Source organism: Belliella marina (assembly GCF_042682445.1).
Taxonomy (GTDB): Bacteria; Bacteroidota; Bacteroidia; order Cytophagales; family Cyclobacteriaceae; genus Belliella; species Belliella marina.
In genome coordinates, this window is sequence record NZ_JBHUHR010000031.1 from 199,602 (window position 1) to 257,272 (window position 57,671).

The window sequence follows — 57,671 nt, forward strand, 5'->3', positions numbered from 1 at the left end:
ACGCAAAGGCTTGTTTAGGGAAGATCTGTATTATAGATTGAATGTTTTTCCAATCTATAATATCCCTTTGAGAGAAAGAAAAGATGATATACCCTTATTGGCCCAATATTTCTTGGAAAAGTATTCTGCCAAAGCCGGGAAAGCTTTCAGGCGTATTTCAACAAAAACAATTGAATGTTTGATGAATTACAACTTTCCGGGTAATATCAGAGAGCTGGAAAATTTGATAGAACGCGCCGTAATAGTAGAGAATGGGACAACACTGGGGCCTGGAAGTTGGATACCTGAGAAGGATAACTTAGACCTCAACGATGAGTTTCAGTCCTTTGAAGACAAACAAAAAGAATACATCATAAAGGTACTCGAACATACAAATTGGAGAATCAGCGGCCCCAATGGAGCTGCGGCAATTTTAAAGATGAAGGACAAAACCCTTTTTGCAAAAATGAAAAGGTTGGGTATTGAAAAGTCGGTTAGCTTGAAATCTATTGCAAATGATAGAAGTAATTAGGGATTCTATTTTTTAATTTCATGCTTTAGATTTTCAATGAAACCTGTTTTTCGATTCCAAGACGTTTCATTTTGGCAAATAAGGTTTTACCCTTTAAGTTTAATATTGTCGCAGCTCCTTTATCTCCTGTAACCCTCCAATCAGTATGATTGAGAACATCAATAATATGATCACGTTGCAAGTCTTCAAAAGTCTTGAATTTTTCGCTGAAGGCTTTAATATCCGATTTGGGCATCCAAATGCCAGGATCCAAAATAGATCCGCTTTCAATAATCACAGCCCGCTCGATTAAGTTCTCAAGCTCTCTGATGTTGCCTGGAAAATTATAATCCATTAACAAGTCCAAGGTCTTTTTTGATAAACGCTTAAAAGCTTTACCTGCTTTTGTTCCATATTTTTCCAAAAAAAATTGCGCTAGTAATGGAATGTCTTCTTTTCTTTCACGCAGGGGTATGTTATAGATTGGAAAAACATTCAAACGGTAATAAAGATCTTCCCTAAAACTTCCTTCCTTTATCATATCTTCCAGACGCCTGTTGGTGGCAGCTATGATGCGTACATCTACTTTTATGGTTTTTGTACCGCCTAGTGTATCAAATTCACCTTCCTGTATTACACGAAGTAATTTAGATTGCAATTCGATTGGCAACTCGCCTATTTCATCAAGAAAAATAGTGCCTCCATCGGCAAGCGTGAATTTCCCGGCCTTATCGGAAATTGCACCGGTAAAAGCTCCTTTTTTGTGTCCGAACAATTCACTTTCAATAAGTTCTTTGGGTAAAGTAGCGCAATTTACCTTGATTAGAGGTCTATCTTTTCTTTGGCTGTTTGAGTGAATTGCATTTGCCAATAGTTCTTTACCTGTACCAGATTCTCCTGTAATGAGCACCGTGGCCATAGTTGGAGCTACTTGCACTACTTGCTTTAAAACCTTTCCATATGATTTGCTTTTACAGATGATTTTGTCAAAATTGATGTTGCTTTTTATTTCTTCTTGTAAGTATTCGTTTTCATTTTCAAGACGATTCTTTAAAGTTTTTATTTCTTCTAATGCCTGATACAATTCCAAATCGCGTGCTTTCTTTTCGGAAACATCTCTTACTATAGCGCAGTTATAATCTTCGTTGTTATAGCATATATGATAGGATATTAACTCAACCGGAAATTTGGTGAGGTCTTTACGGGTAATCAACCTATCTAGAATCATAGATCCTTTTTGCTTGACTTCTGCAAATTGGGTATGCCAAAGTTCATGGCTCACAGAGGGATCCAATCTGTAAATATTGGTGTTGTTTATTTCTTCATCTGTATATCCCAACTGTTTTTTTACGGATTCACTATAATGCAACAAATCCCCGTTACTATTAAAAACATAAATCAAATCAGTTGATTTATCAATAATCTCCTTGAATAGACGGAGTGATTTTTCTCTTGATTTTTGCTCTGAAATATCCTGAAAAACTAGGGTGATCTTATACAACTTCGCTTCCTTTAATACCGGTTTACAAACGACCCTAATATATCGTTTCTTCACTTCATTTGTTTCCAGAATTTCATCAAAAGGGATTGCATCTTCTATGGCACTTTTCATAAGGGATTCGACAGAATTCGTTTCTGCGAAGTAATTGACGAGGCTTTTTGGTTGTAAATCGTCTTTTTCTGTGGTATTGAATAATTTAAGTGTTTGGTTTGTGACCACCAAAGTTCCATTGTGGACATTTAATTCCCAGCCACCTACATTTGCCGCAAACTCCGTACTTTCCATTAGATTCTTGCGGAAAGTAAATTCAGTAGTGTCACTTATAATCCCCCAGGTATATTTTTTGCCATTTTCTTCAAAATATGTTGAAAAAACTTCTACATCAAAGAATTTACCCTTCTTATCCATATGTACCGTTTGAAAAACAGCCGACCCTTTATTCTCTATAATCTGCCAATGATTTTTCCAAACATTGTCGTTTAGTGTCGGGTTAATATCAAGGATGGAAAGCCTTGATATTTCACTGGGAAGATACCCTAGCTTTTTGCATAATTTATTGTTTGCGTAGACAACTTTTCCTGCCTTGTCCAGCCATATAACTTCATACGGGAGGTCTTCAAATAACAACTCTTTGGTAACTGGATCTTTACTTTTCATATAAGGCTATTTTGAAGATTGAAAATACATAAAAAAATTCTAAAATATTAGAAAAGTATAATAATTAAGAAAAATATGATCTGTTAAAATGTTTGTAAACAACTGATATATAGATGTTTGTAACTTTGGCACATAATTAGTTTTAAAAGTACCAAATCGAACTACACAAGGTGAAGAATTTTACAAAAAATCAAGATTGCAAGTTTCTTTTTGTTTGACGATTAAGTTTAGAATCTTCTAATGGTTATCCTGAATACGAGATAAGACTTTGAATGCCAAAATAAAAAAAAAATAATCACTCAGACGAATTCTGGAAAAGAACTGCTGTTGATGGAAGTCCCCATGAATTGCCAAAAAAAATATCAAACAATTATTTATAACAGTCTGAAAAGTCATAAACCAATTTTAATGAAAAAAGCAGTTTTATTTATTTCTCTGGGATTATTGAGCGTGTCAGTGTTCGCTCAGAAACCGAGCCCGGAATTGTTGAGTCCCACTAACCATGCTTTGGTTATGATAGACCATGAAGGCCAAATGGCATTTGCAACAAACAGTATCTCAATGGAAGAATTGAGAAATAATGTAGCACTGGTAGTAGGTGCTTCCAACATATTCAACATACCAACTGTAATCACCACCGTGGCGGAAGGATCATTTAGTGGACCGGTGTTTCCGGAGATCTTGGAAGCCTATCCGGATAAGTCGACCTATATAGACCGCACCACAATGAATACATGGGAAGATATCAACGCCCATAAGGCCATCACAGGTAAAGGCAAAAAGAAATTGGTTATGGGTGGGCTCTGGACCAGTGTATGTATCGTAGGTCCGGTATTGTCTGCAATCGATGAAGGATATGAAGTCTATGTAATTACCGATGCATCAGGCGATATTTCAAAGGAAGCACATGACCAGTCGGTTACCCGCATGGTTCAGGCAGGAGCGAAACCAATTACATCTTTGCAATATCTTCTCGAATTACAAAGAGATTGGGCAAGACAAGAAACTTATAAGGCTGTAAATGATTTGGTTGTAAAAAATGGCGGTGCATATGGCTTAGGTGTTCAATATGCAAGGGAAATGTTGAAGCACTAATGCCAACTACAACCTCAATCGAAGTCCAAGGTAGTGTTGAAGATATTTCTAAACAGATCGTATCGAAATAAAACCTCGGCCCCAATTAACACACCAAAATGATCTCTGGATAGTTTTTGGATAGCATCAAATTAAACAAACAAATAATAATTTAAACAATTAAATAATGAGCATTCAAGCAAAAACAAAGTGGAAAATTGACTTAGCCCATTCAGAAATCGGCTTCAAGGTAAAACACATGATGATTTCTACAGTAACAGGTCATTTTGAAGATTTCAATGCAACTGCTGAAACCGATAATGATGGTTTTGTAAATGCAGAATTTGCCTTCGTCGCCAAAACAAATTCTATCAATACAAAAAATAAGGATAGGGACGGGCATTTAAAGTCAGATGATTTTTTCAATGCTGAGAAATATCCTGAGTTATCTTTTAAATCTAAATCCTTCGATGGGGAAACATTAGTGGGGGATTTGACTATTAGAGATATTACAAAAGAGGTTAAATTGGATGTTGATTTTAATGGTATAGCAGTAGATCCCTACGGGCAAACCAAGGCTGGCTTTGAAGCTACAGGAACTATTAACAGAAAGCATTTTAACCTTACCTGGAGTGCAGTCACAGAGACAGGTAGTATTGTGGTAAGTGATACTGTAAAACTGTTTGTAAATATTCAATTTATCAAATCGGCATAAGATCTCAATGCCAGTAAAATTTAGAAACCACTCTGGTCAGTTCGAATCGTTTGGACAGTCTAAACTTCTAGAAGTTTATCCTAATCTTTATACTGATTTGAAGATGAACTATTGGTGTTAGGTTTTGCTGGTTTTTGATATTATACATTACAGTATGGTGAATAAGTTTATTTTATGGATTTTGGATTTCTGTTGAAAATGGAGAATTAAAATAGCCGATGGGTTTGGCTTCCTTATAAATTTATATAGGGATGGGATTTTTTCCAGGAACACATACAAGTGAGTTCTCTGTTTTTTTTTTATTTTATTTATAAGAGCTTTATTATCAGATATTTGAATTGTTGTTTCAACTGGCTAAATTGAATAAGAAAATATACTAAAACTTACATTAAAGTAATTATGGAAATTGAAATTAAGGAAATAGACGCCAAAGGGTATTCAATGGCTAAGGATGGCGGAAAGCAGATCGGTATGATGACTTATTCCATTGCCGGAGAATCATTGCTAATTATAGACCATACAGAAGTTGATCCGGCATATTCGGGCAAAGGTGTTGGCAATCAAATGCTAGATAAGATTGTGGAAATGGCAAGGGTGAAAAATGTTAAAATTATCCCCTTATGCCCGTTTGCTGCATCTGTATTCAAAAAAACGGATAATTATAAAGACGTATTGAAGTAAAAAAAAGGAGTTATGGAAATAATTAAAGAATATCAAAAAGATGATTTAACCATAGTATGGCAGCCAAAGAAATGCATACATGCAGGTGTTTGCGTAAAAACTTTGCCAGCGGTATATAACCCAAAAGCAAAGCGTTGGATTTCTGCAGAAAACGCGTCAAAAGAAGAGTTGAAGAATCAAATAAGTACATGCCCATCAGGTGCACTTAGTTATCGGGAACTCTAAAATAAATCTTATGCAACACCATATACTAATTAACATATGTGCCATTTTTGGCATAGCCACAGCCGTTGTCATTATTTGTAGATTCTTAAAGATTCGGTACATCATCGGATATCTAATTACAGGTGTCCTGCTCAGTCCTAATACTTCAAGATTATTTGCAAATATGGAAGAGGTTGAGGTCTATGCGGAAATTGGAATTATACTTCTTTTATTTACTATTGGACTTGAATTTTCATTTACCAACCTGAAAAAAATCCAAAAATATGTTTTAGGGGGTGGGACAGCACAAGTTTTATTTACCATTATCATTACCTCGGGACTTATTTGGCTTGTAATGCGCCCTAGCTGGGAAGAAAGTGTGTTTTGGGGTTTTTTATACGCACTGAGTAGTACTGCCATTGTGATAAAAACTTTGCAAGATTCCAATAAAATAGCAACACCTCATGGTAAGTTTATTCTTGCCGTTTTGCTGTTTCAGGATATTATAATTGTCCCTCTGATGTTGTTTACACCTATTATCGCCGGAGTGGGTGGAGATTCTACTTTAGCATTTGTTTGGCTATTGGCCAAACTGGTTTTGATGGGTGGAATTGCCTATATACTGACCCGTTTTGTAATTCCTTATTTCTTAAAGACTGTCATGAAAGTACAAAGTCAAGAAGTGTTTTTGATTGCTACAGTATTTATAGTAACAGGGATTGCCTTAATAACAGAGCAGCTTGGTCTTTCACTTGCCTTGGGAGCTTTTATCGCAGGTTTGATCATAGCTGAAACAGATTACAGCCATATGGCGATTTCTTGCTTTTTGCCATTTCGCTATGTGTTTATGAGCTTCTTTTTTATCTCTATGGGTATGCTTCTCAATTATGAGATATTTTTGACTGATTTCGGTTGGATCCTGTTTTGGATAGTTTTTGCATTTTTCGTAAAAGCAATAGCTGGGATACTGGCAGTAAAAGTGATGGGACTGGACTGGAAAGTAGCTTTGGCTGTTGGATTTTCAATTGCCCAAATTGGAGAATTTTCCTTTGTGCTTGCGCAAAGCGGATTGAAATATGAATTGATCAGTGCCAATAACTATCAAATATTTTTGGCAGTATCAATTATCCTAATGTCCCTTACACCATTCATCGTTGCAAACGCAGAAAAAATACACCCTTTGATCTTAAAATATACAACAAAAAATGGATAAGCATAAATTACAGCTATACGGAACTGATTGGTGTCCAAAGTCATCTGCACTGCGAAACTATTTGCAAAGTAAATGGATTGAGTTCGATGATTTTAACGTAGAGACAGACCCTGAAGCAGATGCTAGAGTTCGGGGTCTTTATGAAGGGAATTTGAAATTCCCTACAATAATGGCAGGTGATGACTTTATCAAAAATCCTACAATAGTACAACTGAATGAGTTTTTGGAAAAGCACAACATTGACTATTGAAGATATGGATTTTGATAGATAATGATTTATATTCTAATAAAAACCACATCTGGCAATCATTTCTCAATATTGATGACTCAATTGAAGCGAAGGAACTACCGGTAAGCTTTAGTCTTAATTTTCAGGATTTGTCAGAACTAAAAAGGGACAGTTAGATCAGAAAGAATTAAGTGATCAATTTCATTTTGCAAGTTTGTACCGAAACAAAACTCGCCATCCATTTGAAACATTTTTTTTTCAACGATTATATGAAGCATTTAACTTAAAAAAAATATTATCATGAAAGCAGCAGTATTAAATGAATTCGGGTCTTTTGACAGTTTTAAAATTACAGAAATACCTACTCCTACACCAAAATTTAAAGAAGTATTGGTAAAGGTTCTTGCCTCTTCTGTCAATCCTTTGGATTTTCAAGTTCGTCGAGGAGATTACAAAAATGAGTTAGTCTTACCTGTTATTACGGGTCACGATATCTCAGGTGTAATTGTGGAAATTGGCCCTGGAGTCGAAAATTTCCAAGTGGGTGATGAAGTCTATTATTCTCCTGAAATTTTTAAGGGACAAGGAAGCTATGCGCAATATCACTGTGCCCATGAATCTATAATTGGCTTAAAGCCTAAAAACATAAGCCATTTAGAAGCTGCAACACTTCCATTGGCTGCCGGTACTGCCTGGGAAATGCTTGTGACAAGAGCACAACTTAAAATTAATCAGACTATTTTGATTCACGGAGGTGCAGGTGGGGTAGGAATACCGACTATTCAAATAGCCAAAGCAATGGGAGCAACTGTATTTACAACCGCAAGAAAAGTCCATCATGAGTTTCTTCTTGGCTTGGGGGCAGACTATGTCATTGACTACAAAAATGAAGGTTACATTCAGAAAATCAATCAATTGACAAACAATGAGGGAGTAAATGTGGTCATTGATACAATCGGCAATAATACCCTTTCTGAAAGCGGAAAAATCCTGAGTCAGTTAGGACAAGTGGTTTCTATAGTAGATATTGAAAAACCTCAAAATTTAATTGAAGCTTGGGGGAAAAATGCGACGTATCACTTTGTTTTTACTAGACAAAGTAGAAATAAACTTGATGAACTGACAAAGCTCGTGGAGAATGGAAAGCTAAAACCTGTTTTAACAAAAACTTTCTCTTTATCAGATATAGGTAAGGCCCATGGTCTTTTGGAAACAAAAGCTGGCGATGCTGATTTCTACGGTAAAATTGCAATAGAGATTGAACATTGAATCCTTGATTCCCTAGAATAGGAGCCTTGATCCACATGAAAACTGAATGCTAAAATCTTTTGTTTTCTTGTGTGTCAGAATCAAGATTGTCAAAAAAAAAAAATAATTAAAAAATGCAAGATAATTATATAATTCCAGCTTCGACAAGAGTAGGCCATGTACATCTTAAAGTTACGGACCTGAAACGCTCCTTGGAATTTTATTGCGGTCTATTGGGTTTCGAAATCACTTTATTGTATGGTGATGAAGCTGCATTTATATCGGCAGGAGGATACCATCATCATATTGGCCTAAATACATGGTTCAACAAGGGAGGCTCCAAAGCGGAAAAAAACACAGTGGGTTTATTCCATACCGCATTAGTCTATCCTTCTAAAAGGGATTTGGCTGTAATTTACAATAGACTTAAAGATTCGAAATACCCATTAACGGGGGCTTCAGACCATGGGGTTTCTCTTGCAATCTACCTTGATGATCCAGATGGAAATGGTGTTGAGCTTTATTGGGACAGACCAAAGGAGGAATGGCCGAAGAATGTGGATGGCTCCCTGATGATGTATTCCAAGCGGCTATATATAGATGATTTGTTGGGAGATTTGTGATATCATGAAATGCAGTGAATTGTAACTGCCCTAAAAATCAGATGACACTATAAAATTTATATAAGATTAAAAAAATGAAACTAAAGAATAGCTTTAAATTTCTAATTGTTGCTGTAGTTGCCAGTTCGGGATTTGTACTAAGTTTAATGTTTTTTTCATCCTATTCGCAAGCCCAACATGTTGGGATTTCTGAAGATAGGGCAACTGTCCTAAGGGATAATTATTCAGGGCTACACCACCTAATTCACACTTCCGATGGAGAGACTTTGTTTTTGCGTCGCTGGAATCCTGATTTAGTAAACTCAGAAAGAAAGGAAGTAGCAATATTGATTCTTCATGGTTTTACGGCCCATAGCGGAGCCTATGATATGGTTGGAATACCATTTTCTGAAAGTGGTTACACTACTTTTGGATTAGACTATAGGGGCCATGGCTTGTCGGGTGGAAACAGAGGTGATACACCGGGAAAGAAAAGATGGATATCCGATTTGGCTGAGGCGGTGGTATTTATAAAAGAACTAGGGTATTCTGAGGTGGTTGTATTGGGACATAGCTTAGGTGTCGCGGCTTCATTTACTGTTGCAAATGCAGTTCCCTACGAGATAGCAGGTTTGGTTTTGCTGTCTGGCGCATACGAAGGAAGAGATGGATTATCAAAACCACCTTCATTTCTAGATAAAGTGAGATTTGTTGCAAGTGCCATATTCCGTCCATCTCATCAATCAGTTGATTATTACAGAGAAGGAATGACAGTACTTCAAGACAGTCTATTTACTATGAAATATACTCCGAGATTCCTGATGATGCTTGATGTTAGAACACTCAGGTTGCCAGATGACATGAATATTCCCGTATTGGTAGGCATAGGTGATAATGACGAATTATTCACTGTGGAAAAAGTTAAAGAACTGTATGATTTGATCCCTGGAAATAAAAAGGAGTTTTTGGTAATGGAAAATACAACACACTCAATAATCCCTCGGGAAAGCTGGATGCAGGTAGTCGATTGGCTTGATCGTTCCTTTGTCATTTCTGAAGTGAATTGAAAAAATAACTAATGAACTGGATATAAATGACTTAAAACGTTTAAACAGTTTAAAACATAAATATAAAAGTCATGACTAAAAATATTGAGAATCTTCTGAAACTTGAGGAATTGGGACAGTTTTTACTCTCAATAATCTTGTTTAATCAATTAGACTATTCATGGTGGGTTTATCCTGCCTTACTTCTGTTGCCCGACCTATCGATGGTTGGCTATTTGGTCAATACTAGAAAAGGAGCTATGCTCTACAATTTGTTTCACCATAAATTATTTGCAGTTATCATCTTGGCTTTGGGATATTGGTGTAATGTTTCGGAGTTAACACTTGCTGGTATAATTCTATTTGGTCATTCGGCAATGGATAGGATTTTTGGATATGGACTAAAATACCCTGACAATTTCAAAAATACCCATTTGGGATGGATCGGGGAAAAAGATGATTTTATCAAAAGAAAACATCAGGCAATTAAGCACCAATGAAATCGCTTACGGACTTGGTTTTGAGCATTCGCAGTCCTTCAATAAATTATTCAAACAAAAAAACAAATCAGACGCCTGTTACGTTTCGAGTGGCTTTTAATTAAATATGGCTGGCAAATTATCTCCGAGCTTAAATTTAATGGTATGAAAAGTTTTTGTTATTTCTGAATTGGTAAAGAAACTGGGATCTGATTGGGGATTTACTGTTTTTATTAAGCTGATAATGTTATTTTAAAAATTATTTTACTTAGTTTACATTCATTAATGAAAGGCTTTGGCATTTTGAATATTAACAAAAACTCTATGGATTATTCTTTGCTACGAGATGAAGAGTTAGTTGATCATTTAGTAAAGGGAGAAGATGAAAAAGCCTTTCGGGAAATATACAACCGGTATTGGAAACCAATATTTTTGCAGGCATATAGAAAGACGGGCGATAGGGAAACTGCAGAGGGACTGACTCAAGATCTATTCATGAGCTTATGGGATAGAAGGAATATGGTAGGCATTCAGCATCTTTCGGGCTGGCTGAATCAATCCATCCGCTATGCCATCATTAATTTTTACAAATCTCAGTTGGTAAAGGAAAAGTACCAGCATTTTGCCAAAAACCATTTTAATTCTTCTGAGAGCAGTACCGATCATTTGGCTAGACTGAATGAACTATCGGAAAGTATCAGCCAAGCTTTGAATTCCCTACCTGAAAAAACAAGAACTATCTTTAAAATGAGTCGGGAGGAAAACAAGCCAGTAAAGGAAATTGCAAGCCTATTGGATCTTTCCGAAAAAGCGGTAGAATACCATATCAGCCAAAGCCTCAAAAAGATGCGGATTTATCTAAAAGATTACTTGGTAGGGCTTCTTTTTTTGATTGTAAAGACTTGGTAGTCTTATTAAGGGGATCTAATGCATTCAAATTCCTGTATTATCCCAAAAGGAATAAATTAAAAAAAAATCACAAAAATATCATCTAGTATTTAGGGATTGAATCGGTCTGATTGACTATACACTTGAATAGAGCAAATTATGAGCAAAGATTACCTTCACAATTTACTGGAACGCTACCAATCGGGACAATGCTCCGATGAAGAACGGGAAATCGTGGAAGCATGGTACGATTCTTTAGGGAAAAAGAACAGTTTATCCGAGATAAGTGAACAGGAGTTAGAATCGGTAAAGGAAAGAGTGTGGACTCATGTCAACATACAGCATTCGGAGTCAATAAAAATAGAGAGAAAGGCAATTCCTCACAAAGGTGCTGTTCAGCTGCGGCCGAGGTTATTGGTTGCTGCGGCAGTTATAGGAATTGTAATTTGCGCCACATTATTTTTCAATATTTACAACAGGCCATCCGGATTTTTGCAACAAAAGCGTATAGCGGCAATTGAAAGCCCTATTACGATAGAAAACCATACGGATTCACTCATGAGGTTAAAGTTGGCAGATGGAAGCATGGTTACCCTTGATGTTGGAGCCAAGATAATCTTTCCTGAGGATTTTGAGCAGGATAGAAGAGAGGTATTCTTGTGGGGAGAGGCATTTTTTGAAGTGAGCAAAAATGCCGAAAGTCCTTTTTATGTATATGCTTCCAATTTAATTACCAAAGTGGTTGGAACAAGTTTTTTTGTACGGTCAGGTGATTTCCAGGAGAGTGAAGTGGAAGTGGTTACAGGAAAAGTCGTGGTAACTGCGAATGACCAAAGAATATTTGCAGGTAAAAAAGAGGTATACATCACACCTAATCAAAAGGTGGTCTTTGATTCTGATTCCAAAAAATTAGTACCGACAATTGTGGAAAACCCTAATCCACTCAAGAGTGCACAAGCGATCGTTGAGTTTGGGTTTATATATAAAAATGTGCAGCTGCTTCAGGTTTTGAAAGATATTGAACTAACCTATGGCATCAATATCATCCCAGAAGATACGAGAATTTACAATTGCACATTTACCGGTGATTTAAATGATGAAAACATGTTTTCTAAACTTGAATTGATATGTCAATCTACAGGAATGACCTATGAAGTCCATCACACCAATATCATAATCAAAGGAAAAGCATGTAACCCTTAGCAATATCAAAACAATTATTCCACCAAATAGCAGACTATGTAGCATAATTACTATAACCTAAAACTTAGCGGAAATACCTGATCCAATCCCCAAAATTAGATCAGCTGAGCGTAGAAAAAAAACTGGCAATGCCCCAACATTGCCAGTCAAACGACTACCTGATGGTAGGATTTTGCCCCAAGTTAATTTTAGAACAATAACATTACAAATATATGAAAAAAAAGCAGTTCTTTGCTTTGACTGGTATCTTTACTAAGGTATCCATTCCCATGGCATTTATAATGACCATTGCCTTTTCAATTGGAGTTGCCAATGGACAGTTATTAGATAAAAGAGTCTCCATTTCATTGGAGAAAGTAGGAATAGAAGATTTTTTGGCGAATCTCCAGGATGTGGCAGATGTTAAGTTTGTCTATAGTCCATCGGTTATTCCCGTTAATGAAAAGGTTTCACCCAAATTCAAACAGCAAAGACTTAGTGAAGTGCTTAGTGCTACACTATCTGACTTTGGTGTGGATTACAAAGAAATGAGTGGTCAGCTTGTTCTTTTTAAACATGAACCTGTGAAAGAAAGTGCTGGAAAAGAGCGCTTAAACACCCCCGTCAATTCATCTCAAGCGACAATTCTTTTGGGTAAAATCACAAATGAAAAGGGGTTGAGTATTCCTGGCGCCACCATTATCCTAAAAGGGACCAGCATTGGGGTTACTTCCGACAATGACGGCAATTTCAGGTTCCCTATTCCGGATGATCATGAAGGGGGGATTCTGGTAATTTCCTTTATAGGCTTCAAAACCCAGGAAGTGAAAATCGGGAATCAAAGTAACTTTGAAATAATCCTCCAGGATGATATCAGCAATTTGAGTGAGGTGGTTGTAAATGGTTACTCTGAGATCAGGAAGGATTCATATACAGGAACCACGGTTACTATTTCTGGGGAGGATTTAAAGAGGACCAATCCTACCAATATTTTGGCAGCCATTCAATTGTTCGATCCTTCGTTTAGAGTGTCGGAAAATAATACTTTGGGATCCAATCCAAATGCCCTACCTGAAATAACTGTTCGGGGGTCCACTGGCTTGCCAAGTAGCACCTCAGAATCCAGCGATGGTTTCAATGTGAGCAAAGCTTCAATGCTCAACAACCCGAATCTTCCAACCTTCATTTTGGATGGTTTTCAAGTAAGCATCCAAACCGTATTTGATTTAAATTATAATAGGATTGCTTCTATCACTTTGCTGAAAGATGCAGCTGCTGCAGCTGTGTATGGGTCACGCGCTGCCAATGGCGTAGTGGTCATCACCACTAATCCTCCAGAAGAAGGCAAAATCCATGTGACGTATACTAGTGACCTTACCATTAGCGGACCGGACCTTACGGTTTATAACCTGCTAAACGCTGAAGAAAAGCTGGAATATGAGAGATTGGCAGGGCTATATAACACAAGCACAAATAGCAATGGGAATAGCCAGAATGAATTGGATTTGCTCTACTATCAAAAAAAGAAGAATGTGGTAAGTGGCGTGGACTCATACTGGTTGTCTGAACCTGTTGAGACCTCTATAGGGAATTCACAATCCATATATATTGAGGGTGGTTCCAATACGCTGCTTTATGGAGTGACAGGAAGATACCAGAAAATGAAAGGTGTCATGAAAGGTTCTGAGCGTAACAGGTATGGAGGGGATTTGACACTTAGCTATAACCTGAAAGATAAAATCACTTTTTATAATCAACTATCGATCACGGCAACAAATAGTCAGGAGTCTCCATATGGAAGTTTTTCTAACTATGCCAGAATGAATCCTTATTATCCTAAAACGGACGATAATGGCAATATTCTACAGGCAGTGGACAGCTGGCAACGTCGCGAAACCTCTGGAACCCGAGTGCAGGATGTAGTGCTCAACCCTGCATACAATGCTACCCTGAGCAATTCAGATATTGAAAATTACACCCAGATCATCAATTCGTTTTCCACTATTTATCGAATTACCCCGAATTTGCGCATGCAGGCACAAATCAGTTTAAATCGAATGCTTATGGCTAGGGATAGATACCAATCACCATTTAGCAATGAATTCTACAACTATATAGGGGATGACCTGAAAAGGAGAGGTCGTTATGACTATGCAGGATCGAATGAGACTTCTATTGATGGGAATTTTGTGGTTTCATACACTAAAGTTATAAATAAGACCCACTTTTTGAATGCATCCCTGGGAGGGAATTTAAGAGATTATAGTTCTGAATTCAAGAGTTTTGCGGCTACCGGATTCATTAGTGATAGATTTACAAATATTTCTTTTGCTAATCGATATGAAGAAAACGCTTCTCCCAATGGGGATAAGTCAATAGAAAGATTGATAGGGGTATTTGCCAATATCAACTACTCTATTGAAGATAAATATCTCTTTGATCTGGCCACGCGTATTGATGGATCTTCAAAATTCGGGACAGAGAACAAATATGCACCTTTCTGGGCAGCTGGTATTGGTTGGAACATGCATAACGAGGGCTTTTTGTCTAAATCTTCCTATATCAATAGACTAACAATCAGAGCCACTACTGGGGTTACAGGGGAGGTTTCTTTCCCATCTTACATGTCCAAAACAACTTATGAGTATAGAAATGAGTGGTATTCCACGGGTGTAGGTGCGGTGAGCCTTGGTTATGGAAATGAATCATTGAAATGGCAAAAGACACATAATTATGATTTGGGCGTAGAAGTATCACTATTAAAAAATCGAATTTACTTCTTGCCGAGGTACTATTACAGACAGACAGAGGATGTATTGGCAGATATCATTGTTCCTACATCTGTCGGATTTGGATCTTATAAAGCCAATCTTGGTGTGATGGAAAACAAGGGCTTTGAGATGATGTTGAGAACAAACGTGATCCATGGAGCGGGGGGCTGGTATGTAGGGCTTTTTGCCAACATTGCCCAAAATAAAAATACCATAAAGAAAATCTCAGAATCGCTGAAGAAATATAACGATGAGGTTGACAATGACCAGAGAGGGGCACCATTGTTAAGATTTCGGGAAGGAGAGTCCTTGAATACCATATATGCCGTTCCTTCATTGGGTATCGACCCCGAAAACGGGAGAGAACTTTATGTCAAAAAAGATGGGACAATTACCTACATATACGATGCAAAAGACAATGTGCCGGTGGGTGATAGGTCTCCCAAAATAGATGGGACTTTTGGTACAAATATTTCCTATAAGAATTTTTATCTATCTGTTAATTTTTACACAAAATTAGGAGGGGATCTTTATAACCAGACCATGGTGGACCGAGTGGAAAATGCAGATCCAAGATACAATGCGGATAGGCGGGTCTTGTCTGAAAGATGGCAGAAGCCTGGAGATGTGACATTCTTCAAGGATGTAGCGATCAGAGAAAACACCCTTGCATCATCCCGGTTTTTGCAGTCAGACAATGCAGTAGAACTGCGTTCAGCGAACCTTAGCTACGAAAGTTTTGGCAAGCTGGCAAAGGATCTGAAAATGGAGAGCCTGAGATTCTCAGTGACGATGAATGATATCTGGAGATGGGCACCTGTGAAGTTGGAACGTGGTATTGAATATCCATTTGCCAGAGTGGTTACATTCTCTGTTCAGGCCAGGTTCTGATCAGCACTAAAATCAATCAAAATTGACTTAAGAAATTTACAGTATTAAATGTATCAAAATGAAAAAGTACCTGAAATTATTTCCGTTCATATTCATTTTTTACTCATGTGGAGATTATCTGGATGTGAGACCGGAATCCCAAATTGAGAAAGAGGTATTGTTCAGCACTGAATATGGTTTCTTTGAAGCACTTAACGGTGTTTATGTGAGGTGTACTGAAGGTGATATATATGGCAATGAACTTACTTTTGGTTCTCTAGATGTTATGGCACAGAATTATTCCTTCACCAATGGCACCAATACATTGGCGGAATCTTATGCTGAGACGGCTGAATTTAAATATGAAAACAATTCTTTTGTAGACAGAAAAAATCGCATCTGGAATGGGTTATACAATGCCATTGGCAATTGTAACCTTATTCTTCAAAATGTAGATGAAAAAGAAGGTGTGTTTACGAATGGGCTTTATGCTCCGATGATTAAAGGTGAAGCTAAGGCCCTGAGAGCTTACATTCATTTTGATCTACTCCGATTGTTTGCACCATCTTTTGTCACCGGGCCTGCTGCTTCAGCCATTCCATATGTTACCAAGTATTCTACAGAAGTAACACCTCAATCCACCGTTTCAGAAGTTTTGGATTTGATAATAGCTGATCTATTGGAGGCAAGATCCCTATTGGAATCTGATCCCATTCTAGCAGAGAACTATGTAGTGGGATATACCTACAATGGTGATTTTGATGGTTTGCCGGATGATGGATCCAATGAAGAACAGGGCAACAATTTGTTTTTGCAAAACAGAAGGCACCGAATGAATTATTATGCAGTCTGTGCCGAGTTGGCAAGGGTATATCTGTATAAAAACGATAAGATCAATGCGCTCAAATATGCCTTGGAGGTAATTGATTCCGGTAAGTTTCCGTGGACAGATAAGAATGATTTTACAGCTGATGATGATAAACTTAAAGACCGTATCCTATACAAAGAATTGATTTTTGGATGGTATATACCTGCGATGGAGGTAAATCTGAGAAACAGATTTGAAAATATAGCTACCAGTACGGCAATCGTAACAGCAGAAGGTAATATCCTCTATGAAACAGGTGGTGTAGGTGCGGATGATTTTAGGTACAAAGAATGGATGAAGCAAGAAAGTGACGGCATTACTAGAAAATTACTTTTCATCAAATATAAACGTGATGCAAATGCAAACCTGCATAATTTGATGGCTCCAGCATTGCGGTTGAGTGAGATGTATTATATAGCTGCGGAATGTAGCTTTGATACTGACCCGGAAATGGCCTGGGAGTACTTCAATACAGTAAGGTTTCACCGGGGTATAGGTACAGAGATACGCAATTCAAATGATTATGAGTTGTTTATATCTGAATTGATTAAAGAGGCACGTAAAGAGTTTTACGGAGAAGGACAGATTTTCTATATGTACAAGAGGTTGAACCGGGATATTTTAGCTCAGTCTGGAGGTTCTATAGCTGCAAGAAATCAAGTCTTTGTATGGCCTATGCCAGATGATGAGATTGTTTTTGGAGACAGAAATTAATATATAAACTAGCCTAACATGAAAAGATATTTAATCATAATTATTGTAGCATCAATATGCTTGTTTTCTTGCCATGATGAAGATCAGCTTTTGTATCAATCGTCGGATAATGTTTTCTTTAATTTTGATGACGAAAACACAAACAATAGAGATAGTATTTTTTACACATTTGCCTATGATCCGAGTTTGGGATCTGATACGGTATTCCTACCGGTAACGATCTCAGGCCGAAGAGTCCCCTATGATAGGGAGTTTTATGTGTCAGTTCTTGATTCAGGGACTAGCGCTGTTGTAGGTGTCCATTATGAACCATTGAAATCCGCCTACATCATGCCAGCGGATTCGGGGAAAATGTCCATCCCCTTCATAATGTATAGCGCAGACCCTATCCTTGCGGATACTTCAGTGGCAGTCAGAATGATACTTAAAAGCAGTAAGGATTTTGGGGTTGGTTTTCCTGATTTGATTTCTGCCAAAGTATTGTTTTCCAATAGACTGGAAAAACCGGAATGGTGGGATCTCTGGGTCGGTCAGTTGGGAAATTATTCCCGTACTAAACATCAGCTTTATTTGATCTCAGTTGGAAACCAGGATTTGATTTCTTCCTATGCAGACTATCTATTCATTCCAAGAAGTCTCTTTTTGATCGATCAGTTAAGACAGTTTATCAATGACCCCTTCAGTTGGGTAGAGGCTCATTCGGATGAATACACCCTAGAAAAAGTGGATGATAAGCTTTATTATTTCTATAATATATCAAATCCGAATACGAAGTACGAACTGGCCTATTATCAGGATGATGGAAAGTTCTATTTCTACAATGAAAACAACCAACGAATAACTGTAAATTAAATACTTTCAAATGAGATGGGTTTTTCCGTCCACGATTTGACTATCCCTGTATTGAAACTATGGTCTTCAATAAAAAGAAAGCCTTTATAGTGGATGGCTTTATTGCCCTTAATCAAGTCTTAATGTATCGAAATGAAAAATATATATACCTATGAAACCATATTTTATTATAACAATATTGTGCTTTCTGATTTTGGCAACCTCATGTTATGAGGATTTAGGAAAATACGATTATGAACTCCCAGAGGAACCCATAGTATTTGGTGTTGCTGATTCTGTGTTTAGGGTGTCGGTAGGTGACAGTCTGAAAATACGTCCATTATTGAACCATAGCAAGGCAGAAAAAGACAATTTCACATATGAATGGCAAATTCAGATAGCCGAAGAACTAAGGCATGTTACTTACACAGGACAAAATCTGGAGATTCAGTTTGGATTTAAAGCCGGTAGTTATCCTGGGATTTTCAGTGTATTTGACAAGTCCAATGGAATGAAATATTTTTATCCATTCACTATAGAATCCCAAACACAATTTTCTAGGGGTATCTTGGCTCTTTGTAATGATAATGGGCAGGGCAGGCTCTCTTTTGTTAGACCTGATTCCACCGTCATCAACAACTTGTACCAAAGCCTGAATGGGGGAACTCTTCCCAACAATCCGATTCAATTGGTCCCGATTATCAATCAGGCAAATTCTAATACAGGTCATACTAGGTATTGGATTTTGGGTAATGATGAAATCAATCCAGGAGTGAGTATCAATGCGGGTACGTTGTTTTTCGAAGCAACGCTTAGGGATAATTTTTTTGCTCCTTCGTCTTCCATAGAACCAAACTACGTCTATCCAACATTTCTTGGTGCTTCTACAGGCGTATTCAATAATAAACTATATCTGGGCACTACCAGTACTCAGGATATCAGTCCGGATTATGGCAGATATGGCAACGCTATCGCAGGAGACTACAGACTTGCTCCAAGTTTCATCTACGTTGATTTTCAGTATTATCTAGGCTTTGATATTAAGCATTATCAATTTGTGCGTTTTGCCAGCAGTGGTGCATATTATGGAGTAGATTATAAAGTGAGCACAGTAGGGACAGGATTTGACCCTAAAAAGCCCGGTCTGACCTCCTTTTCCCATATGCTTTATCTGAATGGGTCAACTTCTTATGCCTATGGCACTGATTCTACAAATAATTTTGTGGAATTTAAATTCATGTTGGCCGGAGATAATTTTGTGACCGATTATGTTCGGGACTTTGCCCGTCAGGATTTGATCAATGGGTCGAATTTATGGATTGGCAATCAATTGGGAATCATCTATTTCACCTCAAATGATAAAATATATCGATACAACCCCATCAACGAAGAGATCATAGCACTCTCGGCTGATTTTGGTGCTAAAAAGGTAACCATGATTGAGTTTGTCCCAAATAGCGATTACATCATTGCCGGTACGGAAGGAAGTTTATATTATTTAGATATAGGAACTGGCAAAACGGGAAATATAGTGCATCAAATAAATGGTTTCGTTGGTGCACCTGTTGATGTTTATATCAAGAATTAATCTTTTATAAATAATATCCAATCCACTCTAATCATAAAATTCTGCAAGAAAAGAACCTCAATGTTTATTTGTATCATCTAGATCTCATCACTGGGTTTCAGGTTATATGGTAAATTAAAATTCCCTTTCTGTGGTACCTCCAAAAAGCCCTTTTCAAATTTTAGAGTTATTGGGCTTGTCATTTACTTAAGGATAGGTGGGTTTCTGTCCTCAGTATACTATTTCTATCAGTTGCATTTATTATTTTCATTAATTAGGTAAAACATGAAATTCAGGTTTTCAAAATTCAAAACTATATTGTCGGCTATACTTTTATTTCTTGGACTCGCAGGATATTCCCAGCAGCCAAAGAAGGTATATGAATCCGAAACAGGTGTCACAATAGATGATGCCGTTTTTCAACATATTGATCAGGAGGCGTATAAGCTTATGGAGCAGCGGCATCCTGAAAGGTTTGCTACTCTGGCAACTCAACTGGTCAATGATCATGTTGATCTTAAACTATTGGGTTCCCTTAGAAAAAAGCTCAAACCATCTGATATATATCAGAAAAATATATCCGGAGTACTCGTAGTAGCCACTATTTACAAATGCGATGATTGTCCTAATAACCATATCCGTGCTTCTTCCGGTTTTGTAATTGCTGAAAATGGAATTGCTGTAACAAACTACCATATTTTCAAAGGAGATGCCACAAATGAAAACTCTGATTTGGCAGTGGTCGTGATGGATTATGATGGGAATGTTTATGCTGTAAAAGAAGTTCTTGCGGCAAGCTTCAATGATGATCTGGCTATTTTTAGATTTGATCCAATGGGTGAAAAAACGAAAATCTTGCCTTTGGGTCAGGATATTGTTCCCGGTCAGGATGTAAGTATTATATCGCACCCACATTCCATGTTTTACTCCCTTACTTCTGGAGTCGCTACCAGAAGTTACCTTCGAAATGAAACTAAAAAAACCAGTATTACCGCTGAATTTTCGCAAGGCTCAAGTGGGGCGCCTGTTTTTGATGACAAAGGCAATGTAATAGGCATTGTATCTGCCACACAATCACTATATAATACCGATAAAAATATTCAGATGGTTTCAAGAGAAATAGTCCCAGTCAGTCGCTTAAAAGCTTTGATTAACTGAATTTTTTAGAACAACTTCAAAACGCAACACTATAATAAAATTTAATAAATTAAATAAAATTAATCATGAGAAATCTTTTAGCTATTATAATTTTGGCCTTGGGAGTTAATGCCTGCCAGCCGTCGAGCGAAAAATCTGTGGAAGAAGCCGGTTTCTATACCATCGAAGGTGAGATCAAAGGTCTAAATGTTGCCGAAATCTATTTTATGCACAAAGATTCCACAGGTGAGCATAAAGATACCTTAATCGTAAATAATGGGAAATTCAGTGTTAAAGGGATAACCGATGAACCTCAGTTTGTGATGATTTATTCTGATAAAGTCAGGTTTCAGAAGGTGTTTTATGTAGAAAATAAAGCAATGAACATCAAAGGCACTTTTGATTCATTGCTCCATGTTGATGTGAGTGGGTCACCTGTACAGGATGATTTTGAAGTTTTGGAAGAAAGAATTCAGACCCATAGGGATTCGGTAATGGTATATTGGAATCTGGCTCAGGAGGCTAGCAATAAAGGAGATACAATAATAGCCAATGGTTATCAGGTCATAGCCGATTCCATGTACAGATCCGAGTCCTTGATCAGGAAACAATTTATATTGGAATTCCCTCATAGCTTTGCGAGTCTGAACGAGCTTTTGAATTACAGTAATGAGGACAACCTGAACGAATCTCTTATACTTTACGCTGGATTGTCGGATGAGGTAACGAATACCAAAAAAGGGAAGGAAGTCGCCACTCACTTGGAAAACCTGGATAAGGTTAAACAAGGCAATATTGCTTTGCCATTTTCCCAGAAGGATGTTGATGGCGAGGTGGTCAGTTTGAATGATTATGATGGGAAATATGTATTGCTGGAGTTTTGGGCAAGCTGGTGTGGACCTTGCCGTGCAGAGAATCCTAACCTCAGGGCGGAATATTTGAAATATCATGATAAGGGATTTAATATTCTAGGTATTTCGCTTGATGATTCTAGGGAAAAATGGATGAAAGCATTGGTGAAAGATGACTTGCCATGGACGCAGGTGTCAGACTTAAAAGGTTGGCAAAATGAAGTGGCGATGCTTTATGGGGTCAGGGGTATTCCTGCCAACTTCCTCATTAGTCCAGATGGAATAATTATAGATAAAGGGTTGAGAGGAGAGTCGTTGAATGCCAAGCTTAGAGAGATTTTTGATTAAAGGTTTTTCTTGGAAAATCTTCCTATGAGCATTTTTTGGTAAGGCCTTGCTGAAAAACCAAAACATTTTAGAATCAAAAAACCAGTCCAGAATTTAATCTGGACTGGTTTTTTTGATATGCCTTGCATGGTAGCCACCACCTCCCCCCGCAGAACAATATATGCAGGGAAAAATCCAAAAAGTTGGAATCCAAAATGTTTTTCTAAAATAACAGAAAAATATTAATATATAGAATTTTTTAAATTTTAGAAACACTATCAAGTATCTGAAAATAAGGTCTTTATAAACATGGCATGTCTTTAGTATATGGAATGATCACAAGCCCATAAATTTGGCTGAATCTTTAGAGATAATTACTTCTGCCATTTTTTTATCGGAATAGGTGAACAGAAAAGAGTTTGTAAGATTGAAGGGTTTACAATCCTGAAAGTGAAGACTCTAATCTACAAAGTTTGGGTCATGAAAATATCAAAAGATGTTTTGGATGTATTCTCCTTATTTGAAATCAGTTTAGCATAAAGTCCTAATTAGTATGATGATTCTATGATTAGCACTAGTCTTATTTTCTTTCAATTCAGAGAATAAAAAAAAAGCTAAGATGATTAATGAAAGAAAAATAATCAGTAAAAACGAAGCTAAAATGCAAAAGAAAATTTTAATAGTAGGGGCAAGCGGACGTGTAGGTAAACTATTAACCCAAAATCTTTTGAGTAAAGGCCATAAGGTAATCGGTACTTCAAGAGCAAAGGATGAATTGTTTGAACATACAAATTATACTCAAATTCAACTCGATCTTGCTCAAGAGTTGGATGCTATTTCCCAAGATTTTCTGGAAGCAATAGACACTGTTTACTTTGTGTCTGGTTCAAGAGGAAAAAATTTGCTTCAAATAGATTTGCATGGTGCGGTAAAAACCATGCAGGTTGCCGAAAGTAAAGGGATTGTACGGTACATTATGCTAAGTGCTGTTTTTTCCTTGTCGCCTCACAAATGGAAATCAGAGGGACTTGAAAGTCTGACCGACTATTATTTGGCTAAACATTATGCAGATTTGTTCTTAATCAACCAGACGAAGTTGAACTATACAATTTTACAGCCAGGAGCATTAACTGAATCAAAAGGTTCTGGAACGATTGAATTGAATGTAGAACATCACGGTGAAAATTCAATAGAAAATGTTGCAGAAACACTTTCAGAAATACTAGAAAGTGCGTCAACCTTCAAAAAGGTTATAAGTATGCAGGATGGTCATATGGCCATAGTCAAAGCAATAGATAATTTATAATACGGATATACGGAACTTTGCCACTAACTAAAAAAAAAGCCTGATTTAGCTTAGATCCGATATTAATTGATATTAGATACTCATAGATATTCAACATAAGCAAGCAATCAACCTTGGAATTAAAGCTACTGGCAAAGAAGCATATAATCATAATTTATAATTAACCGTATTCAGCTATCAAATAAATAAATGGTTAGTTGAACTCAAAATTTTGGACATTATACAAAGAATGATGGTAATCACCCTAAGTCATTTAGCGACTAAGTTTGCCCATATCAGAAATACAATGATCTACCCTTTAAAAATTTATGGCAATATGAAATCAAGCATGACGAAGAACGTCACACACTGGGATGATTATCAACCATGCGAGATTCCATAGCCTGTCCCGACCAATCGGGATGACCTCTGAAAAACAAAATATAAACACATGAAAAGAATCAAATATTTATTGATAAGTGTATTTATGGTTATGGGCTCAATAGTTCAAGCTCAAGATGCAGATATAATTATCAAAAATGGCAAGATTTCCACTTTGGACAGTAATGATACGGATGTGCAAGCAGTAGCCATTTCTGGAAATAAAATTTTGGCAACAGGTACAGATTTAGAAATTTTAAAACTAAAAGGGCGTAAGACAAAGGTTATAGATGCCAATGGCAACCGGGTGATACCGGGGCTGTTAGACAGTCATATGCATGTGATTAGAGGAGGTCGTTTTTATAATACCGAATTGCGTTGGGATGGCGTGACATCCCTAAAAAGAGCCTTAGAAATGCTCAAGGAACAAGCAGAACGTACCCCGGAAGGGCAATGGGTACGTGTAGTAGGTGGATGGAATGAATATCAGTTTGAAGAGAAGAGACTACCTACCTTGGAGGAAATCAATGCCGCTACAGGTGATGTACCTACATTCATTCTATATCTGTATGGAAAAGCTTGGTTGAATGAAGCAGGACTAAAAAAATTGAATATCACAGGAGATACACCAAATCCACAGGAAGGCTTAATCCAAAAAGACAATTATGGCAACCCAACAGGTTTATTGGTCGCTGAACCTAATGCATTTATCCTTTACTCTACATTGGCAAAATTGCCAAATCTGACTAGAGAAGAAGAAATAAACTCCACAATCCATTTTATGAGTGAATTGAATCGGCTAGGAGTAACCGGAGTAATGGATGCAGGGGGTGGTTTTCAAAATTTCCCAGACGATTATAGCATTACTGATGAACTGAACGATCAGGGAAAGATTACCGTACGCCTTCCCTACTTTTTGTTTGCTCAGAAAAAAGGAACTGAACATGAAGATTATGAAAGATGGATTGGTATGGTTGAGCTACATGCAGAAAGGCCTGCCATTAAAGTTGACTATCGAGTAGAAGGAGGAGGGGAAAATCTTGTCGGAGATGCTGCTGATTTTGAGAATTTTCTATTTCCAAGACCGGAACTTCCCACAGCTATGCAATTTCAGTTAAAAAGAGTTATTCAATTGTTGGTACAGAACCGTTGGCCTTTTCGCTTGCATGCCACTTACGACGAGAGTATTAGTCGATTTCTCAGCGTTATTGAAAAGGTAAACGAAGAAATACCGCTTAATGGCTTGGTTTGGTTTTTTGATCATGCAGAAACTGTGAGTGAGGAAAATATGCAAAGGATAAAGGCTCTAGGTGGAGGCATTTCTGTCCAGCATAGGATGGCATATCAAGGAGAAAGTTTTATACAGCGGTATGGTAAAACAGCGGCGCTAGCTTCTCCACCTGTAAAAAGGATGTTGGAGTTGGGGATACCTGTTGGATTGGGTACTGATGGGACACGAGTTGCTTCTTACAATCCATGGGTAGCACTGTATTGGATAACCACGGGTAAAACCATTGGATCAATTCAGGTAATGTCGCAAGATAATGTATTGGATAGGACAACTGCACTGCGGTTGGCTACTCACAAAGGATATGAGTTGATCAGGGAAGAAAATAAAGGTAAGATTGAGCAGGGGTATTATGCGGATTTGGTGATTTTGGATAGAGATTATTTTATCGTTCCAGATGAAGAAATCAAGCATATTGAAAGCAAACTTACAATTGTTGATGGCAAAATTGTATATGGTGATGAAGATTACAGTAAGGTAGCTCCAGTCTTGACTGAAATAATTCCTTCTTGGAGTCCTGGAAATTACTTTGGTGGATATCAAAAAAAATAAATGCTAGAGGGATTATGAAGAACTATGATAAAAAATAGGATTAACGACTCCTTTTCCAAATGAAACTTAAAATTATCTTATTATGGGGAACGGTACTCGTGGTACAGTTCTCCTATCCCCAAAACTTTAAGCTGATGCGTTACGATGAGGATTATTCAGCGCTGAAAGACAGCACAAGAAGTTTTTATAATAAGATAAAGTATATCAGGCTTTCACAAAATGGTAACACATATCTTTCAATGGGTGGTGAAATCCGGGGGGAGTTGGATTATGTGCAAAATGAAGATTGGGGAGAAAAGAATTTGGGTCGAGATATTTTTTCCCTTCAACGTTATCATCTACATGCCGATTTTCATTTAGGAAATAGGTTCCGTGTTTTTGGACAACTTCGCAGCGGACTTGAAAATGGACGAAAAAATGGTCCCCGCCCGATTGATGAAGACAAACTAAATGTACAAAACCTTTTTCTGGATATAATGCTATATAAAAATGTGTACCGGAATCTTACTATACGGATGGGGAGGCAGGAAATCCATTATGGAAGCGGACGTTTGATTGATGTACGAGAAGGTCCGAATCTTCGTTTGTATTTTGATGGGTTGAAGCTTGCTTATTCAACACATAAACTAAGCTTAGATGCATTTGTCATGTCAACGGCCATTGTAAATACTGGAGTTTTTGACAATAAATCAACACGAAAACCTAACCTGTGGGGAGGGTATGGTACTTTTTTTATTCTAAAGGGTAGCAATTTGGATTTTTATTACCTTGGAATCAACCGACCAAATTCCAGGTTCAATGAAGGAGTGTCCAATGAACACAGACATACTTTTGGTTCTCGTTTTTGGAGAATTGGTAAGGGGTTTGTTTACAATTTTGAAACAGGTTATCAATTGGGGTCATTTGGTTTAGACAATATAAGCGCTTATGCAATTTCTTCAGAAGTCGGATATATGTTTGAGTTCATCAAAGGATCACCAACTTTGAGATTGAGAAGTGACTATATCTCAGGGGATAAAGCAATAGGTGACGGAAAACTTGGAACCTTTAATGCGATGTATCCAAATGGTGGGTATTTTGGAATTAATCCTCAAATAGGGCCAGCAAATTTAATATCTGCACATCCTAACTTAATTTTGCATCCAGGTAAGCAAGTAAATCTCACAATGGATGTGGTGCTTCACTGGCGTCAATCCATAGGGGATGGGATTTATGGTCCCAATGGTTTTCTTAGAATGCCTTCATCAAATTCAAGTGAAAAATACATAGGAACAGCCTATATGACGACCTTTTCGTGGAATGTCAATAATTTTTTAAGCTATAATCTAGGAGTCCAATACTTTAAAACAGGTAGCTTTATCAACGATGTGATTCCAGATCATAAAGATGGCTTTTTTGTGGGATCAGTAATACGGTGTAAATTTTAAATGAAAAAAAATAATTTCAATTTGGATTAGACATTCATTTAATTGTCAATTACAAAGGAAGTTTCAAATACTTTGGGAGAAGTGGATTAGAGCGAACAATAAATGGTCAGACCAATTCTGCATCCCTAAAAACAGGGATTGACTTGGATGTTTTTTCAACAATTGGTTGTTGTTTCTAAAATTTTGGACATCATCATTTCCTGTTCTAAAAAGCATCTTTTCAGACTTTTGGGATTTAAGAAAGTTTCATACTATGTTCCATTTATGTGTTGTCGTAATCACATAGGAAATCCCCCGCGTTTTGTATTTATTTATAGGATTTAGAGAATTATCAACGAGGTGTTATCAGATGTTTTTCTCCCAACTCATCCAATAATGCACCTGTTAATGCTTGTGTTGGATATTTCAATGCCAAAGGAACAAGAGAAGTCTTCCCTTCCTGATTTAAATTTTTGAATAAATTATAGAACCTTATACACGCCTATTTCAAGGACGTGTCGGGGATTGTTTTTACGAGCCTAATGGAATTTAAAATTTGGAGAAGGGGGATGTTTTCTTTGGCAATGTTGTTTTTTTGTTTGATTGTAGAAATCTATGAAATAGGTACAAATAAGAGGGGAATTGATTTTTTGGATTTTGGAAGAGAACAGATATTGATTCAAAAAACTCTATTCAATGTTTTCTTGGAGAGGGATATTCAATGTTTAAATGTAAACATAATCTTCTTATTTGCATCCTCCAATGAATACTTGCCATCCTCCATGAGACTGAGTTTTCCATAATGATGATGTTATCATGGGAATGCATCATCTTATCTTTACTTACTTTGTAGTTATTGTCAAACCTTAATAACAATAAAGGATTGTGAATTGCATTTTCTTCTTTGTCTAAATCAAAGATACTTCTATCTTTTTCTCCATTAAACCTAGTATACTTTTCTAAAAGTGTTTGATACAATTCAATTATTGGGATTTGTTCTGTGATGTAGTACAAATCATAAATGTCTTTTTTGGCAGGTCGACTTGAAGCACTGAGCAATTTAAACAAACCAATATCCCTTAATGAAAATAATCGGATACCTTCGATTTCCTCAATAGGATCCATTGTCTTCATATTTTGTATCAAGTCTACTTTGATTACCACTGAGTTGCACTTGATGAAGAATCGCAAAAAAGTATATTGGTCGTTAATGTTGGTAGGGTCAATAAAACTAAATGCATTGTCTCCAAAATAATTTTCAACTTCCTGTTGAATACTCTTGAAGCCTTTAAATCCAATTATCTCTGTACAAAACAGATCAATGTCAACAGATTCACGATGGTTGAAGCGCAATGCTAGATTTGTACCTCCAGCTAAAGAAAATTTTTCAAGACTTTGTAAGCTTTGTAATTCTTTTATGGTGTTGAGCAGTATGGATGATACTGCTTTTTTCATAGAGTGTACCGGAAAAATGGCTTGGTATTGTAGCGATCAGATACAAGGGTACACACTTCATTACTAATAAGCTCTTTTGTGTTTCTTAAAATAGAAACAATGACTTCATGCGAGTACAGGTTTTCCAATTTTTGGATATCTTCCTCAAAACTATTTTTTGTGGTTGCAAATAGAGCCCTTGGAATAATAAGAGCCTTGTCTTTTTTAACGGATAGCTTGTTGGTATCCATATCCCAAAATAAATGCTTTGGGAACAGTTCTGCTATGTTGATCCGCTTTTCCACGCTATTTTTTTTACAAAGGTATAAAATATTGTTGTATTCTCTCAATTTTCATACCAGTTAAAAGTAATGCTTAGTTCGGTTTTTGACCAAAATGATTTAGAGGATTTCAACCAAAATTTTCAAGTAAAATAAACGAGGCAAAAGTATCATGGTTGGTATTAAGAATTTCAATGAAAATAAATGCTTGATTTATTTTTGACAACGGCAAAAATTAAGGAATTCCTATTACAAATTAATAGGGCCATTTAGAATAACTTGCCAAGTTTTTGGACTGTAAAACTTGATTTTTTTTGTGGTAAATTACATGTTTTCAGATACTTGTTTAACCCTTTAGATCCTTAATTCAAGAATATTTTTAACCCACCTTGAGTTTTTATACTGATAAAATCCCTGATCAGTTCCCAAAATTTATACCCAACCAAACTATAGGAAGCCAATGGAAACGAGCAGAAATAAAGTACAGTCTGATAGATTTATAGGTATTCATCCAAATATAGAAAAGGTTAAATCATTCTTTTGGGAAAGAAAAGTCCCTTTAGAAGAAGCGGAACTGTTTTTTTACTACCATGAATCCATGGGGTGGAGGACAGACTCGGGGGCATCCATATTGGATTGGAAACCTTTTGCCAAACAATGGATAGGAAATCTAGGCTACTGATGGGTTGGGATGGGTTCTGTATAATGCAAAAACTAAACAAATCCTTTGAACCCCGAAAAGCCCCAGCTCAGTTCTAGAAGACAGTAAATAACCTTCAACCCTAATCAAAAAATCACCATGCCAGAGAACAAGGAGAAAACCAACAATTTGACCAGAAGGGTGGAAAGCAGAATTTCAGAAACCAAGTTCCAAGAATTGTTGACTATACTTTCCCGGTCCCAAAACCAAACGATGAGCAGCCTGATCAGGGATATATTGTGCAAACAGAAATTGGTCGTAACCACCTATGATAAAAGCTTGGATGTATTTCTTGAAGAACTTTCCCTGATCCACCAGGAAATCAATGCCATCGGTGTCAACGCCAACCAAATTGTAAGGGTATTCCACAAAACAGGAAACCTTTCCAAAAAACTGGCTTTGGCAAAAAAAGTAGCAACAAGTCTCAACGAGGTATTGAAGAAACAAGACCATCTCAAAATGACCATCAGTCCACTTTTGGAAAAATGGTTGCAAAAATAACCACTGGCAAAGAAATCAGGGGATTGATTCTCTACAATGAATCAAAGGTTCAAAATAGAAAGGCTGTCTTGATCCATGGGCAGGGGTTTCTGGGGAATATCCAGAAATTGTCGGACATTGAAAAACTGGCAAGATTCCAAAAACGTTTTGGACTCAACAAAAGGGTGAAGACGAACACACTGCATATTTCCCTGAATTTTTCACGAAAGGATCAGCTTGATGATGGATTGTTGAGTTTTATCGCAAAAGACTACATGGACAGGATTGGTTTTGGAAAGCAACCATATTTGGTCTATAGACACGATGATACCGACCATCCCCATATACATATTGTTTCCACCAATATTGACCAAAATGGGAAAAGGCTGGAGACCCATAACCTGGGTAAAGGGGTGTCAGAAATAGCAAGAAGGGAAATTGAGCTAAGCCTTGGACTTGTAAGGGCAGAAAGCCAACAGAAAGAGTTTTTGATATTCAAGCCCTTGGAAAAACTCGCGTATGGCAAAGGAGAAACAAAATCCCTGATTTACAATATTGTAACAGAGGTCTTGCGCAGTTACCATTTTGAATCCTTTCCGGAATTCAAAGCGGCATTGGCCCAATTCAATGTTTCCGCTTCCAAAGTAAATGCCACAGGCAAGGAATTTCATGGCAATGGATTGGTGTATTCCATTATAGACAAAAATGGCAAACCTGTGAGCGTCCCCATCAAATCCAGCAGTCTTTATGGAAAACCAACCTATCCCAAGATATTGAAAAAGGCATCATTCAACAAAGGGAAGATTAATGTAGACAAGCAAAAAGCCAAAGAGGATTTGATGCTAAGGATCATGGAGGTACAAAAATCGATGGCCTTGGAAGCTGCCGGAAAAGGCATGCTTGATTTGTTTTTGGAAGGGCTTAGTAGAAAAGGGATTTACCTTCATCTGGTTTACAACAAAAACGGAAGACTCTATGGCTGTACCTATGTGGACAACATTGCCCGGAAAGTCTATAAAGGGTCTGATCTTGGAAAAGCATTGGGAGCAAATGGAATAACAAAAGCTTTTGGTCTGACCGCCAATGGGAACTACCCAAAAGGACCAGTTGCCCAACAGAAGCCAATGGATGGGGAATCTGGTAGGCTAAGTGATAAGGATTTTCCAGAGAAGGCTCTACATGATACAGCTGATGCCACCTTAAAACCTTATGGTTTATCAGCTTTGGTTGGCTTTTTCAGGGAGATTTTAACTCCCGATTATGGTGTCACGCAAGGCAATGATCCCGGGAATTTGAAGAAGAAACGAAAGAAAAAAAGAAAAGGAAGACAGTAGGGAATATGGCCACAGGTGAAAATGCAGAGGCACTAAGGAAAATACTTGACCTTACCAGAAAGGTAGGGTTTGGAACTTTGTTGTTCCATTTTTATTGGGAGTGCAAACTTGTAGTCAATGACTGGAAGCTCGACATCAATCTGTTGGAACAATTTGTCAGCGAATTGGCAAAGACAGGCCTGTTTGGTGAATTTTGGTTTGCAAAGGCATTGGCATTGCTTCTATTGCTCATTTCAATCTTGGGGATAAAGGGTAGAAAATCCCTGAAAATTGGTTTATTGCCAGTTTTGTCATTGGGTAGTTTTGGCATAACATGCTATTGGTTTTCCAAACTACTACTCAAAAATAGGGGAGACCTATTGTTTTTTGAATATGCTTATATCGGATTGACAGTCCTTGGATACCTGATGGTGCTGAGTTGTGGGACGTTTTTGACAAGGATCGTATGGGATAGGGATCAAACGGATATCTTCAATAAACTCAATGAAACATTTCCCCAAGAGGAAAGAAAGCTTGAAAATGAATACTCTGTCAACCTTCCCGCAGTCTATAGGATCGGCAATAAGGTAAGGAAAAGTTGGGTCAACTTTATAAATCCCTTCAGGGCTATCCTGGTGGTCGGTACCCCAGGATCCGGTAAAAGTTATTTTGTGATCCGACACATCATCACCCAGCATATAGCCAAAGGTTTTTCGATGTTTATCTATGATTTCAAATATGATGACCTGTCCAAAATCGCCTATAACGCCCTGCTGAAAAACAAGGGGGCTTACAAGGCTGTCCCGAAGTTTTTCACCATCAATTTTGATAACCTTGAACATAGCCACAGATGCAATCCACTAGAACCAAGCACCATGCTGGACATCACGGATGCATCAGAATCATCCAGGACTATCATGATGGGACTGAACAGGGAATGGATCAAAAAGCAGGGGGATTTTTTTGTGGAATCTCCCATCAACTTTTTAACGGCAGTGATCTGGTTTCTGAAAAAGTACAGGGAAGGGAAGTATTGTACCCTTCCCCATGTGATTGAATTGATGCAGGTGGAATATGACAAGCTCTTTTCTGTGCTTCGGACAGAGCCTGAAATAGAAGTATTGATCAACCCATTTGTTTCTGCCTACCTGCAGGGGGCAGCCGAGCAGTTGGAGGGTCAGATAGCAAGTGCCAAGATAACCATGGCCAGGTTGTCCTCACCCCAGCTATACTACGTGCTTTCCCATTCTGAATTTACACTTGACATCAATAATCCTGATGAACCCAAGATTGTCTGCATGGGAAACAATCCACAGAAACAACAGGTCTACGGGGCGGTATTGTCGCTTTATATTTCCAGGATTACAAAAATTGTGAACAGGAAAAACCAATTGAAGTCAAGCTTGGTTTTTGATGAATTCCCCACCATCTATTTCAATGGGATTGATAGCCTGATTGCCACAGCAAGAGGGAATAAGGTGGCGACCACCTTGGGTGTACAGGACTACAGCCAGCTGAAAAAGGATTATGGTAGGGAGCAGGCAGAGGTGATCATGAATACGGTTGGGAATATCATCTCAGGGCAGGTGTTGGGTGACACTGCCAAACAGCTTTCCGACAGGTTTGGAAAGATCATGCAGGCTAGGCAAAGCCACTCCATCAACAGCAATGATACCTCGGTCAGCCATTCACACCAAATGGACTTGGCAGTGCCACCGTCAACCATCTCTACACTGTCATCGGGGGAATTTGTAGGGATTGTCTCAGATAATCCAGATCAGGAAATCACCCTGAAACGCTTCCATGCAAAGATCACCAATGACCATCAGGCTTTGGCAATAGAGGAGCGACAGTATAAACCCATCAGAAAAGCCAGGGACTTGGAAGGGAAGACTGTGAAGGAAAACTACCAAAGGATCAAATCTGAGATATTACAGTTGGTAGATACAGAGCTTGAAAGGATGATGGACAGCCCGGGATTGGCTGGCCTGATCATTCGGGGGAGGTGATGATTGGAAAAGAATTAGATAGATAATGAGTTCTTTGTTTTTTGACTGGTTGATAATATTGGATTCTACTTTCCATTTTTGTTGACTCCCTTTATTTAGATGTTTTCATCGATATTTTATTTTTAATATATATATCCGCTTTCTTACCAGTAGCCAATTAAAATAATGTATCCATATTGTTTCCAGGGCAAGTTGACTGTCAACCGTCGACACTCGTGCGCCGTGGCGTAGTTGACAATTATCCGCATGATTACAGATGCATAATTTAACTACTTGTGCCATTGCGGATAATCATATTTTTTTATTTATCAGGTAGTAATCCATATGCCATTCACAAACCGATCAGTTTTATTTCCCATTCAATTCTTCAGCAATTTAGGATATCATCCCCCACACATGGCAAGAGACTACGGCATAAAGTCGTGGCGCTTTGCTTACTGTTATTCCGTTTCCTCTTGCATTCAGTGGGGGCTGAATCCTGGTAGTGCTTCATAATTAAATCTTTAAACTAAAAAGAAGAAATCATGAAGACTATTGCGAGAAAACAAAGGAAGGATGTTTAGTATATGGTAAAAAAAACAATGGTTTGTGGTTATAAGTTGGCTCTCACTCCCATGTTGGATTATAGTACTAGTTTAAATTTATTGATTTGACTAAATTCAAGAAAAATTTAATTATCTTCTCACATAATTCATTAAATTTATTGGAATGAAACAATTCTTTGTCCAGCTTTTGATTGTGCTTACCGTTTTTATAACGGCTGAGGTTATCGTGCAGGACAGGGAGCTTGTTTATCATGATGAACTACCTGAGATTGCTAATTCGGAATGGGTTTGTACCGATGACCTTCCTTTGGTTTTCAATCAGTCATATCAAGATGGGCTTCCTGATACAGATGGGGCGACTCCCCTAAAACCCAAATTGGCTAGTATTTCATATTCACCTTTACAGGCATTTTTTTATAGAGAGAAACTTCAGCAAAAAGATGGTTTCACTTTTGTTTTTCTACAAAGTCGCAAATCCAATATTCCCCATCTCAATCGGGATGAGGAATACCCCACTTTCTTTTTAGGGTAGCTTTTACCCTTCCTTTTTATGAATCCCATCCCATAATATGGGAGACTAATGCTGTTTCTATACTTCTGAACAGCCATTCTTTACTATTGATAAATAAAAAATGAAAGCTAAGAACAAAGAAAATAAATTTGATCTTCTACTCAAAAAATGGGATGGAGACAGGACATGCTATGACTTAACTCCCTATCATGCCATACTAAAGCGTATCAAACAAGAGGGGATCCTTTTATCAGATAAACCTGAATCCGAGTTGGTCGATATGGCAAAAAACATAAAAAAAATGATATGTAATAATCCAGACCTTGATAATCACCTTTCCCAAGTTTATGCTTTGGTTGAGGAGATTATCAAACGGAAGTTAAAAATCTTTCCCTATGATGTGCAGTTGATAGGAGCCATCGCTTTGCATGAAGGCAACATCATCGAAATGCAGACCGGGGAAGGTAAGACACTTACAGCTGTATTTGCCGCCATCCTCAATGCGCTTACAGGAAAAGGCGTGCATGTCCTGACATTCAATGATTATCTGGCTAAGAGAGACGCTGATTGGATGAGAACTGTATATGGTTGTTTTGATTTAACGGTATCCCATGTAGATGGGAATATGAGTCAGAAGCAAAAAAAGGATGCATACAGCGCAGATATAACCTATGCCACAGCAAAAGAAGTGGGGTTTGATTATTTACGAAGCAATATGGCTTACTCCAATGATGAAATGGTATTGGAAGGCTTTAATTACGCCATTGTGGATGAAGCTGATGCGTTGATGATCGATGAGGCAAGAAATCCCTTGGTATTGGCCGGTGATATGGAGAAGGCTTATATGGATCCTTACGAAATCGCCAAGTTCGTGGAGAACTTTAAAATGAATAGGGACTACCGCTTGAATGAGTACCAAACAGATTTATATTTAACGGAAATTGGAATAGAAAAAGTAGAAAGGCAGTTTGATCTCAGTAATCTTTTCGAGGAAGGAAACCAATCCCTTCACGCATCCATCAACTTGGCATTACAGGCTTCTGTACTACTCAATAGGGATATTGATTATGTGGTGAAAGAAAACAGCATCAAATTGGTGGATGAACTGACCGGAAGGATAGTTGAGGACCGTAAATGGCAAAACGGACTTCATACAGCGGTTGAAGCCAAGGAGGGACTTCCAATCCAGACAGAGGGAACAGTTTTGTCTTCCATAAGTATTCAGCATCTGATGAGGCTTTATCCGAAGCTTTCGGGCATGACAGGTACAGCAAGAGATGCCACAGAGGAGTTCGACAATTTCTATGACCTAGGTGTAGTTGTTGTCCCACCCAACCGTCCGTTTTGTCGGATCGATTTTGAAGATGCCGTATTTGCAGATAAGGCAGGCAAATACAATGCAATTGTGGAAGAGATAAAAAAGGTTCATAGTTCTGGAAGGCCTATTTTGATTGGGACATTATCGATAAAAGAATCTGAACAATTACAGAAGGAACTTCAGAAGCATCAACTTTATTGTGAGTTGCTCAACGCCAAAAATGATGCATATGAAGCCCAGTTGATTTCCAAAGCAGGAAAGCTGGGAGCCATCACTATTTCCACCAATATGGCCGGAAGGGGAACCGATATTCTGCTTGGTGGTGGTGATCCGGCCGAAAGGTTAAAAGTAGTGGCACTTGGCGGCTTGCATATTGTAGGAACCAACCGACATGAAAGCATACGGATAGATCAGCAGCTCCGAGGAAGAGCTGGACGACAAGGGGATCCAGGATCCAGTAGATTTATTATCAGCTTGGAAGATGATTTGATGATCAAGTACAAGCTCAGGGAACTGCTGCCAAAAAAGTATAGGCAAACAGGCGGAAGAGGACGGCTCGAACATCCTGTTTATGCGCGTACCATTGCCCAGGCACAACGGATTATCGCTGCCCAAATGTTTGAAATCCGTAAAACCCTGCTCCATTACAGCACTTTTGTGGAGCAACAGAGAAAATTTACTTTGGCAAAACGAAAGGGAATTTTCCTTGGAACAGAAGAAAAAAGAGAATGTATCCTCAACCTGTGGGATTTGTTCTGGACAAACCACCTGAATTTTACCATTCAGTTGCGCTCAGGGATATATTGGGAAAGGGTGGGGGGCAATGATCCACTGCGGGTGTTTTTTCAAAAGGCAGATCAGCAATTTTGCGAGAAGGTAAAAGAGACAGAAGCAAAAATCCTAATACTTAAATCCAACAAGGTTCCTCCCCCTATAAAGCGTCCCTCTTCCACATGGACTTATATTGTGAATGACAATCCTTTCCAAAATAAGATTGGTATCTTTCTTTCCAGCAGTGGAAATATTGGTTTCCAAATCGACCTGTTGGTCGGTCCAGTCATGTTTTTGACAAAACTGGTAAAACGATTCATCAAACGCTGGTTTGGACAAAAGCAATGATGCCAATAATTGAAACCAAGGGGGGAGGATTACTAAATACACCCCGAGGGAAAAAGTAATTAATCTATTGCAAATACCCGTTCTAACCCAAAATAAAATGCCAATAGTAAGAGTTTTCTAAGTGACTCTTCTTGGATAGAAAGCCGCTCAACAGTGCTGTCAGAAGTGGTTTAGTGGTTTTCTATTTTAATTTTATCTTGATTATCATATTTAATAGGGACAACAACTTTACCGTGAGTATCTATAAATCCAAATTTATCCCCTTTTTGAACCAAAGCCCAGTAGGTTCCATAAATGCCAAATTTCCCAATATTGTCATACTCAATTGGCACTACAGCTTTGCCATGGGTATCGATGAATCCAAATTTATTGTTTTTCTGAACTTAAGTTTTCTTCAAATGCCACGCGATTCTCTTTTAAGAATTCTATCAAGAATCTTTGTATGAAGACACAATTGTTAGTCTTAGAATGTTAACAACTGACCCCATATTTACAGTTCTTTCATTTGAAATTTTACTTTCTAAAAATATAGGGCCTATTAAAATCAAATAATCCTGCCATTATCAAGAGAGAACTCTATTGAATTGAGCAGGGGTAAAGATCTCGTCTTTTTATAACTTAACCCATTCAAAATATATCATGAAATTTAGAAGTATGTATTTTTTTAGTTTCATCAATCTTTATGTTATTTTTTTGTCAGCTCCAAGACTATGGTAGAATGAATATCTGAAGCTATCTGTATTTGGTAATTGATCATTGTGATTTTATTTGCGTTTTCATATGACCTTTTGGTTCCGTCATCAAATTCTATTTCATATTCACGATCAGACATTTTTAGTAGCCATTTACGGACTGAATTAAACCCAGCTTTTTCCTTAGAAGAAGTTAGCACATATTCACTTTCGCCTTGTTGATTTAATTCATTACTTAGGTAGTTGTACTTTAAAATTTCTCTTTCAAATAAAAAATCTCCAATATCACCTTCAAAATACCAAACACTGTCCTGACTTAAAGGAACGCTTCCGAATGTGATTATCACTTCATTTACCTGCCAATCTCCTAGTAGATTATGGGTTGCTTCAGACTCATAATCATGACAAGAGTAAAAAATAATCGATAGGAACAGTGTTAGATTTCGACAAATGGTTTTTCCAAATTTTGCATCTATTTTCAAGTGTAATAAGTATTCCATAGCAGTCGATAAGAATCTTGAATCATAGCACATCTGATGTTTAATACGGATTCTCTTTGTATGATTGTTTGTCCTGTTTGTTTCCATAAGAATATTATTTTTTCAATAGATACACCACTTTTCTACGACATACAGTTCGAACAATCTAATCCAGAAGTTCTTAGGGTTTTTAGGATAAGTTTTCACTTCGTTGTTTATACTTTCAACCTGTAGTTCATTTGTTTATAAGCAGGAATTCAATAGGATTACTAAAAATACATATTTTCTTGTTTAATCTAAACTACCCGCTACAACCAAGGTGATCTTTGTTCTTAGCACTTGGGAAAGAGATCCAAAAGTCATTCATTTCAATAATTAAGACTCCTCTTTAGGATTGACTGAATCGTCCAATCTCAGGGAAGGTTTTTTTAAGCAAATGAACTTAAAATCTGACAATTGTACCAAATTTTTCAGGTCAAATTTCTGATTTGATTAATGGAAAAAAGTACATTTTTGCCTAATTTTTAATAGATATATTACTTGAAAGAAATATCCATACCTGAAAAAGTTAACTGTCCCTATTACTGTAATAGACTAAAAGCAACGGTATTGTAATTTTTTAACATGTTGAAAAGAAAGGAAGAGGTCAACCGTATTTGCTAAATTGTAAAATATTATGAATACATTTTTTTTATGTTTTTTGCCCAAATATTATAATACTTTAAACCGAAGTCTATGCAAACTATTTTAAAATATTCAGATAGCTTCATTATATCATGCTAATAACCTAAATTATAGTATTCTATTTTGCTTTTGAAAAGTAAAAATCAATTCACAAGTTTTACTTTCCATTCATTTCCTCAGCAATTTAGGATATCATCTCCCACACATGGCAAGAGACTACGGCATAAAGCCGCGGCGCTTTGCTTACTGTTTATTCCGTTTCCTCTTGCATTCAGTGGGGGCTGAATCCTCGTAGTGCTTCATAATTAAATCTTTAAACTAAAAAGAAGAAATCATGAAGACTATTGTGACAAAACAAAAGAAGGATGTTTATCAGGTGGTGACCGATCTGATCATTGAAAAGCTTGAAAATGGGATTGTGCCTTGGAGACAAGTCTGGGAAGGAGGAGAGATCCCTGCAAACTACCTGACCCGGAAATGCTATAGTGGTATCAATATGTGGATCCTTATATCAGCGTAGTGTAGACGGCCATATTTTATGACTTTTAAACAGGCGCAAAGTTTGGGAGGTTCGAAAAGGAAAGGTTCAAAGGGATTGCCTGTTTGTTATTGGGGGTTCAGCTACTATGACAAGAAGAGTGGCAGGAAGCATATGGAGGAAGAAGCCTATTCCACTCCCTCATAGTTGAAATTATAGGGAAACCGGAGTGAAAATGTTGTGCCCACATTCTCAATACTCTCAAAATCCAACTTTCCGTTCATGGCAAGAACCAACTCGTGCACAATATTTAACCCCAGCCCCGTGCCCTTTATGTTGGAGACATTACTTCCCCTGTAAAATGACTCGAATATCCTGCCTTGGTCTGACTTTGGGATTCCAAGTCCGTAGTCCTTTACCTTTATTTCAAAGAAAATCCCTTCATAGGACAGTTTCAACTCAGGTTGTTTGTGGCTGTTATGGGAATATTTGAAGGCATTTTCAATCAGGTTTCTTAGGATGTGCCTTAGTTTTGCAGGATCACACTGTACTGTACGGGGTTGGTCGGGTGTGGTGACCTGAAAGTCCCTGCTTTGGGCAATGTTCTGCTGTACTTCAACCTTGAACATGCCCAGAAAATCCAACAGCTCGAAAGTTTCCATGTTGATCCTGATGTTTTTGTTCTCGTGTTTCTCAATGATCAATACGTCGTCAATGACAGATGTAAGCCTCTTGACCTGGTCGTAGATTCTATTGATGTGGTGTTTCATCTTGGAGATCAGCTGGCCGTTGGATATTTCATCGGAAAAAAAGTTCAACAGTTCGTTGCTGCTCATGATGATGGAAAGAGGGGTTCTAAACTCATGGGAAGTCATGGAGATGAATCGGGATTTCAGACTGTTCAGCTCTTTTTCCTTTCTCAGGGATTTTTGGATTTCCCTATACATATGCTCTTTGTCGGACACATCCCTAGCGGTGCTGATTACCTGTAGTACCCCACCATCTTGGTCATAGATAACCTTTGATATGATTTCCAGCTGAATGGGTTTCTTGGTATCCATGTGGAAGATAGAGAGGATTCGTTTCAGTTTCCTTGATTTTCCACTGCTTTTTTCCACCACTTCCATCATGTCCAACACCTCCTTCAGACTCTTGCCGATGAAGCAATCGGGACTGTACCCCGTAACATGAAGCACAGATGGGGAAATATATTCAAAAATGAGGTCTTTGTTGAGCAGGCATATCACGTCGCTGATATTCTCCTCCAGGAGCTTGTAACGCTGCTGTGCCAACAGTTTCTGGAGTTCCAACTCCCTTTTTTCGTTTAGGATCCTAGTGAACTTGATCAGGTTTCCATAAGAGAAGACTATTGGACTGAGAAATTCCAAATCTTCACAGCTGTATGGAGTGTCCCTGTTGGCAAGGCCGATTAGGCCTAAAAACTCGTCGTTCTTCCATACGGGAATACCCATAAAGCGCATAATTGAAGGATGACCCTTTGGAACACCTGCACATGGTTGTTCCTCGCTGGTATTGTTTGAAATATAAACCTTTCCTGTCGATAGGGAATGTCCGTAAAGGGAGTCGTAATTTGAGAAACTCATTCCCATCTTGAAGTTTTTCTTTATGAATTCCTCATTTCCGGCAATCGCAAATGCATGGGGCGTCATCTTCCTCTTTCCGGTCTGATCCTCTATTACCTCACATATAAACCCCATTTTGTCCCCTGTAAGTCGGATAAGTTTCTTGAGGATTGACTGGAGGATGTTCTCAAACCCGCTGTTGGTAAACAGACTCAACTGGGCCTCGGAAATAATCTGTAAAATATCACTGAGCCTTTTTGCCTTTGCCTCACTTTTCTCCAGGTTGATTTCCTGGTTGATGCTCTTGACTGTGTCCGAAAACCGCCCATGGTAACCCACAACACCACCAGATTGGTCAAGCTGTTTCCAGATCCTGACGGCAATCCTGAAAACCCCTATAGGGGTAGTGATCCTACTGATGAAGCCGATTTCATTCATTTTTTCCAATTCCTCCAACTTTGAATTTGTCAAGGCCAATTCCTCGGGATGGATGGTCTTTCTCCAATGGTTGGGGTTTTGAAGAAAAGGTTCTTTTTCCAAACCGTAGTTGGTGATGGAATCCGAAATGAAAATACACCTGTCCAATTCAGATGTGAAAGAAAAGTATACTTCCTTGACAGGTGCCTGTAAAGCTTGTTTTTGTTCAATTACGGATATAGCTTTTTTTACCGAATTGATTTTTTTCTGGTTTTCCAAATGCTTTTTCATGTTGTTTGGCATAGGGTTTTGTAGTATATAGGTTTTAAAGGGTACAGGTAACCCTAGGGCAGCACCAAAACCTGATCCTCGATCATTTTTAATTTTTTTAAAATCTGTGGCCAAATCCCCAAAACTGGTGGTTGATGGAAATTAGCCTGTGAAGTAAGAAAAATATGTCTGTTTATGAAATGGACCAACAAAAATAAATGGGCCTGCCGGTAGTTTCATAAGGGTTGTTTGATTTACCATTTGGCATTGTTACTGGCAACTATGTTGCTCAAAACAAAGGGAGGATTATGTGTTTTTATCCATTGAATGGTGGTTTTTAGCGATTGAATATTTCTGGTTTGTGTGTGTGCTCACACTCGTGAAGTTATTGCTTAAATTATTATTTATCTAACTTTTAATCAAAAAATGTATGGTTTTTTTAATTAAAGGTTGAATTTTTTATGAAAAAGAAAAAATAATAATTATAGGATACAGCTGGTTAACTAATAACCACCATTGATTTACACTGAGGCGCAATGCCTTAATTTTTGAACTATTAGGTTTTTAACTTCACACAGAAGGAAGTCGGACATCATTGCTTTTTGATACAAAACAGACTTCGAGATAAGCATCATGTTTTATTTAAACTCTTAAATCCTATGAAAACAGCACAACTACTAGACAACCAAACAGATTTCAATTTAATTTTAGACAGTACCGAAGATCCAATTCTGTTTGATACCGAAATGTCCCAAGGCTTCAACCTATTTAATCTTTATATTAAAAGATTTCTGGATCTACTTATTGTGACATTGTTTATGTGCACAATTGGGTTTTGGCTTTTTCCAATTATGGCCATTCTGATAAAATTGGATTCTTCTGGACCAGTGTTTTTTAAACAGTTGAGACATGGTAAAAACAACAAGCCATTCTATTGTTACAAATTCAGAAGTATGGTAGTCAACCAAGTGGCAGATACAAAACAGGCAACCAAGGACGATCCAAGAATCACCAAAGTAGGAAGGGTTATTCGTAAAACCAGTATAGATGAACTTCCCCAGCTGATCAATGTGTTTTTGGGTGAAATGTCTATTGTTGGTCCCCGACCTCATCCGTTAAAACTGAATCAGGAATTTTCCACGAAAATTGATGGCTTTATGAACCGTCATCTGTCCAAGCCAGGACTGACTGGTCTTGCCCAGGCAAGGGGGTTTAGGGGAGAGACTGCAGAATTCCACCAAATGTATTCGCGATACAAACTAGATTTGCTATATCTTAAAAAATGGTCTCCATTGCTCGATTTGAAAATAATTTGGATGACAGCCCATTCATTGGTGACAAAAAGGGACAATGCCTATTGAAAATTACTGCTCAAGTATAAGTTAAATTACTACTACTATAGATTAAAAAGAGATCGCTATCTTAGCGGTCTTTTTTTCTTGGTTGCCAATGAAAAGGGCTGAAAACATTTCAGCCCATTTGCATATAACCACCTATAATTCCTATCGAAACAGATTGAACAATAAGAATACTTTAATTTAGGAGATTTATATAGAGCTAACTAACATATTACCAAAGAAATATAAAGGTTGCTTGTTTTTATAAATGAAATGCAATCCCCATATCGGGTAACTTTTTCAGCAATTAAATTCCTTTGGTTTATACTCTATGAGACCTGCAATTCATAGGGGATTTATCCAAAATAGCAATAGGGCTAGTTTGTTTATTGGTAGTATCATTTTTATGGATCCCCACTTTCTTACCCGTAGTCATTTATATGAATGTTTAAATACTATGGACTACACCTCTGCCAAGTGTCAGCTGTTATTCTTGACTATTATTCGCATGAATACATGTGAAAATTCACATACTGGTTTCATTGCGGATAATCTTATTCTTTATATCTGATTTGGGAAAAAAATACAAGTTGTTTTGGGTTTCTCAAAATTTGTAAACTATCCAATTGAATCAATTAAAGAATGGTGTGAGTTTTTTTATTTTTGGAATTGGGGGACTTCTAAAACCGTCCTGCCTTAGCCCATCAATTCAACTTGCGGGAATCTTAATCTTGGAGAGATAACTAGTATCTCCAAGTGAAAAATAAAGTTCATGTAACAGATTGCCTGGACGATCATAGATTTTAATGGAATAGTCACCTTTAAATCCCCTGGTTGAGATGTTGTTCGATTTGGTCAACTGATGCTCTTCCTGTGTCCACCATTCCTTATGTACCAAGTCCAACCATGCTTTTCCATTAGGCTTAATTTCCCATTCACTTGACCAGAGAGCGGCGTCTGGATACCAATGGTTCTGCTCCCAAAAACCCCATAACATTATTCCCCTCATTTTCGGATGGGAAAAACACATGCGTAGAAAATCTTCGGTAAACTGTGCCTGCAATTGGAGATCATTTTCATTGGGATATGATTTTATGCCTCTTTTTCCGAACATAATATCGAATTCGGTAATTTTCAAATCCACACCCAATGAAGCAAATGTATCTAACCTACCGTATAGTGTATCCATATCAGGTAGGTTGTCTGGTTCAAAATGTGACATAAAACCAATTCCGTCTGGTGACAGGTCTTCAGCTTTCATTTTTGTGACTCTTTCCAAATAGGGGAGGTATTTTTCACCCCTGGAGGTCAGAACCTTGCTTTCATTGACATAATAGGAGAGGCCAAAGTACTTTCTCAGTGCAAAGACTTCCCTATAAATACCCAGTCCGTACTTTTCTTCCAACAGCAATGTGTTTTTATGATCCTTGGATACCAGATGGTTGATAGCATCCCATTCATTGATGTAACCTTTGGTCTTGTGAAGTAGATCTTGGACGTGGGAAAGCTGGGCTTGGATGAAGCGTTTGTCATTTTGGTATACGTTGGGGCTTATAGCCTGGTCTATCCTTTCGTAATCAAGGATCGGAGCCCAAAGTAGACAATGTCCCCTGACATTTATTCCTGAATCCTTTAAGTTTCTTATTGCCTCCAATGTACGGGATTGACGATACTTACTTGTAGGTTGTTTGTTACTCCATTGCTGCCACTTCAGATCATTTTCCAATACTACTTCATTGAAATATCTATGGATCTTCTGGGCGTATTCGGGTATGGCCGTATAGTCATATGCATCTATGGCTGTTCCGAATGAAAAAGAATGCCTGAGCTGTTCTATCTTAACTTCAAGATATTCATATTTGTTGCTGTCAAACTCTATGTCAAGAATGATATCACTTTTCCGGTAACGGTCTATGCGCTCATTGGCAGCACTTTTCCATTGATCGTTTTCAGGGTTATAGGTGATCGGTCTTTTAGGTTCCCGGATTAGTGCCACACTGGCCAAAACAGCAAAACCCAAGATCATACAGAGCAGCAATGGACGTAAAGGGCTCATTTGGCATATTTTTCCTTAAGAACGAGATAGAAGAAATTCGGGAGGCCAATGAGGTATCTTTTCCATAGTTTTTTCGGTTGGAAAATCAGCCTCATCAACCATTCCCCTCCATTGTCTGTGACGAATTTTGGACCTCTTTTATCAATGCCCAGATAATGTCTAAACAATGCCCCTGTTGCAAATACAGTAGATACATTCAATTTTGGGTGATTGTCATATGCCCATGTTTCCTGTATAGGCATGCCCATTCCGGTAATTACAATATCAGTCTGGGAATTGTTGATCATTGAGACCAGACGGTCGTTTTCCGGGCCTGACTTATCAAAAAAACCATGGTAGTATCCTGATATCGATAGACCTGGATGTTGTTTTCCGATTTCAATGGCAAACTTTTCAATAACCTCAGCTTCATCACCAAGAAAAAAAACCCTCTTTTTTTCTTTCGTGATCAGCTGTATCAAATCTTCAAACCAATCAGGTGGTGTCATTCTGTCCCCAATGGATTTTCCCAGTAGTTTTCCTGCTATCCTCACCCCAAAGCCATCACAGAATAGCACAGTTGAAGCATTGATCCGTTCTTTGTACAATCGATTTTTTTGAGCCAAAGTCAACCCATGTGCATTGACATAGTTGATCAGGGATATAGAATTTTGATCCTGTAGTGATTTTTGGAAATAATCCAGAAGACTATCTTGGTTTACCTGATGAACATTTACCCCCAAAAGATTGACCTGGGGAAATGGACTTTCTGTAAGGGTTCTAGAACGTTGATTGATTTCCATAATTAGCTTGATTGAAATAAGACTTCATAGTTTTTTAGGATATGGTTGACATCAAAATCCTTGGCACGTGCAATCTGTGTAGACTCATCAAGTCGCTTAGCCAAAGCTTTTTGGATGGTTTTCGCCATACTTTTGGGATTGCCGACAGGCGTGAGGTAGCCATATCTTTCCATGTCCAGGATCTCAGATGGGCCACTTTCACAATTTGTTGAAACTATTGTGGTTCCAGTGGCAAGAGCTTCCACCAGGATATTCCCAAATCCTTCCCATAGGGAAGAAAGGACAAAAACATCGCATTTTGCAATCCATGCAACAGGGTTCAATTGAAACCCGGCAAAATCTACCCGATGGCCTAGTCCGAGGGATGCTACAAGCTTCTGCAGCTTGGGAAGTTCATCTCCTTCACCCACTATAATCAGCTTGACCTCCGAATCGTCGATATGGGTCATCGAAGTAATCAATGTTCCAAAATCTTTCTGGGGGGTAAGACGGCCCACTGCAATCAGCAATTTTTCTGAGCGGGGACTTTTTATCCAAGGATGGTCTACTTGCTCGGATTTTTTGGTCAACATGGTTTCGTTGAATGCAGGGTTGTAGACTACCGTGATCCTTGATCTTGGAATCATTGCTGCCTTTGCCAAATCATCCGCTACACCTTTGGATACGGCGACAATTTCGTTGGCAAAACGATATAGGAATGGGATAAGGAAAAAGCTTATTTTGTAAAATCCCCATGGAGACTTTTGGAACTCCTGAAAGGTATTGCTTCGCTCGGAAATGATCAGTTTTACCTTGCTTCCCGAAATCATTTTGCACATGATTGCAATCAGGTTAAAATGCGGAACAGCCGTAAATATGGTGTCATGGGGATTGAGCTTTAAGAACCGGGAAAATTTTCTGAGGAGTTTTAGCCTGTTGTCAGTGTCGGCACTGTAAAGTTTGATGCCAGGATTTAGATTTTCAATATATTGTCCCTGCTTTTTTGCCAGATAAAAAGAAACCTCATGCCCATTCTGGTCAAAATAATTTGCTACATTGACCATCATGCGCTGTACGCCACCTTGGTTTAGATTGATATAGAATAACAGTATTTTCATTTGCTTTTGTTTGATTTGTTGACCCTGTTGTGCAATGCTATCGTGACGACGAAGAATAGCCAGAAGATGTCGTTATGTTTGATGGAAGTGCTTTCGATTAAGTTGTAGGTCAGAAAGAAAAATAGAAATGCTATACTCCATAAATAAGTGTAGTCCAACTGCTTTTTCACGAGTGAAATTCCGGAAAAGAACGTGTAGAAGAGTAAAATGGTCAAAAGCAGGAAACCAATGATCCCTGTACCTATCAATACATCTATAAAGCCGTTATGGGCTTGATAGATATTTTCCCAACTCATCTGTGTCCATACTATATGCAGGATTTCCTCGTTCATCCAAAAAGATTCAAACCCATAGCCCAACCAGGGCTTTTTTTCAAAAAAATCCAATAGAACGATCCATAAAGGCACACGTCCGGTAAGGTCTGACTCTTTTCCAAACAATCCAAAAAAGGCTTCGATGTCTAAGAAAAAGACCGTGAAGACAACTGCAAGGATGGATAGCATGACAAATAGAATGATGTTTTCTTTGCGTAACGAGAAACGGCAGACTGTGAGAAATAGCAGGTTGAGCAACGCTATCAACAAGGCACTGGTGGAGTCCGAATTGTAAATGCAGACAAAGGAAAGTAGAATGGGAATCAAATACCTCTTTTTATGGTAAACCATATACAGAAAGCCATTTACGAGGATCTGCATTGACATCACCTTCCCAAACTTGTTTTTATGTATGAATACACCTTTCCATGCGCCCATGTGCATTCCCATGTTTTGTGTTTCATCCATTTTACCCAAATCCCCCATCAAAAAGATAATGGCCATTGAGGAAAGTGTAATGATAAGCAGGGCTATTTGGCTGATTTTGAGAATGGACAACACATTCATCCTATAACCTATGGAAATTCCGATCAAGGAAGATAAACAGAACATGATGGATCTTTTCAAAGACACTTCCGCCAATTCACTCCAGAGAAAGGAGACAGTGACATAGGTTATCAGTGCAAACAACAGCTTGTTTTGCAGGAATGCCCCCAAAAATTCATTGAGGTCGAAGTATAGCATGTAGATCATATAGATCATCATGAAAACGAGTAAATAGATAACCCCCGATTCACCATCAGAACCATCTGTACCCCTGGTGAGCAATGGGAAAAATGCTCCGGTAAACATGATTACCAGAAATATATAGTATGATTCTGATAACTTTGAGACTGGGTAATGTTGGCTTCTCATTTGAAAAAATCGATTTTAAATACCCTAAGTAACAGTAGGTAAACCAAGGCTCCCAATGGGACTAGAACCACCAGACGCAATACGTAACCCTCCATGATTTCCTTTCCATAGAAAAGCCCCAAGCCCATGATACTGGATGCCAAAAGGACTTTAAGGAAATAGATAAAGGGAAATGGGAGGGGATATACCCTTCTGGAAATGACAATACTCATGGTCAGGGCAATGGAAAAGCTGATCAAGGTAGAGATCACCGCACCGATTACGCCCAACCAGCTAATGATAAACATGTTTAGGCCTACATTGACGACAGCCGCTGCTATAACTGGGTAAATCTGTAAGTATGTGCGTTTCCCCAATTGGAAACTTTGGTCAAAATAGAAGTTTTTTGCACCAACCATCACAGTCCCTCCAATGATATACGGCACTATTTGCTTTGCTTCGGCAACGAATTTTTCACCGATGAACAAATCAACCACTTCTGAGGATAATGCGATGAAACCCAATGAAATGGGGAGTGAAATCTTAAGCAACAATTGAAGGTTTTTGATTAGCTGGATATTGGCTGCTACGACTCCACTACTCTCCAAAGCACGGATTGCAAGGGGAAAACTTCCCAGATTGATCGCAGACATCACCACCCAAAGGCTTTGCCGTGCCAGATCATAAGCGACTGCATACAAACCAGTTTCCCGGTCTCCCAGAAAGTAGTTGATAAAATACCTGTCGGATGAATTAAAGATAAAGGTCATTCCAAAGGTGACTGTAAAGGGAATCCCATAAATAAGGAATTCGCGAAAGAAACTAAGTTTAAAGTGTCGAAAGCTAATTGAGATGGCCAACAATATGGATTTCATGCTCAATATCGTTGTCAGGATGGTGCTGGCAGCAAGGGAAATCAGGAGTCCACGGACTCCAAAACCATTGTATACCATGAGAATCCCCATACCCAAGGCGAAAGAAGATTTTAGGGTGAAACTGAGGGAATACCGGATGACTTGGAGATTGGAACGTAAGAGTTCTAAAGCTATCTCAAAAAATGCTTCAGTCCATAACAGAACCATTCCAAAAACAGCAAGTTTTACGACCATTTCCCCTGGGTTTATGATGTACAGAAGGCCGGTCATGAGAAGACTTACGAATATGGCAGTGGCATATCCCACTGCTATGTTGGCATAGAGTGGAGCCCTTTTTAACTCGGTATCGAACTTGGGCAGGTAACGGAGGAGTCCCATTCTGATCCATTGGAACAGCAAGGTGTTGCACAGGGCCACAGTTGAAATCACTATGGCGTATTGGCCATAGTCTTCTGGGCTTAGCAATCTCGTATACACTGATAAGGCTGCGAAATTGATGATTCCTGGTATACCTCTGCCCACTAAATAAATAAGACTATGCTTTCCTTGTTTGCTCACTTTTGGTTATTAGAATTCTAGCATGTAAGATTGATGAATCTGAATTGGTATTGTTTTGGGTCTTGTATGGTCTGAAAACATTCACGTTTCGCTTAAAAAGCAAGTGCTTGCTGTTATTGAGAATTAAATATAGAAGCTAAAACCCGAAGGCCATAGTAACAGCTTGGTGCTTTATGGCACTTTACAACCAATGGCCAATAATTGATAATGAAGTGTATTCGGGGAATTGAAAGAACACCTCTTTATGACTATTCCTTCTGGTAAAGCTCGTCATAAATAGAGGTTCGAATAAATCAGGAATCCCACAACAACCAAAATGCAATACAGGGAGAAGTATCTTAGTTTTTGCCTTTGGACAACTACCAACATGAAGCGACAAGCAAAGTATCCAGAGATAAATGCTGCAAAAAAGCCCGTCAAAAGAATTTGGAGATCAAGGCCATAAAATGCGATTTCTCCACTGAGACAGTCCAATACAATTTTACCAAATATCAACGGCAGCACCATGATAAATGAAAATTTTGCTGCCAAATCCCTTCTTACACCCCCGAGAACTCCGGCTGCGATGGTGGATCCAGAACGGGAAATACCAGGCAATAGGGCGATTGCCTGAGCAAATCCCATCAACAAAGCACTCCCCATCCCCAATCCTTTGGTATTTCCAGAGCGCATATCTGTCAGGTAAAGCAAAAGAGCTGTGATGAGTAGGAAAAAAACAGTAAACCCAATATTTTTCCCGAAAAAATATGACAACTCCTTCTCAAAAAACAAACCGACAACACCGGCAGGCACTGTAGAAAGGAATATTTTGACAAGGATGTGTTTTTCCGTAAATACCCTCCTGTATTTTAGTGGCAACAATATATCTGTCAAATCCTTGCGCAGTACCAACATGGTACTCAATGCTGTAGCGCAGTGTAGTACAACTGTATATGAAAGGGCTTCATGCTGGGTCATTTCAGTACCCAGTATGAAATTGGCAAGCTCCAGATGTCCACTTGATGAAATAGGGAGAAACTCAGTCAAACCCTGTACAATCCCCAGAAGGAGTGCTTCGATCCATGTCATAAATCAATAAAATTGGATTTGTTGTATTGTATAATCAAAATGAATTACTCAGGCAAGTTGGTGGGACTTGTCCAAAAGGTCATAAACGGACTTGACTGGTGTGAAATGCTCACTGCCAATTTCTACGAAAAGTGTATTCCAATCCGACATAGCTCCATTCCAAAGCCCCGGCCACTCAAATACTTTGATCTTCTGGCCGTTTTTTGTTTTTTCTGAGATGAATCCTGCATCAGGATCTATATACTTGGCCAAGTCGAAACGATCTCCCCGATAATTTCTTAGTGAACAGACGATTTCCACTGGGTTGAAATGTGTGGACTTTTGAAACAATTCATTATAAACAGGACGTTCCCTGTCGATTTGGGCAGTTTCCACAATTTGGAGTGATTGACTGCCATCTTGATTTTCAACCCAAAAAGGCCCGCCTCCGGTTGCACCTTCATTTTTGACCATACCACAGATACGCAATGGTCTATTGAGTTTGTCAAATATGTATTGCTGTTGATGCTCCATGTCCCAATCCATATAGTTAGGGGGGAGCTTGAAACCAATTTGGTTGATAAGGAAGTTTTCAGCATATCTTATCAGCTCTTTTTTGGGACTAGACCCAATCAACTGGGGTAATAGCTGGGCAAGTTCATTTCTGACCATCAGCAACAGGCCTGCCATTTCTTTTTTGTAGGTCAGTGCTGGTTTCGTTTCTTTCTCAATCTGAATGTTATCGATGTTTTTCAGAAAAATCAAGTCGGCATCTATTTGGTTGAGATTATGGATAAGTGCCCCATGTCCTCCTGGTCTCCTGTAAAACGTGCCATCGGGCAAGTGGATGGGAAGGTTGTCCCCGTCCACCGCAAGTGTATCAGTTTCTGGATTCTGGACTGAAAACCCAATGGTGATGTTGTCTTTTCCCAAAAATTGCAAAACGCTTGACGATTCTTCAACAAATGCTTGTTTGAAAAGTGGATTTACAGTAAAATGGATATGGATTTCCCCATTCCTTCCGCTCCCATAGCTGCTGAATTCATAAATATGTTCGTGTATTGGTGTCCTCTCGTGATCTTGGTACTGATGAAACTTTACCAAACCCTTCGGCAAACTCCCGTATGACATAGAGGAATCATCCAAAAGTGTCTGGAGGATTGTTTTATAATCCTTCTTCCGTATCAAATCATTTAGGTCAAGTCCTGCTTCTTCGACTGTTGCTGACAACTGCCTGTAAAAAGCAAATTGATGTATCTGTTCAAAAAAGACGTTTAACAATTCCTTCTTTCCAACTTCGTTCAAGAATGCAAAGAAATCTTTGAACATTCTTGTTGCAGCTCCACTGGAAGGTACAAAATATACAATTTTAAGCTTGCTGCTCTCCTTTAGATAATATACTTCAAAAACCCTTTTGGCAGTGGGATCATCTATTCTTCTTATGCCGTTTCCGACAGTGGCAGGTTCCATTACGGGAAGAAAAGGAATTCCATTTTCAAAATAGCGCAGTTGCTTTTCGTATTCTTGGTTCAATTCGGAAACCATAGCGATAAGTTTGTTAGGTTCTAAAACAGGTTGGTTTTGAGGTGGATTTGGGTTTATTGCCAATTTTGTCATTAGGATTTCCCTATGGAATACACCCTAAATCCTATTTTTTCTAATTTTTCCTTGTCCAGAAGGTTTCTTCCATCGAAAATCTGGCAGGGCTTCTGCATGGAATGGTAGATAACTTCCCAATCGTAGTCCTTAAATTCATCCCATTCCGTCAATATGGCAATCGCATGTGCTCCTTTGCAAACATCATACGGATCATCTTCTGACTGCAGCAACTTTCTGTTGTCAACTTTGCTACGGGAATTTAGATAGTCGATGTCGCCATACATCTGTTCTTCACTGACTTTTGGATCATATACATATACATTGGCCCCCTCATTCAACAAATGGTCAGCAACATAGATGGCAGCTGATTCCCGGGTGTCATTGGTGTCTTTTTTGAATGCCCATCCCAAAAATGCGATTTTCTTCCCACTCACTGTGTTGTAGAGGGATTTGATGATTTTTTTTGCGAAACGTCCCTTTTGGTGGTCATTCATTTTTATCACCTGCTCCCAATAGTCAGCTACCTCCGTAAGGCCATATGACCTGCTGATGTAGACAAGGTTTAGGATGTCTTTTTGAAAGCATGAACCACCAAAACCTACTGATGCCTGTAGGAATTTTGGGCCTATCCGGCTGTCTTTTCCAATTGCCCTAGATACCTCATGAATATCAGCTTCAGTGCTTTCGCACAATTCTGAAAGAGAATTGATAGAGGATACCCGTTGCGCCAAAAATGCGTTTGCTGTTAGTTTAGAAAGCTCTGAAGACCAGACGTTAGTACTAAGGATTTTATCTCTTGAAACCCAATTTGCATAGATGTCTACAAGTGATGCTATCGCCTCCAATCCATCTGGTGATGAAGTATCTCCACCAATCAGTACCCTGTCTGGATCAAGCAGGTCTTCTACAGCTGTACCTTCGGCCAAAAATTCCGGGTTGGAAAGAATTTGAAATTTGTGTCCATTCCCAGTATTGTCGAGAATATCCTTGACAGCTTCAGCAGTACGTACAGGCAAAGTTGATTTTTCGACTACTATCTTGTCTGAATCGGAAGCTGCAGCAATTTGGCGGGCACATTTTTCAATCCATTTTAGGTCGGCTGCTTGGCCCTTTCCTTCGCCATAGGTTTTGGTAGGCGTATTTACTGAGATGAAGACCATGTCTGCCTCCTTGATAGCTTGATCAACATCAGTAGAAAAAAACAGGTTTTTTCCTCTGGCATCAGCAACGATCTTGTCCAATCCTGGTTCATATACCGGCAATCTGTCAAGATCTGAATCGTTCCAGGCATCAATCCTGGCTTGGTTTATATCAACAACCTTCACTTGGATGTGTGGACATTTCTGGGCTATGACTGCCATTGTCGGTCCACCAACATAACCTGCACCGATACAGCATATTTTTGAAATTTTCATAAGATTAAAATTTGTTTTGAATAGGTAAACCAAAAGTTTACATTACTTAAAAGGTTTTTTTGTGGTACTGCTTAATGGAAAATCAATGACATTAAATGACTTCAGAAAAGTATTTGATACTCTCCTTGAGTCCGTCCTCCAATTTGATTTTTGGTTCCCAGTCAAGCTCTGTTTTGGCAAGCTCTATAACAGGCTTTCTTTGCATAGGATCATCTTGTGGAAGTGGTAGAAATATGAGCTTACTTTTGCTGTCTGTTAGCCGAATGATGATTTCGGCGAGTTCCAACATGGTAAATTCTGTTGGGTTGCCAATATTTACCGGGCCGGTGAAGCCATCCCTGGAATTCATGAGCCTATACATTCCATCTATCAGGTCGGAGACGAAACAGAAACTTCTGGTCTGTGAACCGTCGCCAAAGATGGTAATGTCCTCGCCCCTCAATGCCTGTACTATAAAATTACTCACAACACGGCCGTCGTTGGGGTTCATCCTTGGACCATAGGTGTTGAAAATCCGCATTACCTTGATATCAAGACCATGCTGGCGGTGGTAGTCGAAGAAGAGGGTTTCAGAACACCTTTTCCCCTCATCATAACATGCCCTGATGCCCGTGGTGCTGACCGAACCCTTGTAGCTTTCCGGTTGGGGATGGATTTCGGGATCTCCATAAACTTCGGAAGTACTTGCCTGGAGGATTTTTATCTTCAGACGTTTGGCAAGTCCGAGCATGTTGATTGCGCCGATAACAGAAGTCTTGGTGGTTTGGACTGGATCGAATTGGTAATGAACAGGACTGGCAGGACATGCTAGATTGTAGATTTCATCGACTTCCACATATAATGGGAAAGTGATGTCATGCCGCATGAATTCGAAGTTCTTATGGGAAGTGAGGTGGTGGATATTTGATTTTCTACCAGTGAATAGATTGTCTACACACAGTACTTCATTTCCTTCCTGCAACAGTTTGTCACATAAATGGGATCCTAAAAATCCAGAGCCCCCGGTTACTAAAATTCTTTTCATAATGATGACTTAGTCGTGATCTTATTGAATATTTTTTTATAGAAATCCATGAATCAACCGCAGTTACAAAATCTCATATTGGCATGCCGGCCTATCCAATATTTAACTTCAATTCAATGTTGGGTAAAAATAGTGATGTCAAAAAAATACACCTATTATAATATAATTTATTATTTGAAAAATTAATGAAAAGTATTTTAATGTTAATTAAATGTATTTATATGTTTAAAATGTTGTGTTAAAAAATTTTAAACAAGCCGTAGCTTAGTCCATCACAGTTCGGATGGACTAAGCTACGGGTGGTTATCCAAATAATGATTTGAAGAAAGAGGGTTTTTTCTTTTCCATGCCATATTGTTCATATACACCATATCCGTAGGTATATCCATAGCCACCTCTATTTGTATCTACCGAAACATCGTTCATGATGGCATAGAATTTTTGCCCAGCTCCCTTTGAAACAATATTGTTCAGTACATGGACATTGGTTTTGTATGAAACATTTTGACGGAATACAAACAGATTGATATCTGCCAATGGCGTCATCTGTAAAGTCTCCGAAACAACACCAATTGGTGGACTGTCCAAAATAACTATATCATAAGATTGCTTGATTTCCTGGATAAGTTCGTAAAATGACTCCTGTCCCAGCAATTCTGAAGGGTTAGGTGGGATAAGTCCCGAAAGCATCAAATCAAGATTTTCATATTTGGTTTGTTTGACAGCAGACTTCCATGGGATATTTTTGCTTAAACAAGTACTGACACCAATGTCATTCCGAAAACCAAAATGTTCTGCCAGCTTAGGTTTTCTCAAATCAAGATCAATTAATATGGTTCTTTTGCCCAGAAGCGAAAAAACACTGGCCAAGTTGATCGAGCAAAACGTCTTGCCCTCGCCCGGGATGGCAGAAGTGGTAAGAATAGTGAGCCTTTCATAACCGGGCTTGAGGAAGGACATATCAGAACGTAGGCTTCTAAAAGATTCAGAAATGATTGATTTGGGGTTGTTGAATACGGCAAGATGGTCTTTCTCGGGACTTTTGCCAATGGTACGGAGCAAAGGTACGTCAATGCTGGACTCAAGGGCTTTGGGATCTTCAATGGTAGTTTTGAAATAATCCCTAAAAAATATAATGAGAAATGGGAAAAGAAATCCAGAAAACGCGCCTATCAATAGATTTATCCCTTTGCGGGGCGATACTGGCTTATCCAATGTTCTTGCATACTCCAAGACGGAATTCTTTCCCATATTGGATGCACGGCTGATTTCTGATTCTGCCCGTTTTTGAAGGAGGTACAAGTAAATATTCTCATTGATCGTGAACTGTCTTTGGAGTCCCACCAACTGTTTTTCGGTCTGGGGCAATGAATTGATCTCGGCATCTACTTGCTTGATTTTTTGGTTGATTTCCAAAAGTGAGTTTTGGGTATTCCTAATCGAAGATTTGACGTTTTCAAGTAAGTATCCCTTCGAGGACTCCAGTTTTTTGTTTACCTCTTGGATGGCTGGAGCATTTACCGAGTAATAGTCTGCAAGGACAGATTTTTCGGATTGAAGTTCCATGATGTTTGATACTAACGTATTTAGAAGGATATCCTCAAGACCGACTGTGGATGGTGAGATGAGGTTTTCGAATTGATCACGATTGAGGTATTCAAGTAGATCAGTATAGTATTTGAATGAAAGGTCGATTGTGGATTTTTGCTTTTCAAGCTCTAGGTAGCGTTGAAAAATCATCGTTCCTTCCTGGCTCAGGTTAAAGACCCTGTTTTCACTGCGGAATTGCTGAAGCCTATTTTCAAAGAATGATAAGGAATCTGTAATGCCTGCCAATTGGTTATCAATGAATTTGACGGTGTTTTCGGCAGCCCTGTTTTTCTCCAGAAGTTCCTTTTCCAAGTAAAAGGACATTAAATAATTAAGGTAGTCTTCTCCAAGTTTTCTGGAGGGGGAGAGGTATATCAGTGTGATGACAGACGCAAGCTTATTCTCAGTTGTCACCTTGGTGTTTTCCTTAAAACGCATAACTAAACCATGGGTGTCCTCTACAAGGAAATGTATGGGGTCACTCTCGGTCATATGTATGTTTTGAACCTTAAATTTGAAATTGATTCCTGATATTTCTTCCCCAAACCCGAAAGTTTTCCCATCTAAGCCTGAAGGCTCTTCATTAGGGCGGAGAAAGCCAGGGTCACTCGGTAGGTAGAGATGTTGCGGTTCTTCGATTACCTGCAAGCTAAACTTGTTTTTATTAAGCGGGTTTACCTGAAATACTCCGCCAATTAGCTGCGGGTGATCCCAATCAATGACTACTTTGATAGGTATGGAATCATATAGGATTTCTTTCTTGAATAGGCTAGGCTTAAAGTAGGATACGTTTAATTGGAGTTCCTCAATGGTCTTTTGGATGATCGGGTATGATTTCAGTATCCTTATCTCATTTTCCACATTGCTTTTGGGTTGCATGAACCTCATCGGCTCAAACAAATCCATACCAAGTGAGGGGATTTCTTCACCTACCAGGATTGTACTTTCAATCTGGTAGACTTCTGGGCTACTTTTATTGAAGATATAGGCTATGATTATCCCGGTAATCATTCCTACGGTAATTATCTTCCAAAACCTTAGTATTCTGATAATTTGAGATTTGAATTCTGAAATCTCATCTGTATTGATAGATGTAGAGTTGAATGAGGTATCTTGAACCTTATTTTTATTGTTGTTGTCCATGGGGAATTCAATTATTGATTAGGTTTAAGACTAGCGCAATTGCCGTAATGGAGCTTGTAATCAGGGTTAGGGTTTGTGTTGCATTGATGCCTGAACCCAGCTCCCTTATTTTCATTGGCTCAACATACAAAAGGTCGTTGGGCTGGATAAAGTAGAACGGGGAACTGATGAGGTTGATATCATTCAGGTTAACATGGTGTTTTCTGGATCCTTCCGGATACTGCCTTATTAAGATAAGCTCACTTCTTTTTGCTACAGTAGTAAGATCCCCAGCCTGCGAAATCGCATCAAAGATTGTCATCCTATCCTGTAGCATTCCGTATTTCCCAGGTTTCTGAAACTCTCCTAAGGCTGAAAAACGCATTCCACCAAGCTTAACTTTGATAAAGTAATTGTTTAACAACATACTGGAGAATTTATCGGTAAGTGAGAGGGTAACCTCATCCAATGTCATCCCCTTAACATATACATCCCCCAAGACTGGTAGGGTAATATTACCTTCCTTGTTGATAGTGTAACCGGTTGTATAATAAATGTCACCACCGGTTTGCGCAATCTGTCCAACCATCA

At 38.4% G+C, this 57,671-nt stretch carries 46 protein-coding genes and 2 pseudogenes (1 of these 48 only partly in view); 31 read left to right on the forward strand and 17 right to left on the reverse strand.

Annotated features, from left to right (window positions below; translation table 11 throughout):
- The coding region (locus tag ACFSKL_RS11460) for a sigma-54-dependent Fis family transcriptional regulator (RefSeq protein ID WP_376886371.1) at positions 1-511 on the forward strand (511 nt) is incomplete at its 5' end.
- A 25-nt stretch (positions 512-536) separates the two neighbouring features.
- Here ACFSKL_RS11460 and ACFSKL_RS11465 read toward each other — a convergent pair.
- Positions 537-2,648, reverse strand: coding sequence for a sigma 54-interacting transcriptional regulator (locus ACFSKL_RS11465; RefSeq protein WP_376886373.1), 2,112 nt, complete (start codon positions 2,646-2,648; stop codon positions 537-539).
- A 408-nt stretch (positions 2,649-3,056) separates the two neighbouring features.
- Here ACFSKL_RS11465 and ACFSKL_RS11470 point away from each other — a divergent pair, with 408 nt between their 5' ends.
- The 22 genes and pseudogenes from ACFSKL_RS11470 to ACFSKL_RS11575 all read left to right on the forward strand — a co-directional run bounded on the left by ACFSKL_RS11470 (position 3,057) and on the right by ACFSKL_RS11575 (position 27,078).
- Positions 3,057-3,743: a hydrolase gene (locus tag ACFSKL_RS11470; RefSeq protein ID WP_376886374.1), complete on the forward strand. Its 687-nt coding sequence runs from the start codon at positions 3,057-3,059 to the stop codon at positions 3,741-3,743.
- 166 nt (positions 3,744-3,909) lie between these two features.
- The gene (locus tag ACFSKL_RS11475) at positions 3,910-4,437 is read left to right on the forward strand and encodes a YceI family protein (protein WP_376886375.1); all 528 of its coding nucleotides are present in this window, start codon (positions 3,910-3,912) and stop codon (positions 4,435-4,437) included.
- 399 nt (positions 4,438-4,836) lie between these two features.
- The gene (locus ACFSKL_RS11480; protein ID WP_376886377.1) at positions 4,837-5,118 is read left to right on the forward strand and encodes a GNAT family N-acetyltransferase; all 282 of its coding nucleotides are present in this window, start codon (positions 4,837-4,839) and stop codon (positions 5,116-5,118) included.
- Positions 5,119-5,130: 12 nt separating this feature from the next.
- On the forward strand, positions 5,131-5,343 hold the full coding sequence (locus ACFSKL_RS11485) for a (4Fe-4S)-binding protein (protein WP_376886379.1): 213 nt from the start codon (positions 5,131-5,133) through the stop codon (positions 5,341-5,343).
- A 10-nt stretch (positions 5,344-5,353) separates the two neighbouring features.
- A complete protein-coding gene (locus ACFSKL_RS11490; RefSeq protein ID WP_376886380.1) occupies positions 5,354-6,535 on the forward strand; it encodes a cation:proton antiporter in 1,182 nt (393 codons plus the stop codon).
- Entirely contained in the window at positions 6,528-6,785 is a 258-nt protein-coding gene (locus ACFSKL_RS11495) for a glutaredoxin family protein (RefSeq protein ID WP_376886381.1), read from the forward strand. Before ACFSKL_RS11490 ends, ACFSKL_RS11495 begins: the two co-directional genes overlap by 8 nt.
- Positions 6,786-7,064: 279 nt before the next feature.
- Positions 7,065-8,033 carry a zinc-dependent alcohol dehydrogenase family protein gene (locus tag ACFSKL_RS11500; protein WP_376886382.1) on the forward strand — a complete coding sequence of 323 codons (969 nt, stop codon included), beginning with the start codon at positions 7,065-7,067 and terminating at the stop codon, positions 8,031-8,033.
- Positions 8,034-8,146: 113 nt separating this feature from the next.
- Positions 8,147-8,635, forward strand: coding sequence for a VOC family protein (locus tag ACFSKL_RS11505; RefSeq protein ID WP_376886383.1), 489 nt, complete (start codon positions 8,147-8,149; stop codon positions 8,633-8,635).
- A gap of 74 nt (positions 8,636-8,709) precedes the next feature.
- Positions 8,710-9,681, forward strand: coding sequence for an alpha/beta hydrolase (locus ACFSKL_RS11510; protein ID WP_376886384.1), 972 nt, complete (start codon positions 8,710-8,712; stop codon positions 9,679-9,681).
- A gap of 71 nt (positions 9,682-9,752) precedes the next feature.
- Entirely contained in the window at positions 9,753-10,160 is a 408-nt protein-coding gene (locus ACFSKL_RS11515; RefSeq protein WP_376886385.1) for a DUF4260 domain-containing protein, read from the forward strand.
- Positions 10,144-10,264, forward strand: a pseudogene (locus ACFSKL_RS11520) (helix-turn-helix domain-containing protein); the annotation flags it as partial. The gene ACFSKL_RS11515 and the pseudogene ACFSKL_RS11520, both read left to right, overlap by 17 nt.
- 199 nt (positions 10,265-10,463) lie before the next feature.
- Positions 10,464-11,048, forward strand: coding sequence for an RNA polymerase sigma-70 factor (locus ACFSKL_RS11525; RefSeq protein ID WP_376886386.1), 585 nt, complete (start codon positions 10,464-10,466; stop codon positions 11,046-11,048).
- A 138-nt stretch (positions 11,049-11,186) separates the two neighbouring features.
- The gene (locus ACFSKL_RS11530) at positions 11,187-12,230 is read left to right on the forward strand and encodes a FecR family protein (protein WP_376886387.1); all 1,044 of its coding nucleotides are present in this window, start codon (positions 11,187-11,189) and stop codon (positions 12,228-12,230) included.
- 212 nt (positions 12,231-12,442) lie between these two features.
- Positions 12,443-15,871: a SusC/RagA family TonB-linked outer membrane protein gene (locus ACFSKL_RS11535; RefSeq protein ID WP_376886388.1), complete on the forward strand. Its 3,429-nt coding sequence runs from the start codon at positions 12,443-12,445 to the stop codon at positions 15,869-15,871.
- Positions 15,872-15,929: 58 nt separating this feature from the next.
- Positions 15,930-17,432, forward strand: a complete 1,503-nt coding sequence (locus ACFSKL_RS11540; RefSeq protein ID WP_376886389.1) for a RagB/SusD family nutrient uptake outer membrane protein — start codon at positions 15,930-15,932, stop codon at positions 17,430-17,432.
- 18 nt (positions 17,433-17,450) lie between these two features.
- Entirely contained in the window at positions 17,451-18,284 is an 834-nt protein-coding gene (locus tag ACFSKL_RS11545; protein ID WP_376886390.1) for a DUF4843 domain-containing protein, read from the forward strand.
- A 151-nt stretch (positions 18,285-18,435) separates the two neighbouring features.
- Positions 18,436-19,851 carry a PKD-like family lipoprotein gene (locus tag ACFSKL_RS11550; protein ID WP_376886391.1) on the forward strand — a complete coding sequence of 472 codons (1,416 nt, stop codon included), beginning with the start codon at positions 18,436-18,438 and terminating at the stop codon, positions 19,849-19,851.
- Positions 19,852-20,115: 264 nt separating this feature from the next.
- A complete protein-coding gene (locus tag ACFSKL_RS11555) occupies positions 20,116-20,988 on the forward strand; it encodes a S1 family peptidase (protein WP_376886392.1) in 873 nt (290 codons plus the stop codon).
- 65 nt (positions 20,989-21,053) lie between these two features.
- Positions 21,054-22,166 (forward strand): redoxin domain-containing protein, encoded by a 1,113-nt coding sequence (locus tag ACFSKL_RS11560; protein ID WP_376886393.1) that lies wholly within the window; start codon positions 21,054-21,056, stop codon positions 22,164-22,166.
- Positions 22,167-22,764: 598 nt separating this feature from the next.
- Positions 22,765-23,451: an NAD(P)H-binding protein gene (locus ACFSKL_RS11565; RefSeq protein WP_376886394.1), complete on the forward strand. Its 687-nt coding sequence runs from the start codon at positions 22,765-22,767 to the stop codon at positions 23,449-23,451.
- A 430-nt stretch (positions 23,452-23,881) separates the two neighbouring features.
- Complete coding sequence (locus ACFSKL_RS11570; protein WP_376886395.1) at positions 23,882-25,651, forward strand: amidohydrolase; 1,770 nt, start codon at positions 23,882-23,884, stop codon at positions 25,649-25,651.
- A 59-nt stretch (positions 25,652-25,710) separates the two neighbouring features.
- On the forward strand, positions 25,711-27,078 hold the full coding sequence (locus ACFSKL_RS11575; RefSeq protein WP_376886396.1) for an alginate export family protein: 1,368 nt from the start codon (positions 25,711-25,713) through the stop codon (positions 27,076-27,078).
- A 672-nt stretch (positions 27,079-27,750) separates the two neighbouring features.
- Here the strand turns inward: ACFSKL_RS11575 and ACFSKL_RS11580 are convergent.
- Both ACFSKL_RS11580 and ACFSKL_RS11585 read right to left on the reverse strand, forming a co-directional pair.
- Positions 27,751-28,512, reverse strand: coding sequence for a nucleotidyl transferase AbiEii/AbiGii toxin family protein (locus ACFSKL_RS11580; protein WP_376886397.1), 762 nt, complete (start codon positions 28,510-28,512; stop codon positions 27,751-27,753).
- Positions 28,509-28,841: a DUF6922 domain-containing protein gene (locus ACFSKL_RS11585; RefSeq protein ID WP_376886398.1), complete on the reverse strand. Its 333-nt coding sequence runs from the start codon at positions 28,839-28,841 to the stop codon at positions 28,509-28,511. The genes ACFSKL_RS11580 and ACFSKL_RS11585 overlap by 4 nt, the downstream gene beginning before the upstream one ends.
- Before the next feature lie 391 nt (positions 28,842-29,232).
- Between ACFSKL_RS11585 and ACFSKL_RS11590 the strand changes: the two genes are divergently transcribed.
- The 6 genes from ACFSKL_RS11590 to ACFSKL_RS11615 all read left to right on the forward strand — a co-directional run bounded on the left by ACFSKL_RS11590 (position 29,233) and on the right by ACFSKL_RS11615 (position 36,767).
- Entirely contained in the window at positions 29,233-29,454 is a 222-nt protein-coding gene (locus ACFSKL_RS11590) for a hypothetical protein (RefSeq protein WP_376886399.1), read from the forward strand.
- Positions 29,455-29,571: 117 nt separating this feature from the next.
- Positions 29,572-29,973: a plasmid mobilization protein gene (locus ACFSKL_RS11595; protein ID WP_376886400.1), complete on the forward strand. Its 402-nt coding sequence runs from the start codon at positions 29,572-29,574 to the stop codon at positions 29,971-29,973.
- Positions 29,958-31,286, forward strand: a complete 1,329-nt coding sequence (locus tag ACFSKL_RS11600; RefSeq protein WP_376886401.1) for a relaxase/mobilization nuclease domain-containing protein — start codon at positions 29,958-29,960, stop codon at positions 31,284-31,286. The genes ACFSKL_RS11595 and ACFSKL_RS11600 overlap by 16 nt, the downstream gene beginning before the upstream one ends.
- Positions 31,287-31,291: 5 nt before the next feature.
- Positions 31,292-33,274: a conjugal transfer protein MobC gene (gene mobC / locus ACFSKL_RS11605; RefSeq protein WP_376886402.1), complete on the forward strand. Its 1,983-nt coding sequence runs from the start codon at positions 31,292-31,294 to the stop codon at positions 33,272-33,274.
- Between the two features lie 708 nt (positions 33,275-33,982).
- Complete coding sequence (locus tag ACFSKL_RS11610) at positions 33,983-34,351, forward strand: hypothetical protein (protein WP_376886403.1); 369 nt, start codon at positions 33,983-33,985, stop codon at positions 34,349-34,351.
- Between the two features lie 100 nt (positions 34,352-34,451).
- Positions 34,452-36,767, forward strand: coding sequence for a preprotein translocase subunit SecA (locus ACFSKL_RS11615; RefSeq protein ID WP_376886404.1), 2,316 nt, complete (start codon positions 34,452-34,454; stop codon positions 36,765-36,767).
- A gap of 170 nt (positions 36,768-36,937) precedes the next feature.
- On the opposite strand, the gene ACFSKL_RS11620 is transcribed toward ACFSKL_RS11615, so the two are convergent.
- Positions 36,938-37,123, reverse strand: coding sequence for a WG repeat-containing protein (locus ACFSKL_RS11620; protein WP_376886435.1), 186 nt, complete (start codon positions 37,121-37,123; stop codon positions 36,938-36,940).
- Positions 37,124-37,452: 329 nt separating this feature from the next.
- Complete coding sequence (locus tag ACFSKL_RS11625; RefSeq protein ID WP_376886405.1) at positions 37,453-38,046, reverse strand: hypothetical protein; 594 nt, start codon at positions 38,044-38,046, stop codon at positions 37,453-37,455.
- Positions 38,047-38,956: 910 nt separating this feature from the next.
- Here ACFSKL_RS11625 and ACFSKL_RS11630 point away from each other — a divergent pair.
- Positions 38,957-39,307 (forward strand): annotated as a pseudogene (locus ACFSKL_RS11630) (ArdC-like ssDNA-binding domain-containing protein).
- Here the strand turns inward: ACFSKL_RS11630 and ACFSKL_RS11635 are convergent.
- The gene (locus ACFSKL_RS11635) at positions 39,289-41,391 is read right to left on the reverse strand and encodes a GAF domain-containing sensor histidine kinase (protein ID WP_376886406.1); all 2,103 of its coding nucleotides are present in this window, start codon (positions 41,389-41,391) and stop codon (positions 39,289-39,291) included. The pseudogene ACFSKL_RS11630 and the gene ACFSKL_RS11635 overlap by 19 nt on opposite strands.
- Before the next feature lie 638 nt (positions 41,392-42,029).
- On the opposite strand from ACFSKL_RS11635, the gene ACFSKL_RS11640 reads away from it, so the two are divergent.
- Positions 42,030-42,731, forward strand: coding sequence for a sugar transferase (locus tag ACFSKL_RS11640; RefSeq protein ID WP_376886407.1), 702 nt, complete (start codon positions 42,030-42,032; stop codon positions 42,729-42,731).
- 685 nt (positions 42,732-43,416) lie between these two features.
- Here the strand turns inward: ACFSKL_RS11640 and ACFSKL_RS11645 are convergent.
- The 11 genes from ACFSKL_RS11645 to ACFSKL_RS11695 all read right to left on the reverse strand — a co-directional run.
- The gene (locus tag ACFSKL_RS11645; protein ID WP_376886408.1) at positions 43,417-44,763 is read right to left on the reverse strand and encodes an endo-1,4-beta-xylanase; all 1,347 of its coding nucleotides are present in this window, start codon (positions 44,761-44,763) and stop codon (positions 43,417-43,419) included.
- Positions 44,760-45,545, reverse strand: a complete 786-nt coding sequence (locus tag ACFSKL_RS11650; RefSeq protein ID WP_376886409.1) for a WecB/TagA/CpsF family glycosyltransferase — start codon at positions 45,543-45,545, stop codon at positions 44,760-44,762. Before ACFSKL_RS11650 ends, ACFSKL_RS11645 begins: the two co-directional genes overlap by 4 nt.
- Before the next feature lie 2 nt (positions 45,546-45,547).
- Positions 45,548-46,642 carry a glycosyltransferase gene (locus ACFSKL_RS11655; RefSeq protein WP_376886410.1) on the reverse strand — a complete coding sequence of 365 codons (1,095 nt, stop codon included), beginning with the start codon at positions 46,640-46,642 and terminating at the stop codon, positions 45,548-45,550.
- Entirely contained in the window at positions 46,639-47,871 is a 1,233-nt protein-coding gene (locus ACFSKL_RS11660) for an O-antigen ligase family protein (RefSeq protein WP_376886411.1), read from the reverse strand. Before ACFSKL_RS11660 ends, ACFSKL_RS11655 begins: the two co-directional genes overlap by 4 nt.
- A complete protein-coding gene (locus tag ACFSKL_RS11665) occupies positions 47,868-49,283 on the reverse strand; it encodes an oligosaccharide flippase family protein (RefSeq protein WP_376886412.1) in 1,416 nt (471 codons plus the stop codon). The genes ACFSKL_RS11660 and ACFSKL_RS11665 overlap by 4 nt, the downstream gene beginning before the upstream one ends.
- 270 nt (positions 49,284-49,553) lie before the next feature.
- Positions 49,554-50,351 (reverse strand): undecaprenyl-diphosphate phosphatase, encoded by a 798-nt coding sequence (locus ACFSKL_RS11670; protein WP_376886413.1) that lies wholly within the window; start codon positions 50,349-50,351, stop codon positions 49,554-49,556.
- Positions 50,352-50,399: 48 nt separating this feature from the next.
- The gene (locus ACFSKL_RS11675) at positions 50,400-51,947 is read right to left on the reverse strand and encodes a DUF4301 family protein (protein WP_376886414.1); all 1,548 of its coding nucleotides are present in this window, start codon (positions 51,945-51,947) and stop codon (positions 50,400-50,402) included.
- The gene (locus ACFSKL_RS11680) at positions 51,947-53,344 is read right to left on the reverse strand and encodes a UDP-glucose 6-dehydrogenase (RefSeq protein WP_376886415.1); all 1,398 of its coding nucleotides are present in this window, start codon (positions 53,342-53,344) and stop codon (positions 51,947-51,949) included. The genes ACFSKL_RS11675 and ACFSKL_RS11680 overlap by 1 nt, the downstream gene beginning before the upstream one ends.
- 91 nt (positions 53,345-53,435) lie before the next feature.
- Positions 53,436-54,368, reverse strand: coding sequence for a UDP-glucuronic acid decarboxylase family protein (locus ACFSKL_RS11685; RefSeq protein WP_376886416.1), 933 nt, complete (start codon positions 54,366-54,368; stop codon positions 53,436-53,438).
- A gap of 303 nt (positions 54,369-54,671) precedes the next feature.
- Positions 54,672-57,101 (reverse strand): GumC family protein, encoded by a 2,430-nt coding sequence (locus ACFSKL_RS11690; protein WP_376886417.1) that lies wholly within the window; start codon positions 57,099-57,101, stop codon positions 54,672-54,674.
- A gap of 7 nt (positions 57,102-57,108) precedes the next feature.
- A protein-coding gene (locus ACFSKL_RS11695) for a polysaccharide biosynthesis/export family protein (RefSeq protein ID WP_376886418.1) crosses the window boundary here: on the reverse strand, positions 57,109-57,671 show its 3' portion. The gene runs 259 nt beyond the window's last position; 563 of the gene's 822 nt are visible here — the last part of the coding sequence; its start codon lies beyond the right edge, outside the window; its stop codon occupies positions 57,109-57,111.

Bases quoted from the DNA above. Each gene is read 5' to 3' on its own strand.
- ACFSKL_RS11465 (WP_376886373.1), bottom strand. From the start codon at position 2,648: ATGAAAAGTAAAGATCCAGTTACCAAAGAGTTGTTATTTGAAGACCTC.
- ACFSKL_RS11470 (WP_376886374.1), top strand. From the start codon at position 3,057: ATGAAAAAAGCAGTTTTATTTATTTCTCTGGGATTATTGAGCGTGTCA.
- ACFSKL_RS11475 (WP_376886375.1), top strand. From the start codon at position 3,910: ATGAGCATTCAAGCAAAAACAAAGTGGAAAATTGACTTAGCCCATTCA.
- ACFSKL_RS11480 (WP_376886377.1), top strand. From the start codon at position 4,837: ATGGAAATTGAAATTAAGGAAATAGACGCCAAAGGGTATTCAATGGCT.
- ACFSKL_RS11485 (WP_376886379.1), top strand. From the start codon at position 5,131: ATGGAAATAATTAAAGAATATCAAAAAGATGATTTAACCATAGTATGG.
- ACFSKL_RS11490 (WP_376886380.1), top strand. From the start codon at position 5,354: ATGCAACACCATATACTAATTAACATATGTGCCATTTTTGGCATAGCC.
- ACFSKL_RS11495 (WP_376886381.1), top strand. From the start codon at position 6,528: ATGGATAAGCATAAATTACAGCTATACGGAACTGATTGGTGTCCAAAG.
- ACFSKL_RS11500 (WP_376886382.1), top strand. From the start codon at position 7,065: ATGAAAGCAGCAGTATTAAATGAATTCGGGTCTTTTGACAGTTTTAAA.
- ACFSKL_RS11505 (WP_376886383.1), top strand. From the start codon at position 8,147: ATGCAAGATAATTATATAATTCCAGCTTCGACAAGAGTAGGCCATGTA.
- ACFSKL_RS11510 (WP_376886384.1), top strand. From the start codon at position 8,710: ATGAAACTAAAGAATAGCTTTAAATTTCTAATTGTTGCTGTAGTTGCC.
- ACFSKL_RS11515 (WP_376886385.1), top strand. From the start codon at position 9,753: ATGACTAAAAATATTGAGAATCTTCTGAAACTTGAGGAATTGGGACAG.
- ACFSKL_RS11525 (WP_376886386.1), top strand. From the start codon at position 10,464: ATGGATTATTCTTTGCTACGAGATGAAGAGTTAGTTGATCATTTAGTA.
- ACFSKL_RS11530 (WP_376886387.1), top strand. From the start codon at position 11,187: ATGAGCAAAGATTACCTTCACAATTTACTGGAACGCTACCAATCGGGA.
- ACFSKL_RS11535 (WP_376886388.1), top strand. From the start codon at position 12,443: ATGAAAAAAAAGCAGTTCTTTGCTTTGACTGGTATCTTTACTAAGGTA.
- ACFSKL_RS11540 (WP_376886389.1), top strand. From the start codon at position 15,930: ATGAAAAAGTACCTGAAATTATTTCCGTTCATATTCATTTTTTACTCA.
- ACFSKL_RS11545 (WP_376886390.1), top strand. From the start codon at position 17,451: ATGAAAAGATATTTAATCATAATTATTGTAGCATCAATATGCTTGTTT.
- ACFSKL_RS11550 (WP_376886391.1), top strand. From the start codon at position 18,436: ATGAAACCATATTTTATTATAACAATATTGTGCTTTCTGATTTTGGCA.
- ACFSKL_RS11555 (WP_376886392.1), top strand. From the start codon at position 20,116: ATGAAATTCAGGTTTTCAAAATTCAAAACTATATTGTCGGCTATACTT.
- ACFSKL_RS11560 (WP_376886393.1), top strand. From the start codon at position 21,054: ATGAGAAATCTTTTAGCTATTATAATTTTGGCCTTGGGAGTTAATGCC.
- ACFSKL_RS11565 (WP_376886394.1), top strand. From the start codon at position 22,765: ATGATTAATGAAAGAAAAATAATCAGTAAAAACGAAGCTAAAATGCAA.
- ACFSKL_RS11570 (WP_376886395.1), top strand. From the start codon at position 23,882: ATGAAAAGAATCAAATATTTATTGATAAGTGTATTTATGGTTATGGGC.
- ACFSKL_RS11575 (WP_376886396.1), top strand. From the start codon at position 25,711: ATGAAACTTAAAATTATCTTATTATGGGGAACGGTACTCGTGGTACAG.
- ACFSKL_RS11580 (WP_376886397.1), bottom strand. From the start codon at position 28,512: ATGAAAAAAGCAGTATCATCCATACTGCTCAACACCATAAAAGAATTA.
- ACFSKL_RS11590 (WP_376886399.1), top strand. From the start codon at position 29,233: ATGGAAACGAGCAGAAATAAAGTACAGTCTGATAGATTTATAGGTATT.
- ACFSKL_RS11595 (WP_376886400.1), top strand. From the start codon at position 29,572: ATGCCAGAGAACAAGGAGAAAACCAACAATTTGACCAGAAGGGTGGAA.
- ACFSKL_RS11600 (WP_376886401.1), top strand. From the start codon at position 29,958: ATGGTTGCAAAAATAACCACTGGCAAAGAAATCAGGGGATTGATTCTC.
- mobC (WP_376886402.1), top strand. From the start codon at position 31,292: ATGGCCACAGGTGAAAATGCAGAGGCACTAAGGAAAATACTTGACCTT.
- ACFSKL_RS11610 (WP_376886403.1), top strand. From the start codon at position 33,983: ATGAAACAATTCTTTGTCCAGCTTTTGATTGTGCTTACCGTTTTTATA.
- ACFSKL_RS11615 (WP_376886404.1), top strand. From the start codon at position 34,452: ATGAAAGCTAAGAACAAAGAAAATAAATTTGATCTTCTACTCAAAAAA.
- ACFSKL_RS11625 (WP_376886405.1), bottom strand. From the start codon at position 38,046: ATGGAAACAAACAGGACAAACAATCATACAAAGAGAATCCGTATTAAA.
- ACFSKL_RS11635 (WP_376886406.1), bottom strand. From the start codon at position 41,391: ATGAAAAAGCATTTGGAAAACCAGAAAAAAATCAATTCGGTAAAAAAA.
- ACFSKL_RS11640 (WP_376886407.1), top strand. From the start codon at position 42,030: ATGAAAACAGCACAACTACTAGACAACCAAACAGATTTCAATTTAATT.
- ACFSKL_RS11645 (WP_376886408.1), bottom strand. From the start codon at position 44,763: ATGAGCCCTTTACGTCCATTGCTGCTCTGTATGATCTTGGGTTTTGCT.
- ACFSKL_RS11650 (WP_376886409.1), bottom strand. From the start codon at position 45,545: ATGGAAATCAATCAACGTTCTAGAACCCTTACAGAAAGTCCATTTCCC.
- ACFSKL_RS11655 (WP_376886410.1), bottom strand. From the start codon at position 46,642: ATGAAAATACTGTTATTCTATATCAATCTAAACCAAGGTGGCGTACAG.
- ACFSKL_RS11660 (WP_376886411.1), bottom strand. From the start codon at position 47,871: ATGAGAAGCCAACATTACCCAGTCTCAAAGTTATCAGAATCATACTAT.
- ACFSKL_RS11670 (WP_376886413.1), bottom strand. From the start codon at position 50,351: ATGACATGGATCGAAGCACTCCTTCTGGGGATTGTACAGGGTTTGACT.
- ACFSKL_RS11675 (WP_376886414.1), bottom strand. From the start codon at position 51,947: ATGACAAAATTGGCAATAAACCCAAATCCACCTCAAAACCAACCTGTT.
- ACFSKL_RS11680 (WP_376886415.1), bottom strand. From the start codon at position 53,344: ATGAAAATTTCAAAAATATGCTGTATCGGTGCAGGTTATGTTGGTGGA.
- ACFSKL_RS11685 (WP_376886416.1), bottom strand. From the start codon at position 54,368: ATGAAAAGAATTTTAGTAACCGGGGGCTCTGGATTTTTAGGATCCCAT.
- ACFSKL_RS11690 (WP_376886417.1), bottom strand. From the start codon at position 57,101: ATGGACAACAACAATAAAAATAAGGTTCAAGATACCTCATTCAACTCT.